The sequence below is a fragment of the Mesorhizobium atlanticum genome, assembly GCF_003289965.1.
GTDB classification, from domain to species: Bacteria; Pseudomonadota; Alphaproteobacteria; order Rhizobiales; family Rhizobiaceae; genus Mesorhizobium; species Mesorhizobium atlanticum.
In genome coordinates this window covers 729,111-776,796 of sequence record NZ_QMBQ01000004.1, presented here as the reverse complement: position 1 = coordinate 776,796, position 47,686 = coordinate 729,111, and the positions used below count along the sequence as shown (strand labels likewise).

The following is a 47,686-nucleotide window of genomic DNA, read 5'->3' as shown; positions in this document are numbered from 1 at the left end:
AGCTCGGCTGCCGTTGCCCGGCCGTGATCGAGCGGCGCCCGCGGCCGGTCGTGCAGGCCTTCCGGGCCGGTCTCCCGGTAACGTCCAAGCCATTTGTAGCCGGTCTTGCGTGAGATCTCGAAGGCCGCGCAAAGCTGCGTCATCGTCTCCTCACCAGATAGGCACTCCACAACAAACCGAAGCCGTTCATCCATGATGCCAGTCTCTCGCCAAACCATCGCCGGTCCTCCCGGCTGGCGAGAAAACTGTCACCCATCTAATCGGTCCATTCTGTTACCTATCTATCCGGTTCGGACAGCCGATCCGGCTCTCCCCGCTTTGCTGGGGCGAGGAAACGCCAATCGCCGAGGGCGCGACCTCGCAGTTTGGGTTCCTCGCCCCGCGGAGCGGGGAGAGGTGGCTCGGCGAAGCCGAGACGGAGAGGGGAGCGCCGCCGGCGATTTCACGACCACCCCTGGCGCAATCGTCTCCGCCGCCTGGCCTTGATCCACATCAAGCTGGCCCCTGTGGCGGGCCTGATAGGCTGACTATATCGACATCAGGCCTGACCGTTCAGGCTCCCGCCACTGGGGCGCATCGCCCCGCAAAAGAGGGATCGCCACCATGTACAAGAAAATCCTCATCGCCACTGACGGCTCCGAGCTCGCCCAGAAGGGCGTCGCCCACGGGCTGGAGTTGGCCAAGGGCCTGGGCGCCACGGTTACCTTCGTCACGGTCTCCGAGCCGTTCCCGACCTTGGCCTGGGGCGGCGCGATGGCCGGCTATGTCGCCGCCGACGAGTTGGTCAATTACGAGGAAAGCGCGCGCAAATACGCCAGCGAGCTGCTCGGCAAATGCAAGGCCGAGGCGGATGCCAAGGGCGTCGGCTCGAAGGGCGTCCATATCGAGAACCGGACGCCCGCCGAGGCGATCCTGGAGGTCGCCGGCAGCGAAGCCTCCGACCTCATCGTCATGGCATCGCACGGTCGCCGCGGGCTGGGCCGGCTGGTGCTGGGCAGCCAGACGGCGGAGGTGGTATCGCTTACGACGATCCCGGTGCTGGTGGTTCGGTAGGGTCCAGCGATATTCAGGTGAAGCCGGCCTGACCTGAATCTGGGCAGACCCTTGCGGCAGCGAAAGGCGAGATAGGCAGCGATCCTTCGCGCCCCCCTCTGTCCTGCCGGACATCTCCCCCACAAGGGGGGAGATTGGCGGTTTCGGCGCTCCGCCCTATCGTGCAACTTTGGCGATTGGCGAAAGCCGGCGCGACATCTGATCTCCCCCCAAGTGGGGGAGATGACCGGCAGGCCAGAGGGCGGGCGCTGTCCCGCCGGCGTCTCGGACTTTCCCGTTCGCCGCCCCGCCGCCCTACTGCGTCGGCAGCAGTGGCGCACCGGGCGATGCCAGGTCCGGAGACGGAAAATCGGATCCCGTCTGACCCGGCTGCGTCGCCACAGATGTCGCCGAACCCGGCGGCGGCAATCCGGGCAATGACGAGTCCGCCGGCGGAAGTAGGGTGGGCGGTGGCGAAGCCGGCTGCTGCCCGGAATACATCAGCCGGGGCTGGCCTGCATCGGCGATCGTCGGTCCGAGGCTGCGCTGGATCAGCGCCTCGACATGGTCGTTACGCTGGCGCGCGCTATCGGCGCCCATCACCACCACGATCAGGTGCCGGCCGTCGGCATTGTAGGAAGTGACGATGTTGTAGCCGGACGCCCTTATGTAGCCGGTCTTGATGCCGTCGACGCCGCGCACGCGGCCCAGCATGTCGTTGTGGCCGCGCACCAGCCGGCCGCGGAACATGAAGTCGCTTTCGGAGAAATAGTGGAAATGCTGCGGGAAGCGCTTCTCCAGCGCCATGCCCAGCACCGCCATGTCGCGCGCCGTGGTCACCTGGCCGTCGTCGGGCAGGCCGCAGGCGTTGCGGAAATTGGTGCCGCTCATGCCGAGCGAGCGCGCCTTGGCGGTCATCATCGCCGCGAACTGGTCCTCCGAGCCGCCGCCCAGATATTCGCCCACCGCCACCGCCACGTCGTTTGCCGACTTCACCACCATGGCGCGGATGGCGGAATCGACGTCGATCGTCTCGCCGCGCCGGAAGCGCAGCTTCGTCGGCGGCTGCGAGGCGGCGTGATCGGAAACCGGAATCCGCGTTTCCTTGGTCACCCGGCCGCTCTCCATCGCCTCGAACAGCATGTAGAGCGTCATCATCTTGGTCAGCGAGGCCGGATAGCGCTGCGACCGCGAATTGACCTCGAACAAGGTCTTGCCGGTCGAGGCGTCGACCACGATCGCTGCATATTTCTGCGGCTGCGCCGGCACGGCAAGCACGCTTTCCGGCGGCGCCGCCGTCGTGCAGCCGGCGACCAGCGCGAGCAATGCCAACAGGGCGATGAGTTTCTGGAGGAGAGGGAAGGTAGGGGGCAAGACTGTTCTAAAGCTGTTGCTGAGATGCGGCGAAGCTAACGTAACCCATATGCCGCGTCCAACTGGTTAACGGCTGCAAGAAGGCATTTGCCCAGGTTTTGGGGGGTTCGCGCCGTCGGCGACGCTGCCAATCTCCCCCCGCGCGGGGGTTGAGGAGCGGTCCGCGTAGCGGGCGGGAAGCCAATTGCTTGGCTTCCGAGTGACGAAAGCCCGGCAGGGCATAGGGGTGCTGTCCTGGCGACTCGAGGCTGGGGTTCCTCGCCCCCGCCAAAGGCGGGGGAGAGGTGGCCGCGAAGCGGACGGAGCGGGGGCTTCGTAGGGCGCTCCCCTCTCCGTCTCGGCTTCGCCGAGCCACCTCTCCCCACTGCGTGGGGCGAGGAACCTTGATCTTGCAGCGCCGCCATCCTTCACACCCCTCTCTGTCCTGCCGGACATCTCCCCCGCAAGGGGGGAGATCAGATGTCGCGCGGGCTTTCGCCAACCGCCAGCATCGCTTTTGCCATCCCCACCTCCTTTCCGCTAATATGTCGCCGCTTGGATTTGGGGGGATCGGCATGTCGGAAATCGCCACGGGTACGACCTCGTTGCTCAGGGCGTCGCTCAGCCGCACCGGCAAATGGGCGGCGAGTTTCGCCTTCATCAGCGGCGCGGTCGGCGACGTGCTCAACCCGCTGGGACCCTTTGCCGCCTACATTGCCCTGGTCGCCGCCGTCGCGGCCATCATCATTGCCATCGCCATGGTGCTGCGGCTGGTGCTGGCCGCCAAGGCGATGCCGGCGCTGATCTTCGCCACAAGTGCCGCGGCGATCGCCGGCGGCGTCTACGGCATCCAGCAGGAAACGAATTCGCAGAACGGCGTCATCGCCAATCTCGTGCCGGCGGTCGCCGAGCTGCAGCAATCGCTGGGCATCGTCTCGCAGAAGGTGGCGAAGATCGAGCAGACGGTCACCGAGACGCAGAAAACGGTCGAGGAGGTCAAGAAGTCGACCGACACGGTCGCCAAGACCGCCGAGCAGATCGCTTCCGCCCAGCAACAGCAGGTGGCGCAGGGCGCCGAGACGCAAAAGACCGTGGAGGCGGTGAAGCAGACCACGGATACGGTCGCGCAGAAGGCGGAGCAGATCGCTTCTGCCCAGCAACAGCAGACGGTGCAGGGTGCCGAGACGCAGAAGGCCGTCGAAGCGGTCAAGCAGACCACCGACACCTTGGCCGCCGGCCAGCAACAGCAGCAGGCGCAGGCTGAAAAGCTGCAGGCGACCACCGAGCAGATCGCCGCTTCGATCGACACGATCGCCAAGGGCTTCGCGCAGCTTTCCGCGCAGGGCGGAGCGATCGCCGATCCGAAACGTCCCGACGAGTTCTACCACAATGCCCGCGTCTATGAGCTCGCCGGCGACATGCTCAACGCCCGCCGCTCCTATCTCGCCTTTGCCGGCTTCGATGTCGACGCGATCGATCCCTATACGCGCTTTGCCACGCTGCTCAGGGTCCAGGACGGCAAGGCCGGCGCCCGCGAAGTGTTCGGCACGCTGGCGGAAAAGGCCAAGGCGCCCTCGATCAAGCTCGTGCATCTGCTGCAGTTCGACGATGCGCAGCGGCTCGACAAGCTCAACGCCTTCATCGCGGACAACCCGGATTACGCGCCGGCTTACTTTCTCCTGGCGCAGGAATTCTCGGAGGATCGCCTCGGCAGCCAGACGCTCGCCGACAAACGCAGCGAGGCCCAGGCGCTGAGCAAATTCGTCTCCTACGAGAAGGACGGCGGCCTGCTCAAATATTTCGTCGACCAGGCGCAACTGGCCGACTGGCTCGACCGCAGCCGCAGCCGGCTGACGGCGCTGGGCGATGTGCTCGACCCGTCGCGCTTCGTGCCGACGCTGACGCCGATGCGCTCCAATGCCGGCTGGTCGATGACGATCTCGCTGCCGGAGCCGGCGACGGCGATCTCCTGGCGGCTTGGCGACTCCGGCCCCTTCACCGACACCGGGGTGATGGCGATGAACGACCAGCGCACCGGCAAGCCGATGCCCAATCCGAGCTTCGAATTGCCGGACAGCACCGCCGCCACCACCATCGCCATCAAATATCTCGACATCCGCGGCCGCGAGACCGGCCCGTTCGACATCCGTTTCGACCCCGACAGCTCGCTCCAGCAGGAGAACAAGCAGATCCTCGATCAGTTCTGGACGTCGTGGATCGCCTTCGATTCCGGCGGCAATCGCGGCCTGGTCTATTTCACCCAGATGCTGTCCTACCGCTGCGCCATCAAGGAGGTGCATTACAGCCTCAACGGCACCGCGCTCGACAAGGAGATCAAGATGCCGCCCTGCGACGCCAAGGATCCCTACGCCATTCCCTCCGACTACCAGCCCTACTTCAAGGTCAAGGACGACGTGAAATCGATGGCGGTGCAGGTGACCTATACCGACGGCACCAAGTCGCCAGTGCGAGAGTATAAGAGGCAATAGTGAAGGCCTGCTCGCCGCGAAACCCGCCTGTGGGTTGAGAGTGGATATTTTCTTCCAGCGTCGGCGCCGCCCCTCACCTGCCTGCCGGCATCCTCTCCCCGTTTAGTGACGGGGAGAGGGGGCAGTCATCGCGGGTTCCGCCAATCGCCAACGTTGCCGGGAAGGCGCCGAGTTTGCGGCCAGCCCCTTCTCCCCGTCACTATACGGGGAGAAGTGCCCGGCAGGGCGATGAGGGGCGGCGCCGACGGTCAAGAATTGGTTTTCTCGTCCGGACTGAGGCTCGGCTGATGCAAATTGCCAATCACCGCGCTTGCGCCGAGAGCCCTGAGCAGGCTCTGCTGCCGGCCACCAAAAGATTCGCGGGAGGCATTCATGGACACCGTCACGATCGGCGCAAAGGGCATCTCCGTCTCGCTCGATCTCGCCGTCGGCCATGTCGCCGCCATGGAGGTCGAGGCCGACGGCCGCGTCCTGAAGCCGCTGCATCGCGCGCCCTGGGTCGGCTCGCCGCGCGAGACATTGCCCGCGAACTTGCCTGAAGGCACCGTGCGCCTCTCCGGCGATTTCCTCTGCGCCCCTTTTTCCACCAGCGATGTCGAGCCCGCGCCTCTGCATGGCTGGCCGGCCAACAGCGAATGGGACGTCGTCGAGAACGGCGCCATTGCCGGCGGCTGGCGCGCCGCCTTCCGGCTGCGCCGCAAGGTGATGGGGGCAGCCGTCGACAAAATCTTCACGCTGCGCGACGGCCACCCCTTTCTCTACCAGGAGCACGTCTTGTCCGGCGGCTCGGGCGCGATCTCCGTTGCCCATCATCCGATGACGGTCATGCAAGGCGGCGGCCGGCTCGCCTTCTCGCCCAAGCGCGTCGCCGTCACGCCCCCGGCGCCGCTGGAGCCCGACCCGGCGCGCGGCCGCTTCATGCTGGCCTATCCGGCCCGTACCGCCGACCTCACGCAGTTCCCGCTCGCCGCCGGCGGCACCACAGATCTCACCGACTACCGCGTGGAGGACAAGCGCGAGGATTTCATCACGCTGGTCGAGGCGGATCACGGCGGCCCGGGCTGGACGGCGATTGCGCGGCGCGCCGAGCGGGACCTGGTGCTGGTGCTGAAGAACCCGGCCGAACTGCCGGTGACGATGCTGTGGTTCTCGAATGGCGGCCGCGACTACGCGCCCTGGAGCGGCCGCCATCTCGGCGTGCTCGGCATCGAGGACGGCCGCAGCGCGATCGGCCATGCCGCCTCGCTCGGCGACAGCTGGCTGAAGCATGAAGGCGTGCCGACGGCCTTCGCGCTCGCCGAGGGCCGGTCGGTCTCGTTCCGCCATGTGATCGGCGCGGTTCCGTTCGCCGAGGCGGGAGCGCCTGCCGACATTGAGGCAGCGACCGATCGATTGCGCATCCGTGCGCCGAACGGCGCGGTGAAGGAGGTGCCGTTCGACGGCGAATTTCTGCGCATCGGCCGGTCAGTTCCGGCGTAAGCCCGCTGGTTCGTCATTCCAGGGCGAAGCAGGAGCGAAGCTCCGTCGCGAAGATCCTGGAATCCATTCCGTGACCTTGGCCGAAGGATGCAAGCGGAGCAGATTCTGCACCGGCTAATCTCGAAAGCCGGCGGCCGCCAAACAATCGGAGAAACCTCGGCATCCAGGAACGAGGTTTGAATTTTCCACCGACACCCGCCAAGATACCGGCCGCAACCTTACCGAAGAGGTGCCGATGTCCGAGATCGCCCATATCACAGCCGCCATCTTCAAGCGCGCCGGCAAGGCCAAGCGCTTCGTCGTTGCCATTGCCGGTCCGCCGGGTTCCGGCAAGTCGACGCTGTCGGCGAGCCTGCATGAGCTTCTGCCTGAGGGCAGTTCAGAGGTCGTGCCGATGGACGGCTTCCATTATGACGACATCATCCTCAACCGCCGCGGCCTGCGTTCCCGCAAGGGCGCGCCGGAAACCTTCGATTTCGCCGGCTTCGAGACGCTGTTGAAGCGCATCCGCACAGGCGAACCCGATATCGCCATTCCGGTCTTCGACCGCAGCAGCGAACTGTCGCGCGCGGCGGCCGAGATCGTTTCCGCCGACACCAAATTCATCCTGGTCGAGGGCAACTACCTGCTGCTCGACGAGGAGCCGTGGTCGCGGCTGGCGCCTTTGTTCGATTTCACCATCTTCGTCGACGTGCCGCGCCATGAGCTCGAGCGCCGGCTGATGGAGCGCTGGCGCGAGCACGGCAAGTCGGATGAGGACGCCCGCGCCTGGATCGCCTCCAACGACATGCCGAACATCGAACGGGTGCTGGCGCGGCGCCGGCCGGCCGACATGATCATTGGTTAACCCGCTCAATTTTCAATATTTTCGGACGGGAACTTTAAGGTTTTCACGCCGTTATCAGCCTGTCCCGAATTGTCCGGCGCCGGGGCAATTCCAGGGAAGCACCCAACCGCTTTCCGTCCGGAATTGCGAAAAGAAGCGAGCAGGAACTGTCAGATGGCAACCAACAGCAGAAAGCCCGTGGCCAAAAAAACCAGGGCCACCCAATCCAGGACGACGCAGGCCAATGCGGGCGCAGGCCCGGCGATCGCCGAGCGGTCGAAAGACGCCAAGCCGGCTTTCGGCAAAGCGGCGCCGAAGAAAGTGACGTCCGGCCTGGCCCACAAGGTCGCGGCCCATAAGGTCGAGGCCAAGAACGCGAAACGTCCCAAGCCGGCGGCAAAGAAATCAGGCCCGATCCGCGCCGTGGCGAGCGTCGCGACAGGAGCGGTCGTCGCGACCGCGCGGCTCGCGGCGTCCGTGTTCGGCCGCGGCGGCGCGAGCGCCAAGACGAAGTGAGGGCTCAGCCCTTTGCCGGAATGGTGAGGCCCCGCTTCACCGCCGGACGCGCAAGGCCGCGCTCCAGCCAGTCGGCGACGGTCGGGAAATCGTCGAAGCCGACCAGGTCGCGCGCCTCGTAGAAGCCGATCAGGTTGCGCACCCAGCCCAGCATCGACACATCGGCGATGGTGTAGTCGTCGTCCATGATCCACTTGCGGCCCTTCAGCCGTGTTTCGAGCACGCCGATCAGCCGCCGCGACTCGTCGCGGTAGCGCTCGAGCGGCCGCTTGTCGGCAATTTCGCGCCCGGCGAATTTGTGGAAGAAGCCGACCTGCCCGAAGATCGGGCCGATCGCCGCCATCTGGAAGAACACCCACTGGATCGTCTCGTAGCGGCGCGCCGGATCGGCGGGAATGAGCTTGCCGGTCTTGTCGGCCAGATAGAGCAGGATGGCGCCGGACTCGAACAGGCCGATCGGCTTGCCGCCCGGACCGTCCGGATCGATGATGGCCGGGATCTTGCCGTTCGGATTGAGCGACAGGAATTCCGGCGTCCAGCTCTCGTTCTTGCCGATATCGACATAGTGCGGCTCATAGGGCAGGCCGATTTCCTCCAGCGCGATCGAGACCTTCACGCCATTGGGCGTCGTGGCGGAATAGAGCTGCAGGCGCTCGGGCTGCTTGGCCGGCCAGCGCTTGGCGATCGGAAAGGCGGACAGGTCGGTCATCGGAAACTCCGGATAGGGATGGGCGCCGGGCGGCGCTCATGGCGGGGTGAGCAAGAGTTAGGTCCGCGGCCGGCCGGGATCAATACACCGGCAAGTGGCTTGCCATGTATATACAGTCAACCGGCAGGCTGCGATCAGACGGCCTTGAAGGCCAGCACCGCGTTGGTTCCGCCGAAGGCGAAGCTGTTGCTGAGCGCGGCGCGCACCTTGCGCTCGCGGGCCGTGTTCGGCGTCACGTCGAGGTCGCATTCCGGGTCGGGCTCGCGATAGTTGGCGGTCGGCGGCACGATGCCGTCGCGGATCGCCATCACGCAGGCGATCATCTCCAGCCCGCCGGAAGCGCCGAGGCAATGCGCGTGCATCGACTTGGTCGAAGACACTGAGAGCGAAGGGGCATGGTTGCCGAAGACGCGCTTGATCGCGGCGGTCTCGATCTGGTCGTTGGCCTTGGTGCCGGTGCCATGCGCGTTGAGGTAATCGACGTCTTCCGGCTTGAGCCCGGCATCCGCAAGGCAGAAACGCATCGCCGCTTCCGGTCCCTCGACGGTCGGGGCGACGATGTCGGAAGCATCGGCGGAAAGCCCGACGCCGGCGATCTCCGCCAAAATCGTGGCGCCGCGCGCCACCGCGTGATCGTAGCTTTCAAGCACCGCCATGCCGGCGCCTTCGCCAAGCACAAGGCCCGCGCGGTCGGCCGAGAACGGTCGGCAGGTGTCGGGCGAAAGCACTCTGAGCGCCTCCCAGCCCTTGAGCACGCCCCACACCAGCGGCGCTTCGGTGCCGCCAGCGACCATCACGTCGGCGCGGCCGAGCCTGATCTGGTCGACCGCCGTGGAAATTGCATGGTTGGCCGACGAGCAGGCCGAAGTGGCGCCGAAGACAGGGCCGCGCAGCCCGAGCGCCATGCTGACCTGGCCGGCGGCCGCGCCCGGCATCACTTTCGGCACGGTGAAGATGGCGGCGCGATTACGCCCCTCGAGCAGGATCGCGCGGTAGTTCTCCTCGATGGTCTCGAAGCCCGCGACGCCGATGCCGACGATCGCGCCCATCCGGTAGGTGTTGTCGGCATGCGCCGTCAATCCGGATTGCCGCATGGCCTCGCGCGCGGCGATCACCGCCAGCAGGCTGAAGCGGTCCATCGACACGACCTGCTTGCGGTCGATGCCATGGTCCGGCAGTTGCTTGATTTCGCAGCCGGTCTTGACCTTGAGGTCATGCAGCGACGGATTGTCGATCGGGCCGATGGCCGAGCGGCCGGCGCGCATGGCGTCCCATATCGCCGGCGCATCGTTGCCGAGCCCACAAATCCCGCCGATGCCGGTGATGACGACGCGTTTTTGCATGCAGTCAGGCTTTTTTCGCGATCAGTTCGCGAACCGCCTCGACCATGTCGCCGACGTTCTTGAGGTTGCTCCAGGCATCGACCGTGTTCATCTCGATCTCGATGCCGTACTTTTCCTCGAGATCGAAGATGATCTCGGTCAACTCCAGCGAATGGATCCCGAGCGTTCCGAGATCTGTGCTGGCGGTGATCTCCTCACCGCCGGTGTCGGCATGGGCTTTGATCTTTTCGATGATCTCGGTCGTCAGTTGGTCAGCCATTCGGTTCCTTCCCTGTCGTTTCCCGACGCCAACTGATCAGCGCCCCTTTTGATCCCCGGATCCAACAACGCCGTTGCCCTTACCTCGCCAGACACCGCGCGACCGCTCCAGGGTGGCTTCCCTCTATAGAAACCAAAACGATGTCAAGCAACAAGCGATATATCGACAAAGCCGCCGGAGTGCTTAACCTGGAATCGTGGACACGATCGAGAACACCTTGGCATCCAACCCCGCCTCGCCTTTGGCCGCTCCTCCTTTGCCTGCAGCGCAACGTGTTGCAGGGCGAGCCAGGCTTTTCTGCGGCAAGAGCGAGGGCCGGACACGCCTGAAGCGGCTCTATCAGGATGGATCGGCCAAGATTCGGCTGCCGGCGGTAGAAGGCGATCCGCTCGAGGCGGTGCTGATCAACACGGCCGGCGGAATGACCGGGGGCGACCGCCTCGCCTGGACGATCGAAGTCGGCGCCGGCGCCTCCGCCTCCATCACCACCCAGGCCTGCGAGAAGGTCTATCGCGCCGCCGCCGACAGGGCCGAGACAAGCGTCGGCCTGCGGGTCGGTCCGGGCGGCCGCATCGCCTGGCTGCCGCAGGAAACCATCGTTTTCAATCGTGCCGCCTTCGCCCGCACGCTGGATGTCGATCTCGCGGAGGATGCCGAAGCGCTGGTGCTCGAAGCCACGCTGTTCGGCCGGCTGGCGATGGGCGAACGGACGGTTCAAGGCAGCTTCCACGACCGCTGGCGGGTCCGCCAGGGCGGCGTGCTGATCCATGCGGAGGATTTCCGGATCGGTCCGGATATCGCGGCAACGCTCCAGCGGCCGGCGGCGGTCGGCGGCGCGCTTGCCGTCGCAACGCTGCTGCTCGTTTCGCCGCAAGCGGAAAACCTGCTCGGGCCGGCCCGCGCCATCATCGGCGATCCCGGCATCGGCGGCTGGGGCGGCGCGAGTTTCTGGAGCGTCGGACGATCTGGCAAGCTTCTTGCGAGGCTCAGCGCCGGCGACGGCTATCAACTCCGCAAGCGGCTGGTTCCGCTCGTCGAACTGCTCAATGGGCGGGCGGGCCTGCCCAAATTATGGTCACTCTGATTCTGAGTATCGGGACATTGCATGAATCTTACGCCGCGTGAAAAAGACAAGCTGCTGATCGCCATGGCGGCGATGGTGGCGCGCAAGCGCCTGGAGCGTGGCGTCAAGCTCAACCATCCGGAAGCCATCGCCCTGATCACCGACTTCGTCGTCGAAGGCGCGCGCGACGGCCGCCCGGTCGCGGAACTAATGGAAGCCGGCGCCCATGTCGTCACCCGCGCCCAGGTCATGGACGGCATCGCCGAGATGATCCACGACGTCCAGGTCGAGGCGACGTTTCCCGACGGCACCAAGCTGGTGACCGTGCACGAGCCGATCAGGTGAGGGCCGATCCGGTGAGGAGGAAGACCGATGCTGGAGCTTAGGCCAAATTGCGAATGCTGCGACAAGGATCTGCCGCCGGAGGCGACCGATGCGCTGATCTGCACCTTCGAATGCACCTTCTGCGCCGACTGCGCGGATAGTGTGCTGGGCGGCGTCTGCCCGAATTGTGGTGGCAATTTCGCGCCGCGGCCGATCCGGCCGGCTGCGCTGCTGGCGAAATACCCGCCATCGACCAAACGCGTGCTCAAAGCCGAAGGCTGCGGCCCGCGCAAGGCCGCTTAACCAGGTCAATGGAAAGGGCAGAAAGATGATCTCCGCCTCAACGAAACGCAGCACGCTTGCCGTCATCCTCCTGCTGGCTGCGGCGATGCCCGCTTATGCCCATGTCGGCGCGGGCACCACCTCTTCCTTCACCGCCGGCTTCGCGCATCCGCTGTCCGGGCTCGACCATATGGCGGTCATGATCGCCGTCGGCCTGTGGGCGGCGATGAAGGGCGGCAAGGCACTCTGGGCCTGGCCGCTCGCGTTCGTCGGCGTGATGCTCGCTGGCGGCGCGCTCGGCATGCTGCATGTGCCGGTGCCTTTCGTCGAGCCGGGCATCCTCGCGTCCGTCGTGGCGCTAGGCCTGCTGGTGGCTCTGGCGATCGACCTGCCGGTCTCGGCCGGCGTCGCCGTCATCGGCCTGTTCGCGCTGTTCCACGGCCACGCCCATGGCACCGAAGTGCCGGAAAATGTCGGGGGCCTGGACTATATGGCCGGGTTCGCGGTGGCCACGGCGCTGCTCCACGGTGTCGGCATTGCAGCCGGCGTCCGGCTTGGGTCGCGCTTCCGTGGCCTGGCGCGCGCAGCCGGTGCCGCTTGCGCGGCGATCGGCATTGGCCTGGCCTTCGGTATGGTGTGAGGGCGCTATGATCCCGGGTGAAGTTATTGCGGCCAAAGGCGACATCGAGCTCAACAAGGGCCGGCCGACCGTCACGCTCAAAGTCGCCAACAGCGGTGATCGTCCGATCCAGGTCGGCAGCCATTATCATTTCTTCGAGACCAATGAGGGCCTGAAATTCGACCGCGAGCGCGCACGCGGCATGCGGCTGGACATTGCCGCCGGCACCGCCATGCGCTTCGAGCCGGGCCAGGAACGCGACGTCACCTTGGTGCCGCTGGGAGGCAAGCGCGAGGTCTATGGCTTCCAGCAGAAGGTGATGGGCAAGCTGTGACGGCCGTCGGCGCGCTCACATCACTTCGGAGGCTTGGCGGCCGCGTAGATGACGACCTTCCCCGGATTGTCGAACTCCACGGCGAGCACGTCCTCGGCCTGCACGCGCCGCGAATCGATCGCGTTGAAGAGCAGGGCGTTCGCCTCGATCTCCTGGCGCAGTTCGGCGACGTCCTCCTGATGCTGCTTCATCTTGTTCTCGATCGCCGGAGGCGGCCCGCCTTCGCTGCGCGCCGCATCGGTCAGGAATACGATGTCGACCGTGTCGAGCTTGGTGGTCTTGCGCACCATGCCGATATTCTCGCGGGTGCGGTCGATGGCCGTGATGACCTTTCCGGCCTCCGTCCTGGAGAGCGCCTCTTCCTGACGGATATCGGAATCGACGATCGCCGCGGCAGGCCTGCCGTTGTCCAGCGGCTGCGACGCGGACGCCGCCTGGGGCGCGGCCATGAAAAGCGCGGCGGCAACGACGGAACTGCATTTCGCAAAAGGCCGAGTATTCGCCACTATTCGCTCCTGACTGAACTCGTGACGGGGCGAAAACAGCGAAACGGTCCTGCGTGGTCGGAGGTTCCCTTCGAAAGGTCGCCGGCGGCCCGCAAGGCGGCCCGCATTCCCTTCAAAACATGGTTGGCGGACCGCAAAACGGCCCGCCTGGGCGCGCAATCAGCTTGCCTTCTTGGTGATCAGCGTCAGAGCGCCATTGGGCTGCATGCTGGCGGCGATCACCTGTGCCGAGCTCATGCCCTTGGCTTCGAGCGCGGATTTCACCTTGGGCGTGGCGTCGATCGACTTGCGCAAGGTCTGCAGGCCGGCATCGCCGCGCTGCGCCACGATCTGGTTCACCTGCGTCTGCGCGTCCTTGGGCAGCTCGGTGATGTCGACGACGTTGACACTCTGGATCGACGGCACCGCGGACTGGGCTTTCGGCGCGGCGGGGGCAGCCGGCGACGGGCTGGGCTGCGGCGTCGGTTGCTGCTGGGCGCCGGCAGTGCCCGCCATCGTCAACGTGGCGACCGCGGCAACAAGTATCGCTTTGCGCATGGATATTCCTTCCATTGGCTTGGGAGTGATTCCGCCCGCCTCAATGGCCCGATGGGAACGCTGAAATGGGCGCTCAAAGTGTCGCCGGGCGGGTCATTGCGTGACCATTGGATGGCGACAATGTGCGCCCCGCGCGCAAACAACCGGAATTTCGGGAGCAATTGCTGATGGCCAGGATAAGCCGCGCCGCCTATGCGCAGATGTATGGACCGACGGTCGGCGACAAGGTGCGGCTTGCCGACACCGAGCTGTTCGTCGAGGTCGAGAAGGATCTCACTGTTTACGGCGAGGAAGTGAAATTTGGTGGCGGAAAGGTCATCCGCGACGGCATGGGACAGAGCCAGGTCACGCGTTTGGGCGGCGCGGTCGATACCGTCATCACCAATGCGCTTGTCGTCGATGCGCTTGCCGGCATCGTCAAGGCCGATATCGGCCTGAAGGACGGCCGCATCGCCGCGATCGGCAAGGCCGGCAATCCGGACACGCAGGATGGCGTCACCATCATCATCGGTCCGGGCACCGAAATCATCGCCGGCGAGGGCAAGATCCTGACGGCCGGCGGCTTCGATGCGCATATTCATTTCATCTGCCCGCAGCAGATCGAGGAAGCGCTGATGAGCGGCATAACCACGATGCTGGGCGGCGGCACCGGCCCGGCGCATGGCACTTTGGCCACCACCTGCACGCCCGGCCCCTGGCACATGGCGCGCATGATCCAGTCCTTCGACGCCTTCCCGATGAATATCGGCCTGTCGGGCAAGGGCAATGCGTCAAGGCCGGCGGCGCTTGAAGAGATGGTGCTGGCCGGCGCCTGCTCGCTGAAGCTGCATGAGGATTGGGGCACCACGCCGGCGGCGATCGATTGCTGCCTGTCGGTTGCCGACGACTACGACGTGCAGGTGATGATCCACACCGACACGCTGAACGAGTCAGGCTTCGTCGAGAACACGGTGGCGGCGATCAAGGGCCGCACCATCCATGCCTTTCACACCGAGGGCGCCGGCGGCGGCCACGCGCCCGACATCATCAAGGTCTGCGGCCTGCCAAACGTCATTCCGTCCTCGACCAACCCGACCCGGCCCTACACCGTCAACACGCTTGCCGAACATCTCGACATGCTGATGGTCTGCCACCATCTGTCGCCGTCGATCCCCGAGGACATCGCCTTCGCCGAGAGCCGCATCCGCAAGGAGACCATCGCGGCCGAGGACATCCTGCACGACATCGGCGCCTTCTCGATCATCTCCTCCGACAGCCAGGCCATGGGCCGTGTCGGCGAGGTGGCGATCCGCTGCTGGCAGACCGCCGACAAGATGAAGCGCCAGCGCGGCGCGCTGCCCAATGAGACCGGCGACAACGACAATTTCCGCGTCCGCCGCTACATCGCCAAATACACCATCAACCCGGCCATCGCGCACGGCCTGTCGAAGGAGATCGGCTCGATCACCGTCGGCAAACGCGCCGATCTGGTGCTGTGGAACCCGGCCTTCTTCGGGGTGAAGCCCGAAATGGTGCTGGTCGGCGGCTCGATCGCGGCAGCGCCCATGGGCGATCCGAACGCCTCGATCCCGACGCCGCAGCCGATGCACTACCGGCCGATGTTCGGCGCCTATGGCAAGGCGCTGACCAACTCCTCGGTCACCTTCGTCTCTAAAGCCGCCTTCGATGCCGGCCTGCGGGACAGGCTCGGCGTCGACAAGGCGATGGTCGCGGTCGAGAACACGCGCGGCGGCATCGGCAAGCATTCGATGGTGCTCAACGACGCCACGCCGCATGTCGAGGTCGATCCCGAAACCTACGAGGTGCGCGCCGACGGCGAGCTCTTGACCTGCGAGCCGGCGACCGTGCTGCCAATGGCGCAGCGGTATTTTCTGTTTTGACAGGCGGCTGATCCGATTAGCGGGGGCAAATTTCGTTGCGGCTCGCGCGCGCAGATCGCAATATGCTGCAAAGCAGCAGCATTGTAATCAGGCATGGCCACCGAAATCGCCTCCCCGCACGATATCTTCCCGCATATCCGCATCGTCATGGGCATGGTGATCGGCCTCGGCGTCACGCGGCTGCTTTCGGGAACCGCCCGCATCGTCCAGCATCCCGGCCAGTATCGGCTCTACGCCGTTCATCTTGCCTGGGTTGCCTCGGTGCTGTTGATGCTGGTGCATTTCTGGTGGTGGGAGTTCGGCCTCTACGCCATCGAGAGCTGGACCTTCGGCAAATACCTTTTCATCATCTTTTACGCCATCACGCTCTTCCTGATGTGCGCCTTGCTGTTCCCGGATTCGATGCTCGATTACACCAGCTACGAGGATTATTTCTATTCGCGCCGCGCCTGGTTCTTCGGGCTGCTTGGCGCGACCTATCTGCTCGACGTCATCGACACGCTGCTCAAAGGCCCGGAGCATTTCGCCCGCTTCGGCAACGAATATCTGATCCGCACGCCGGTCTTCGTGGCGCTCTGTATCGTGGCGATCCTGGTGCGCGACAAACGCTTCCACATCGCTTTCGTCGCGGCTGCGCTGATTTACCAGATATCGTTCATCCTGCGGCTCTTCGACACCATCGTCTGAGCGTTCGCGATGCGGTAGGGTTCTCGGAAAAGGCAAGAGTTCAACCATGTACAAGGCTGTCGGATCGCGCGGCTCCCGCGTCAGCCGGGTGCTCTGGATGCTCGAGGAGCTCGGGCAGCCCTACGAGTTCGTCGAGGTGAAGCTGCGCTCGCCGGAGGCCTATGCGCTCAACCCCTCCGGCAAAGTGCCGATCCTGATCGATGGCGACCTTAAAATCACGGATTCGGCGGCGATCTGCGTTTATCTGGCCGACAAGCATGCCGACAAAGGCATGGGTGCCAATCCGGGCGTTGCCGGGCGCGCCGAGATGGATTCATGGATGCATTTTGCCCAGAGCGAGCTCGAAGCGCCGCTCTGGAACAAGCTGCGTCACCGCTTCCTCCTGCCCAAGGACGTTCGGGTCGATGTCGGCCCGGCCGCCGCGTATGATTTCGCATCCGAAATAAAGGCGCTGGACCGCCGGCTTGGCGACAAGCCCTATGCTTTGGGCGATCGGTTTTCGGCCGTCGACGTCTTGCTGGGCGACATGGGCGCCTGGGCCCGCGCAGGTCGCTTCCCGATCAACTCCGAACGCGTCAACGCCTATTTCGATCGTATCCTTCAGCGCCCCGCCCGTGCCAGGGCGCAAGCTAATGGCGGAGCCATGAAATGAAGCTCAACATCAATACCGATTTCACCAAGTTTCCGCGCGCCGTCTCCGTGCTTGCCGCCGGCGATCCGGCCTCGGCCACGCCCTACGACAGGGCCGTGCTGCCGCATGACGAGCGGCATCTGCGTCGCCGCGCCATCGAGACCGCCGGTGGCGACAAGGTGCTGGTCGACCTGCCCGAGCCCGTGGCGCTCGCCGATGGCGACCGGCTGGTGCTGGAAGACGGGCGCCAGCTCGAAATCGTCGCGGCACCAGAAGAGGTCTACGACATCCGTGCCCGCGACGCCGTTCATCTGACCGAGCTTGCCTGGCACATCGGCAACCGCCACCTCGCGGCGGCGATCGAGGCCGACCGTATCCTCATCCTGCGCGACCATGTCATCAAGGCGATGCTCGAAGGCCTCGGCGCCACGGTGAGCGAGGTTTCGCAGCCGTTCAGCCCTGTGCGCGGCGCCTATTCCGGCCACGATCACGGCCATTCGCACGACCATCATGACCATCATGGCCATGACCACGACCACCATGACCATGATCATCACGATCACGACCATCACCACCATCACCATCACGGCCACCATCATCATCATGACTGAGCAGCTTTCCACCGTCGCACTTTTGCGGCTGATGGCCTGGCTGTCGCCGGCCTTTCCCGTCGGCGGCTTCTCCTACAGCCACGGGCTCGAGCGTGCCGTGCACGATGGCCTGATCGCCGATCGCGAAGATCTCGCCGGCTGGCTGGAGACTCTGGTCGAGATGGGGTCGGGCTGGAACGACGCCGTGCTCTTCGCCGAAAGCTGGCGCCGCGCGCGAGACGGCGGCGACCTGGCGGAAGTCGCCGCGCTGGGCGAGGCGCTTGCCGGCTCACAGGAACGCCATATGGAGACAATGCTCCAAGGCGCGGCCTTCCTCAAGGCGGCGTTCGCCTGGTCGTCTCCGGTGCAGCACCGCCTGCCGGCCGACTGCCCCTATTGCGTTGCGGTCGGCGCCGTTGCCGGCAGCGGCGGCGTCGACCTTTCGCCGGCGCTGTCGGCCTTCCTGCAGGCTTTCTTCTCCAACCTCGTGCAGGCGGCGATAAGGCTCGGCGTCGTCGGCCAAGCCGACGCGGTCGCATTGTTAGCCGGCTTTGAAACCTTGGCCATGAGCACGGCTGCCCGCGCAGCAGAGTCCACGCTCGATGATCTCGGCGGTGCGGCCTTCACGTCCGACATCGTGGCGATGCAGCACGAAACGCAATATTCCAGGCTGTTCCGCTCATGACCGTGCTTGCCGTCATCCTCTCCTTCGTCCTGCTCCTGATCACCACGCTGCATGTCTATTGGGGCATAGGCGGCATCTGGCCGGGCACGGACCAGGCGTCCTGCGCCCGCGCCGTCGTCGGCTTCCGCGGCGTCGACGAGATGCCGTCGTCCTTCGCGAGTTTTGCTGTCGCCGCCTGCCTGGCACTGGCGACGCTCTGGCCGCTGGCGCTGGCTGGCGTCTTTGCGACGCCCTTTCCGAGAGAAGGCCTGGCGGCCACCGCATTGATGATCGGCCTCGTCTTCCTCGGTCGCGGCGTCGCCGGCTTCACGCCCTGGTGGCGCAGGCTTACGCCGGAGCAACCTTTCGCGCGGCTCGACCAAAGTCTCTATTCGCCGCTCTGCCTGTTGATCGGGCTGGGCTTCGCAATCCTCGCCATCAGGGAGTTCCCGGCATGACGTCGAAAAACGGTCCTCTTCGCATCGGTATTGGCGGCCCCGTCGGCTCCGGCAAGACGACGCTCACCGAAAAGCTCTGCAAGGCGTTGCGCGACGATTTTTCAATCGCCGTCGTCACCAACGACATCTACACCAAGGAGGACGCGATGATGCTCGCGCGGCTACAAGCATTGCCCGAAGAGCGCATCGTCGGCGTCGAGACCGGCGGCTGTCCGCACACCGCCATCCGCGAAGACGCCTCGATCAACCTGCGGGCGATCGCGGAGTTGAACAAGAAATTCCCCGACCTCGACATCATCTTCATCGAATCCGGCGGCGACAATCTCGCCGCCACCTTCTCGCCGGACCTTGCCGACCTGACGCTTTATGTCATCTCGGTCTGCCAGGGGGAAGAAATCCCGCGCAAGGGCGGCCCGGCCATCACCCGCTCGGATTTCCTGATCATCAACAAGAGCGATCTGGCGCCCTATGTGAACGTCAACCTCGAGGTGATGGAGGGCGATGCCGGCCGCATGCGTGGCAAGAGGCCTTTCGGCTTCACCGACCTGTCACGCGGCAAGGGCTTGCAGGAGGTGATCGACTTCATCGTCGAGCAGGGCGGGCTGCAGTCGGCGCGCCCGGCGGCTTGAGCCGCTGAGCCACCGATTATCGGTTGCTGGCAGCGGCCACGCGCGGCATTCTCGGAAAACAAACCAAAGCGGAGGATTTTCGATGAGCCTTGCCCGCCTGCATAAGGAACCGCTGAGCAACCTTCCCTATTACGAGGAGCGGGTCGACCTCGCCGCCGCCTTCCGCTGGACCGCGCGGCTCAACATGCATGAGGCGGTGGCCAACCACTTCTCGTTGTCCGTCAACGAGGACGGCACGAAGTTCCTGATGAACCCGAACCAGGTGCATTTCTCGCGCATCAAGGCGAGCGACCTGCTCCTGATCGACGCCAACGATCCCGACACGCTCTCCGGCCCCAACGCGCCGGACCCGACCGCCTGGGGCCTGCATGGCGCCATCCATCGCAATGTCCCGCATGCGCGCTGCGCCATGCATGTCCATTCGATCCACGCCACGGTGCTTGCCTCGCTGGCCGACTCGACGTTGCCGCCGGTCGACCAGAACTCGGCCATGTTCTTCAACCGCCATGTCGTCGACGCCAATTACGGCGGGCTGGCCTTCGAGGAGGAGGGCGAGCGCTGCTCGCAGCTTCTCACCGACCCTAAGGTCAAGGTGATGGTCATGGGCAATCACGGCGTGATGGTCATCGGCGACACGGTCGCCGACACATTCAACCGCATGTTCTACTTCGAGCGCGCCGCCGAGACCTATATCAAGGCGCTGTGGACCGGCCGCCCGCTGCGCATGCTCTCCGACGAGATCGCCGAGAAGACCGCGCGGGAGATGGACGACTATCCCGGCCAGGCCGAGCGCCATCTGGCGGAACTGAAAGCGATCCTCGACGAGGAAGAGCCGGTCTACAGGAATTGACCTTCCTTCTCCCCGTTCACGGGGAGAAGGTGCCGGCAGGCGGATGAGGGGCAGCGCCTACTTTGGCGATTTTCTCAGAGCCCCAACTGCGCCCGCAACTCTTCAGCACTGTTGATCACGATCGCGCCGGTCGGGCCCTCCATCGGCGCTTCCGGCCAGAAGATCGTCTTCATGCCGGCCGCCAATCCGGCCATGGCGCCCGTGAGGCTGTCGTCGACGGCGAAAGCATCCGCCGGGTCGACGCCGGCGAGATAAGCGGCGCGCAGGAAGGGTTCGGGAAGCGGCTTGCCGTCGATCACGTCATTGCGGCTCACAGTGCGCATGCCTGGATAGACAAGGCCGACGGCGCGCAGGTTGGCGTCGACGATCAGCCGGTCGGAATTCGAGACCACCGCCTGCTCGACGCCGAGCGCGCGCAATTCATTGAACACCTCGATCGCGCCGGGGCGCGGCTTCAACGTTTCGGCCAGCGGCAGGTAGTGATCGTATTTGCGCACGATCCAGTCGTCGAAAGGCAGGTCGAGTCCGAACTCGTCGCGCAGCATCTCGTAGACCGGCCATGCCGCGATCCCCAGCACGCGCTCATGCAGGTCGTGCGGCGGAGCGATGCCGACACTGCGCAGCGCCGCCACAAGCGCTGCCTCATGCAACGGCTCGCTATCGACCAGCGTTCCGTCCATATCCCAGAAAACGGCTTTCGGCGTCATGCACGGCTCCCTTCGCCGATCCCCTTAATCGGTTTCCCGGTGGAGATAAACCGTCCCGCCGGCAAATGGTCGCAAGCGCGACGAGTTCATCCTTTGTCAGCCCGCGAGTCGTCCAAGCAATTGCTCTTTCGATAGACAATTGCGCGTCGAAATATTCGCTGTAAGCTATAGCGCCCGTTTCAGCATTCTTGCGGGTTGGGAGGCAGGACGTGAGTTTGCGACAGGAAACCGGCAGCACCAGGTTGGACGACGCCGCGCGCGCCGGCTGGCTTTATTATGTTGCCGGCAACACGCAGGATCAGATCGCCGCCAAGCTCGGCATCTCCCGGCAGACGGCGCAGCGGCTGGTGTCGCTCGCGATGTCGGAAGGCCTGATCAAGGTGCGGGTCGACCACCCGATCGCCAACTGCCTCGACCTTGCCGCGCGGCTGAAGTCACGCTTCGCGCTCGACCTCGTCGAGGTGGTGCCGAGCGATCCGGCATCGAACTCGACGACGATTGGCATCGCCGAGGCGGCGGCGGCCGAGATCGAGCGACGGCTGCGCTCGGAAGCCCCCATCGTCATGGCGATCGGCACCGGACGCACGCTGAAGGCGGCGATCGAGCAACTGCCGCCGATGGACTGCCCGCAGCATAAGGTCGTGTCCTTGACCGGCAACATCTCGCCGGACGGCTCGGCCGCCTTCTACAACGTCATCTTCACCATGGCCGACCGCGTCAAGGCGCGGTCCTTCCCGATGCCGCTGCCGGTCATCGCCTCCTCTCCGGCAGAGCGCGAGATGTTGCTCAACCAGCCGATGATCCAGCCGACGCTGGCATTGGCCGCGGAAGCCGATGTCACCTTCGTCGGCATCGGCGATCTCGGGCCCAAGGCCCCGCTCTACGAGGACGGCTTCATCTCGGAAAGCGAGTTGAAGGCGCTTCAGAAGGCCGGCGGCATCGCCGAGATCGTCGGCTGGGTGTTCGACCGCGAAGGCCGCATGATCGAAGGCATCACCAACGACCGCGTGTCTTCCGCCGCGCTGCCGTCGCGGGAAAAGTCGTTGGTCATCGCCTTGGCCATGGGCGACCGCAAGCTGCCGGGCATCCTGGCCGCCGTCAACCGCCGGCTGGTCAATGGCCTCATCACGGACGAGCGGACGGCCGAAGCCCTGCTTGCCGGCTGATGCCCCATAAAAGAAGCTGGCTATTGCGAGGGGCCGCGCGGGTCGTTGCCGTCGAGAAAACCCATGTCGCGCTGCAGGTGTTCGGATAATTCCCGGACATCGATATAGCCGCGCCTGCGGCCAGAAAACCTTGCAAATCCCCGCACCAGCGTGAAAAGCCAGCCGCGTGTCGGGTTGGAAACGAGTTTTTCCTGAACCGTGACCATGATCGTCAGCCTTGAACTGGATTGATCGTTGATCCCAAATATCGGTCTGCCTGGTTCGTGCTTCCAATTAAACCTCGATCATGACCCATAAGGAGGCCTTATGCCCGATCTTAAGCCCCCGCAGCTTGCGCCGTTGCCGCCGCTGCCGGCGATCCGGGTGTTCGAAGCGGTGGCAAGGCACCTGTCCTTCACCAAGGCGGCGCAGGAGCTGGGCATGACCCAGGCGGCCGCGAGCTATCAGATCAAGCTGCTGGAGGAACGCATCGGCGCGCCGCTGTTCCTGCGCAGGCCGAAGCAGATCGAGCTGACCGAGCCCGGCCAGCGCCTTGCGCCCGCCGTCAGCGAAGCCTTCGCCATCCTGGGGCAGGCCTATGCCGCGGCGCGCGGCGGCGCCGACGGACTGCTCTGCGTCACCACCGTGCTGACCTTCGCCTCGAACTGGCTGGCGCAGCATCTGGGCTCGTTCCAACTCGCGCATCCCGCGCTTGCCGTGCGGCTCGACACGTCGAGCCGGTTGACCGATTTCGCACGCGAGGATGTCGATCTCGCCATCCGCTCCGGCGGCGGCAAGTGGCCTGGCCTCGAGGCGCACAAGCTGCTCGACGCCGATTTCACGCCGATGCTGAGCCCCAAGCTCGCGGCGAGCATAGGCGGCGTCAGGGAACCGGCGGACCTGCTGCGCCTGCCGATCCTCGATCCCGGCGACATCTGGTGGACGCAATGGTTCGAGGCCGCCGGCGTGACCGGGCATGATCTCGCCAAGCGGCCGGGCTCCAGCATGGGCGCGCAGGCCTATGAGGCCAACGCGGCGATGGCCGGCCATGGCGTGGCGATCCTGACCCGGGCGTTGTTCAAGAACGAGATCGCCGACGGCCGCCTGATCCAGCCTTTCGATCTCGTGGGCGATGACGGCCATGCCTATTGGCTGGTCTATCCGACGGCCCGCCGCAACGTGCCGAAGATACGGGCCTTCCGCGACTGGATCCTGGCCGAGATCGCCTGTCCGTAAGCCGGCGGCCTTCAGCTTCCGTCTCCAATGTGCCGGCCACGTCGCCGGACAGGGTCACGTAGCGTCATTTCTGCTGCGCTGCAGCATCGATTCCGCCTTGACATAAATCATGGCAAGTGAGTAATTGCTCAAAGCCAAGGCAAATGCTCATCTTGGTTTATGGGAGGAATTTGATGAAACTTCGCACGCTCACCCTGGGCCTGTTGTCGGCCAGCGCCCTTGCTTTCGCCGCGCATGCCGAATCCATCACCATCGCCACCGTCAACAATGGCGACATGGTCCGCATGCAGAAGCTGACGGACGACTTCACCAAGGCCAACCCCGACATCCAGCTCAACTGGGTCACCCTTGAAGAGAACGTGCTGCGCGAGCGCGTCACCACCGATATCGCCACCAAGGGCGGCCAGTACGACGTCATGACCATCGGCACCTACGAGGTTCCGATCTGGGCCAAGCAGAGCTGGCTGCTGCCGCTCGACAAGCTCGGCGACGATTATGACGTCAAGGACATCATTCCGGCCATCGCCGGCGGCCTTTCGGTCGACGGCAAGCTCTATGCCGCGCCCTTCTACGGCGAAAGCTCCTTCGTCATGTACCGCAAGGACCTGATGGAGAAGGCGGGCCTGAAGATGCCCGATGCGCCGACCTGGGACTTCATCAAGCAGGCCGCCGACAAGATGACCGACCGCGCCAATGGCGTGAACGGCGTCTGCCTGCGCGGCAAGGCCGGCTGGGGCGAGAACATGGCATTCCTCACCGCCATGTCGAACTCCTTCGGCGCCCGCTGGTTCGACGAGAACTGGAAGCCTCAGTTCGATCAGCCGGAATGGAAGAAGACGCTGCAATTCTATGTCGACCTGATGAAGGCCGACGGCCCGGAAGGCGCTTCGTCAAACGGCTTCAACGAGAACCTGGCGCTGTTCCAGCAGGGCAAGTGCGGCATGTGGATCGACGCCACCGTCGCCGCGTCCTTCGTCTCCGATCCGAAGGCCTCGCAGGTCGCCGACAAGGTCGGCTATGCGCTGGCGCCCGACAATGGCCTCGGCAAGCGCGGCAACTGGCTGTGGGCGTGGTCGCTGGCGGTCCCCGCCGGCACCCAGAAGGCCGATGCCGCGCAGAAGTTCGTCTCCTGGGCGACCTCGAAGCACTATCTGGAACTGGTGGCTTCGAAGGAGGGCTGGGCCAACGTTCCGCCTGGAACGCGCTCCTCGCTCTACGCCAATCCGGAGTACCAGAAGGCGGCGCCCTTCGCGAAGATGACGCTGGACTCCATCAATGCCGCCGACCCGACGCATCCGACCGTCAAGCCGGTGCCTTATGTCGGCGTGCAGTTCGTCGCCATCCCTGAATTCCAGGGGCTTGGCACCACCGTCGGCCAGCTTTTCTCGGCCGCCCTTGCCGGCCAGTCGAGCGTCGACGATGCCCTCAAGCAGGCCCAGGACGCAGCCACCGCGACGATGACCGAAGGCGGCTATATCAAGTAAGGCTCCTCCCGGTGCCGAACGCCGGTCGCCCATCATGGCCGGCAAGGGGCCGCCCGAAACCCAGTTCGGGCGGCCACCCTTCAAACCCGGGAAGATTCTGGGCACAACTCTGAAAATCCGGCTGACTTGGGAGGGTGACCGTCATGGCTACTCAGCAAACCCGTTCTATTGCCCGTTTCATGATGGCGCCATCGGTGATCCTGCTGTTCGTCTGGATGATCGTGCCGCTGCTGTTCACGCTCTGGTTCTCTTTGCTGCAGTATAACCCGCTGAACCCGATCCGCGACGGGTTTGTCTGGTTCGACAACTATAAGCTCTTCTACTCCAACCCGGCCTTCCTCTATTCGATCCTCAACACGCTCACCATCGTCGTCAGCGTGCTGGTCATCACCGTGGTCGGCGGCATCCTTCTGGCGATGCTGCTCGACCAGCCGATCTGGGGCCAGGGCATCGTGCGCATCCTGGTCATCTCGCCGTTCTTCGTCATGCCGCCGGTGGCGGCGCTGGTCTGGAAGAACATGATCATGCACCCGCAATACGGCGTCTTCGCCGACATAGCGCGCTTCTTCGGCGCCCAGCCGATCGACTGGTTCGGCCAGCATCCGCTGACCGCCATCATCCTGATCGTCGCCTGGCAGTGGCTGCCCTTCGCCACGCTGATCCTGCTCACCTCTCTGCAGTCGCTCGACGGCGAGCAGAAGGAGGCGGCCGAGATGGACGGCGCCGGCTTCCTCAGCCGCTTCTGGTATCTGACGCTGCCGCATATGTCGCGCGCCATCACCGTCGTCATCCTGATCCAGACGATCTTCCTGCTCTCGATCTATGCCGAGATCCTGGTCACCACCAATGGCGGCCCCGGCTACGCCTCCACCAACCTGCCCTTCCTCGTGTACCAGAAGGCGCTCTTGGAGTTCAAAATCGGCCAGGCATCCGCCGGTGGCGTGATCGCCGTCATTCTCGCCAACATCGTTGCCTTCTTCGCCATGCGCGCCGTCGGCAAGAACCTGGACAAGTGAGGGAGGACCTGACATGGCCCGCGCAGTCACCACCCAGCACAAGACCATCGCCACGGCCGCGGCCTGGGTCGTCGCCCTGCTGATCTTCTTTCCGATCCTCTACACGATCATCACATCGTTCAAATCGGAGCAGGAGGCGATCCAGGGCTTCAACCTGATCCCGTCCGGGACCTTCGAGAGCTATTCGGAGGTCCAGCAGCAGAGCGGCTACTTCAAGTTCTTCTTCAATTCGGTGCTGCTCTCGGTCGGCTCGACCATCCTCGCGCTCATCGTCGCCATCCCGGCGGCCTGGTCGATGGCGTTCTCGCCGACCAAGCGCACCAAGGACATCCTGATGTGGATGCTGTCCACCAAGATGATGCCGGCGGTCGCAGTGCTGTTCCCGATCTACCTGATCTTCCGCGATAGCGGCCTGCTCGACAGCCGCATCGGCCTCACCGTCATGCTGATGCTGATCAACCTGCCGATCGTGGTCTGGATGCTCTACACCTATTTCCGCGAGATCCCGGGCGAGATCCTGGAAGCGGCCCGCATGGACGGCGCCTCGCTGTGGAATGAGATCATCTATGTGCTGACGCCGATGGCCGTTCCAGGCATTGCCTCGACCATGCTTTTGAACATCATCCTCGCCTGGAACGAGGCGTTCTGGACCATCCGTCTCACCACCACCAACGCTGCGCCGCTGACGGCCTTCATCAGCTCCTTCTCCAGTCCGCAAGGCCTGTTCTGGGCCAAGCTCTCGGCCGCCTCGACATTGGCGATCGCGCCGATCCTGATCATGGGCTGGTTCAGCCAGAAGCAGCTGGTGCGCGGCCTCACCTTTGGCGCCGTGAAGTAGAACGCCCAAGCGGCGGACGACGAAGACCATCCCCGGGAGGAAACCATGGGAAACATCACGCTCAAGAACGTCTCCAAGTCCTTTGGGTCGACGACGATCATTCCGAACATCGACCTCAACATAGAGGACGGCGAGTTCGTGGTGTTCGTCGGCCCGTCGGGCTGCGGCAAGTCCACGCTGCTCAGGCTGATCGCCGGGCTGGAGGACACCAGCGGCGGCACCATCTCGATCGATGGCCGCGACGTCACCCGCGAGGCGCCGGCCAAGCGCAAGCTCGCCATGGTGTTCCAGTCCTACGCGCTCTATCCGCATATGACGGTCGCCAAGAACATCGCCTTCCCGCTGAAGATGGCCGGCGAGGACCAGGCGACCATCGACAAGAAGGTCAAGGACGCCGCGCGCGTGCTCAACCTCACCAACTATCTCGAGCGGCGTCCGGGCCAGCTGTCCGGCGGCCAGCGCCAGCGCGTCGCCATCGGCCGCGCCATCGTACGCCAGCCGTCGGCCTTCCTGTTCGACGAGCCGTTGTCCAACCTCGATGCAGCACTTCGCGGCACCATGCGCCTGGAAATCAGCGAGCTGCACCATCAGCTGCAGACGACGATGATCTACGTCACCCACGACCAGGTCGAGGCCATGACCATGGCCGACAAGATTGTCGTGCTCAACGCCGGCAACATCGAGCAGGTCGGCTCGCCGATGGAGCTCTACAAGACGCCGAAGAACCTTTTCGTCGCCGGCTTCATCGGCTCGCCCAAGATGAACATGATCGAAGGCGCGCCGGCGGAGAAATACGGCGCCAAGACCATCGGCATCCGGCCCGAGCATCTCAATATCTCGACCTCGTCCGGCGACTGGAAGGCGACGGTCGGCGTTGCCGAGCATCTCGGCTCCGACACCTTCCTGCACGTCCAGGCGGATGGCATCGGCACTGTCAATGTCCGCGCCGACGGCGAGGTCGCGGTGAAGCATGGCGACACCGTCTACCTTACCCCCGACAAGACCAAGCTTCACCGCTTCGGCGCCGACGGCAAGGCGCTGGCCGCGTGAGGACGGGACAGTGAGGTTGAAAGGCAAATCGGCGCTGATCACCGGATCGGCGCGCGGCATCGGCAGGGCCTTCGCCGAAGCCTACGCGCGCGAAGGTGCGACGGTTGCGATTGCCGATATCGACCTCGGCGCCGCGCAAGCGACGGCGAAAGCGATCGGCTCCGCCGCTTACGCGCTGCGGCTCGACGTCACCGATCAGTCCTCGATCGAGGCGGCGGTGAAGGTCGTCGAGGACAAGACTGGCGGTCTAGACGTGCTGATCAACAATGCCGCGATCTTCGACCTGGCGCCGATCGTCGAAATAACCAGGGCGAGCTTCGAAAAACTGTTCGCGGTCAATGTCGCCGGCACGTTGTTCATGCTGCAGGCGGCCGCCCGCTCGATGATCGCGCGTGGCAAGGGCGGCAGGATCATCAACATGGCGAGCCAGGCCGGCCGGCGCGGCGAGCCGCTGGTCGCGGTCTATTGCGCCACCAAAGCCGCCGTCATCTCGCTCACCCAATCGGCCGGGCTCGACCTCATCAAGGACCGCATCAATGTCAACGGCATAGCGCCTGGCGTCGTCGACAGCGACATGTGGGACCAGGTCGATGCGCTCTTCGCCAAATACGAGAACCGGCCGAAGGGCGAGAAGAAGCGTCTGGTCGGCGAAGGGGTTCCCTATGGCCGCATGGGGAAGCCGGAGGACCTCGCCGGCATGGCGGTTTTCCTCGCCAGCGACGAGGCCGACTACATCGTCGCCCAGACCTACAATGTCGATGGCGGACAGTGGATGAGCTGACGGGGATGAGTTGAGGGGGAGGCGCTTCTCTCTTTCCTCCGGAGAAGACGCCGCGGGGCGGGTGAGGGGCGGCACACTGGAAAAATCAGGCGCTGCCCCTCACCCTCGCTACCCCAAGGAGGCGGAAAAGTCGGGCAGATCGGCCAAAGGGTAAAATGAGATGACCGTGAAACTCTCTTCCTCGAACCTCGCCAAGCTGCCGGCCAAGGTCGCCGGTCCGAAATATGATCGCTCTGCGTTGAAGGCGGGCATCATCCATTTCGGCGTCGGCAATTTCCACCGCTCGCACCAGGCGGTCTATCTCGACGATCTGTTCGCCACGGGGCAAGGACATGACTGGGCGCTGATCGGCGCCGGCGTGTTCGAAGGCGAGAAGATCGGTCGTTCCAAGCTCGAGGAGCAGGACTGGCTGACCACGGTCGTCGAGCAGGACCAGGGCCATATGAGCGCCCGCGTCACCGGTGCCATGATCGATTTCCTGACGCCTGGTAATGCGGCCGCGATCATCGAGCGGCTTGCCGACCCGGCGATCAAGATCGTCTCGCTGACCATCACCGAAGGCGGCTATTTCATTGACCCGGCTTCCGGCAAGTTCAACCCCGCCCATCCCGATATCGTCGCCGACGCGCAGCCGGGCGCGCCGCCGAAAACCGTCTTCGGCATCATCCTTGCCGGCCTGTTGCGCCGTCGCGCCGACGGTATCGTGCCGTTCACCGTCATGTCCTGCGACAACATCCCCCACAATGGCCACGTCACCTCAGACGGCGTCATCGGCCTTGCCCGGTTGATAGACGAGGACCTCGCCAAATGGGTGGAGGACAATGTCGCTTTCCCGAACGGCATGGTCGACCGCATCACGCCCGCCACCACCGACCGCGAGCGCAAGATCCTGGCCGACGATTTCGGGCTGGAGGACAACTGGCCGGTGTTCTGCGAGCCGTTCAAGCAATGGGTGCTGGAGGATCATTTCACCGCCGGCCGCCCGGCGCTGGAAAAGGTCGGCGTCCAATTCGTCAAGGATGTGTCGCCCTACGAGCTGATGAAGATCCGCATCCTCAATGGCGGCCACGCAACGATAGCCTATCCGGCCGGGCTGATGGACATCCATTTCGTCCATGAAGGCATGCAGGAGCCGCTGGTGCGCGCCTTCCTGTCCAAGCTCGAGCATAACGAGATCATCCCGACCGTGCCGCCCGTGCCGAACACCGATCTGGAGGACTACTACCAGCTCATCGAGCGCCGCTTCTCCAATCCCAAGATCGGCGACACCATCCGCCGGCTGTGCCTCGACGGCTCCAACCGCCAGCCGAAATTCATCATTCCGACCATCGCCGACCGGCTGAAGGCGGGCAAGGGTGTCGCCGGCCTCGCGCTGGAATCCGCTTTGTGGTGCCGCTACTGCTTCGGCACCACCGACAGCGGCGCCGTCACCGAGCCGAACGATCCCAATTGGGACCGCATGCAGGCGACCGCGAAGGCAGCCAAGGACGATCCGAAGGCCTGGCTGGCGATGGATGACATCTATGGCGATGTCGGCCGCTCGCCCGTCTTCGCCGAGGCCTTCGCCCACGCCCTGAAGGTCCTGTGGGCCAACGGCGCGCGCGAAACCCTGACGCGCTATCTCGCCGGCAAGCTCTGACGCTCACTGGAAGCAGATCGCGATGCGGCCGGAACTGGTCATCTTCGACTGTGACGGCGTGCTGGTCGACAGCGAGGCCCTTTCGGTCTCGGCGCTGCTCGGCATGATCGAGCTCGCCGGCGGCACGGTGAGCGAGGACGCCGCCTACGAGCATTTCCTCGGCAAGAGCATGAAAAGCGTGCGCGAGATCCTCGGCCGCGATTTCGGGCTCGAGATCAGCGACCAGCACCTGACCGCCATGCGCGTCGACCTGATGCGCAAGTTCCGCGAGGAATTGAAGCCGATCCCGGGCATCAAGGAGGTGCTGCCGAAGCTCGGCCTGCCTTGCTGCGTCGCCTCGTCCGGCACGCTGGAACGCATCCGCTACGCGCTCGAGGTCACCGGCCTGCTGCCGCTGCTGGAACCGCATCTGTTCAGCGCCACCATGGTCAAGCGTGGCAAGCCGGCGCCTGATCTCTTCCTCCACGCCGCTGCCTCGATGCGCGCGCATCCGCGCAATTGCCTGGTCGTCGAGGACAGTCCGGCCGGCGTCGCCGCGGCGCGCGCGGCGGGCATGCGCGTCTTCGCCTTCACCGGCGGCTCGCATGCCGGAAATCCCGGCTTGAAAGCCCGGCTTGCGTCGACCGAACCGGACTCTATATTCGCTGACATGCTGCAATTGCCCGATCTGATTGCAGCCCTGGGAGCGAGAGTAAAAGCATCTTGACGAAAAGCTTTGTTTGCGCGGTCGATGTCGGCACCGGGAGCGCTCGCGCGGGCATTCTCGACGCGCGCGGCAGTCTGCTCGCCCGCGCCGATCATCCGATCGCCATGCATCAGCCCAAACCCGATCATGCCGAGCATGATTCGGAGGACATCTGGTCGGCGGTATGCAAATCCGTGCGGTCCGCCCTCGAGAAATCCGGCGTTGCCGCCGCGGATATCGCCGGCATCTCTTTCGACGCCACCTGCTCGCTGGTGGTCCGCGACGGCCAGGGCGGCCAGACCAGCGTCTCGGTCACCGGCGAGAAGCGCTGGGACACGATGGTCTGGCTCGATCATCGCGCCATCGCCGAGGCCGATGAATGCACGGCAAGCGGCCACGCCGTGCTCGACTACATAGGCGGCGTGATGTCGCCGGAAATGGAAACGCCGAAGCTGATGTGGCTGAAGCGCCATCTGCCGGAGACATGGAATGAAGCCGGCTATCTGTTCGACCTCGCCGATTTCCTGACCTGGAAGGCGTCAGGCTCGCTCGCCCGCTCGCAATGCACGCTGACGGCCAAATGGACCTATCTCGCGCATGAGGAAGAAAGCTGGCGGCGCGACTTCTTCGAGCTCGTCGGCCTCGGCGATCTGTTCGAGCACGGCAATCTGCCGGAAAAGGCGAGCCCGGTCGGCACGGATATCGGTCCGCTGACGGCGAAGGCCGCCGCAGAGCTCGGCCTGACTGAAAAATGTCGGGTCGGCGCCGGCGTCATCGATGCCTATGCCGGCGCGCTGGGTGTCCTGGGCGGCTTTGCCGGCGACGAGGAGAACATCAGCCGGCACCTGGCGCTGATTGCCGGCACATCGTCCTGCGTCATGGCGATGTCGCATGACCCGCAGCCTTTCGCCGGCGTCTGGGGTCCCTATTTCGGCGCGGCATTGCCGACGCTGTGGCTGTCGGAAGGCGGCCAGTCGGCCACCGGCGCGCTGCTCGACCACATCATCCGCTGGCACGGCGCCGGCGGCGAGCCGGACGCGGCCATGCACATGAAGATCGCCAGGCGCGTCGCCGAGCTGCGCGCCGAGGATGGCGATGCGCTGGCGGCAAGGCTGCATGTGCTGCCGGATTTCCATGGCAACCGCTCGCCGCTCGCCGATCCGCATGCGGTCGGCGTCATCAGCGGGCTGACGCTCGATTCCTCCTTCGACAGCCTATGCAAGCTCTACTGGCGCACCGCCGTCGGCATAGCGCTCGGCGTACGCCATGTGCTCGAGGCGCTGAACGAGAACGGCTATCTGATCGACACGCTGCATGTCACCGGCGGCCACACCAAGAACCCGCTTTTGATGGAGCTCTACGCCGACGCCACCGGCTGCACGGTGGTCGAGCCGCTGGCCGACGAGGCGGTGCTGCTCGGCACCGGCATGGTGGCGGCGACCGCCGCCGGGCTTTACCCCGACCTCAAAGCGGCCTGCGTCGCCATGCAGCAGGGTGGCAGGACGCGAGCGCCCAACAAGGAAGCCGGCGCCTGCTTCGATCGCGACTACCGCATCTTCCTCGAAATGCACCGCCAGCGGCAGATACTCGACGCGATCAGCTAGATTCTAGCTCTTGTTTCACGCAATTCCGGGCGGAAAGTTACGGCCAAGTGGCCGAACCTAACCGCGTCACACTTTTCCTGGAATTGCTCTACTGCTTGCGCAGCGACCTGCCGTTCTCCGCGTCGAACAGATGGATGCTCTCTTCATCGAAGCTGTAGCGCACTGGCGCGCGCAACTCCGGACACTCGCGGGCCGGCACCAGCGCGCTGATCTCCTTGCCGCCGGAGCCGAACGTCACCAGCGCGTCATTGCCGTGAAATTCGATGAGGTCGGCGGTGCCTTGCAGGATGTTGCCTGCGCCTCCGTTCGCCGTTTTGAGATCGGGTGGCCGGATGCCGAGCACCACCCGATCGCCATGCTGCAGGTGGAAGCCGCCGCCTTCAAGCGATAGCACCGTCCCCGCGCCGGTCAGCGTCCAGCCATTGCCGTTGCGGCCGACCATCGCCTCGATGAAATTCATGTTCGGCGTACCGATGAAGCCGGCCACGAACTGGTTGCCCGGGCGGCGATAGATCTCCGCCGGCGACCCGATCTGCTCGATCACGCCGTCCTTGAGAAGCACGATGCGGTCGGCCAGCGTCATCGCTTCGAGCTGGTCATGCGTGACATAGACTGTGGTGGTCTTCAGCGACTGGTGCAGCCTGGCGATCTCGACGCGCATATGGTTGCGCAGCTTGGCGTCGAGATTGGAGAGCGGTTCATCGAACAGGAACACTTTCGGCGTCTTGATCATGGCGCGCGCGATCGCCACGCGCTGCTGCTGGCCGCCGGAAAGCTCGGTCGGCTTTCGGCCGAGATAGGGTTCCAGGCCGAGCGTCCTGGAGACCGCCTCGACGCGCTTCCTGATCTCGGCCGCCGGCACCTTCTGCCGCTTCAGTCCGAAGGCGATGTTGTCGAAGATCGTCATATGCGGATAGAGCGCATAATTCTGGAACACCATGGCGATGCCGCGGTCACCCGGGTCGAGATCGTTGACCACCTTGCCGCCGATCGACACCTCGCCGCCGCTGATATCCTCCAGTCCGGCCAGCATCCTCAGAAGCGTGGACTTGCCGCAGCCGGACGGTCCCAGGAACACGACGAACTCATGCTCCTCGATTGCGAGGTTGAGATCGCGGATGACGGTCGTGGCGCCATAGGCCTTGTCGACATGGGAGCAAACGATGGCGGACATGCCTTATCCCTTCTCGCCGGTCAGCAGGATTTGCAGCTTGACGTCCTGCGGCCTGCCTTGCGCGGCGCGCTCGAACGCCTTGATGCTCTCGGAGAAATCATAGGTGCCAGTGATCAGCGGCTTGAGATCGACCTTGCCGGAGGCGATGAGCTGCAAGGCGCGGTCGAAGATATTGGCGTAGCGGAACACGGTCTCGATGCGCACTTCCTTGGAGATGGCCGCCGGCACATTGAGCTCGACCGTCTCCACCGGCAGCCCGACCAGCACCACCGCGCCGCCCGGCCGCACGATGTCGAACAGGTTGGCGAAAGCCTTCGGGCTGCCGCTCGCCTCGAACACGATATCGGCGCCCCAATTGTCGGTCGCGGTCGCAACGGCGTCGACCAGCGACTGTTCGCCGATGTTCACCGGCACTATGCCGGGATACTGGCCGGCGATCTCCAGCTTCGGCGCGGAGAAGTCCGAGATCAGCACCTTGGAACAGCCGCCCGCCAGCGCGGCGAGCGCGATCATGATGCCGATCGGGCCGCAGCCGACGACGACGGCGACGTCGCCCGGCACGATGCGGGCGCGCGCCGCCGCCTGCATGCCGATGGCGAAGGGCTCGACCATCGCGCCCTCGGCGAAGGAGACATTGTCCGGCAGCTTGTAGGTGAAGGCGGCCGGATGGACGGCGTAGGGCGCCAGCACGCCATGCACCGGCGGCGTGGCCCAGAAGCGGACGTCCGGATCGACATTGTAGATGCCGAGCTTCGTCGCGCGCGATGAAAGGTTCGGCACGCCCGGCTCCATGCAGACGCGGTCACCGACCTTCAGGCTCGTGACATTGGCGCCGACCTCGACGATCGTTCCCGAGGCCTCGTGGCCGAGCACCATGGGCTGGCGCACGATGTAGCTGCCGATGGCGCCATGCGTGTAGTAATGCACGTCGCTGCCGCAGACGCCGACCGTGTGGATGGCGATCCTGACATCGTCCGGTCCGACGTCTTGCGGAAGCGCGATCTCGCGCAGCGACAGTTCGCCTTTTTTCTCAAGCACCAGTGCCCGCATCGGGTATCCTCACTTCAACTTTTCTTTTGCCGGAAAACGGAATTCAGGAAGCCGCTCAGAACACCGAGGAAGAGCAGCGGCGGCAGCGACAGGAGCACGACCGAGGCGTTGAGGATGCCCCAGGGCACGTTCATGCCTTGCTGCGACAACTCGGAGGCCACGATCGGCAGCGTCTTGGCGTTGGAGCTCGACAGCATCAGCGCGATCAGGAACTCGTTCCAGACCAAGACGAAGCTGAAGGCGATGGCGCCGATCAGCGAGCGCGCCGCCACGGGAAGCGCGATCCGCCAGAACACCGAATAGGCGCCGTAGCCGTCGACGAAGGCCGCCTCCTCGATCTCCTTCGGCACGCCCTGGAAAGCCGGGATCGCAAGCCACATGATCACCGAGATGGTGAGCAGCGAGTAGGTGACGATCAGCGCCGGCAAAGTGTCGTAGAGGCCGATCTGCAGCCAGATCACCATCAGCGGGATTGCGACCGCCACCGGCGGTAGGAAGCGCAACGAAAGCACGAAGAACTGGATGTCGCCGGCAAAGCGGTTGGGATAGCGCGCCACCGCATAGGCCGCCGGCAGGCCAAGCACGATGCCGATCAGCACCGCCGCGCCACAGGCAACCGCGGAATTGTAGAGCCCGGTCAGGACGCTGTCGCGGCCGAGGATGTAGCTGATGTTGGCAAGCGTCGGCGTGAAGACCACCTTCGGCACGCGCGTGATGATGTCGACATTGTTCTTCAGCGCGTTGAGCGCCGTCCACGCCAGCGGGAACACGGCGAGGAACCCGGCCAGCGCCAGGACGGCCTTGGCGATCAGGCGGCCCGGTCTCAATCGATAGGGCTTCATGCCTGCACCCGCTTCCACAGCATGGTGAAGGTGATGACGGTCGCGATCATCATCAGCACCGCCATGGCCGACGCGTAGGAGACCTTGCCGGATTCGATGAAGCCCTGCGAGAAGGCGTACATGTCGAGCGTTTCGGTCGCTACGCCCGGTCCGCCGCGCGTCATCACATAGATCAGGTCGAAGGAGCGCAGCGACTCGATCATCTTGACGAACATCAGGCTGATCAGCGGCGCCTTCAGCATCGGCAGGGTCACATAGGCGTGGATCTGCCAGCGTTTGGCGTGGTCGAGCCTGGCCGCCTCGATCGGCTGCGGCGGCAAGGTTTCGAGCAGCTTCAGCACGATGACGGCGAAGAACAGTCCCCATTGCCAGACATCCACCGATGCGACGGCAAACAAGGCGGTCGCGGGCTTGGACAGCGGATCGAAGATCAGCCCGCCGGTGATGAGCCGATAAGGGTAGGTGGCGATGCCGTAGAGCGGGTGATAGGCGAACTTCCAGACGAAGGCCGCGGAAACGCGCGGCAAAAGCACCGGGATGATGAACAAAAGGCAGTAGAAATTGCGCAGGCGCGGGCTGGCGACCTCGAACATCAAAACGCCGAGCCCGATCGCCACCGCCATGGTCGCGACGACGGTGACGATCTCCCATTTCACCGACACCCAGACGGCGTTGAGGAAACGGCGGTCGAGGAAGAGATCGGCGAAGTTCGAAAACCACACCCAGGAATAGCCGGGCGAGCTCAGCTCACGGTTCTGCAGCGCGATCACGATGGCATAGAGTGTCGGCACCATCGACAGCACCAGAAGGATGGCGAGGGTGGGAACCAGAAATGTGACCGGCAGGGAAGAGCGTCGGCGCATTGCCTCTCCTCGGGTTTGTCGCGGTGCCTTGGATCGAGGGGTGAACCCGCGGCGCGGATCCCGGCATTCCTTCGAATGCCGTGGGCCGCGCGCCGCGGGCGGGAGGATTACTTCTTCTTCACCAGATCGTTGGCATAGGCCTCGAGCTCGTTGAGGCCGCCCTTGATGTCGGTGCGTGTGCCGGCGACCAGTTCCTCCAGGATGATGCCCCAGCGGTCGCCGAGATCGGGCCAACGCGGATCCTGCCAGAAGTTCACCGCCGTCACCTTGCCGGTTTCGGCCAGCGCCTGGCCGAGATCGGCGCCGTAGATGTCGGCGAATTCCTTGCTGGAGAGCACGCTGGTGCGGTTCAGCTCGCCGAACTGATGCGCATCGAGCCGGCGCTTCTCGTTCTCCTTCGACGTTGCCCAGGCGATGAACAGGCCGGCGCACTTCTTCGCCGCGTCATCCGCATTGGCCTTGGTGCCGATGGCAAGCCCATGGCCGTAGCCGCCGCCCGGCAGCGGCGAGGGCGGCGGCAGGAAGCCGACCTTGCCGACCACCTGCGAGGTCTTCGGGTCCACCGCCATGCCCGACAGCGGCGTCGATTCGACGAGGATGGCGACCTGGCCGGAGAGGAAGGCGCCGGTCGATTCGTCCCAGCTGCCGGTCTGCGTGCCGGGCGCCGAGTCCTTGAACAGTTTCAGATAGGTCTCAGTCGCCTTCACGGCGGCGTCCGAATTGAAAGCCGGCTTGTCGCCATCGAACCACTTGCCGCCATAGGCCTTGAAGAACGGCATCCAGCGCCAGACATTGGCGCCCGAGCCGCGCGCGCCGCGCAGCGCGATGCCGTATATGCCCTTGTCGGCATTGGTCAGCTTCGGCACGTCGGCAATCAGCTCATCCAGCGTCTTCGGCGGCTGGATGCCGGCAGCTTCCAGCACGTCCTTGCGGTAGACCATCAGGTCGCCGCCGCCGGTCAGCGGCGCGAACCAGACCTTGCCGTCATAGGTGGCGACCTTCTGGCGGCCCGGATCGAAATCGGCGAAGTCATATTCAGCCGGGTAATAATCGGTCAGCGGCGCGATCCAGCCCGAGGACGCGAACAGCGCCACATTGGCCTCGTCGACATAGTAGACGTTGTAATTGCCGACGGTGGAAGCATCGGCGCGCGACTTGGCGCGGCGGTCGTTCTCGTTGAGGTAATCGATCTGGAACGAGGCGCCGGAGAGTTTTTTGAACTCGTCCTTGGAGTCCTCCAGAAGGGTCAGGCCGTCGCGCGGTTGCGCCAGCACCTTGACCGGCGCCGAGCACACCGGCGCCTGGGCAAGTGCTGCGGTTGACACGGAAGCGGTAAGCACGAACGCTGCGCCGAGGCTGGCAGCGAGCCGATTTGAATTCATTGGTTTTTCTCCTCCTGGAACACTCGCGGAAGCGGCAGGTCCTTGGCTAAGCGACCCTCACCGTCGCCCGTCTGACCTGCCACCCGTCGCCAAAATGAGCAGTTGGGAAGACCGAGGCTAGAAGCTCCGTTGCAGCAGACCTGTACTTTTATGCATTGTGCGGCGCAAAATATGGCGCCGGTAGAGCCTACCGGTCAGATGAGTATCAGTGCGATCAGGGACGGTGAAATCAGGCCCGAAGCGTCAGCCGCTGCCGCGACAGCTTGCGGTAGGAGGACGGCGTCATCTTGTGCTTGCGCAGGAAGGCCCGGTTGAAGTTCGAGATGTTCATATAGCCGACCTGGAAACAGATGTCGGTGATCGGGATATCGGTATCGGCGAGCAGCTTGCAGGCCTGCCAGAGCCTGAGCTTGGCGAGATGGTCGCTGAAGGAGTTGCCGGTGTTCTTCTGGAAGAAGCGGGAAAAACTGCTTTCGCTCATGCCGGCCAATTGAGCGACGTCGGGCAGCTTCAGGTCCTCGGCGAAATGCTGGAACAGATAGGTCAGCGAGCGCTGGATGATGTCGAGCGACTCCGCGTCGAGAAGCGGCGAGAAGTCCGGCGACGACAACAGCGCGTATTCGTCTGTGGTGGCCAGGAGATCCAGCAGTTCGAGGAACAGGCGGAACCGCGCCAGCCCGTGCACCTCGCCCATTCTTTCCATCAGCTCGGCGCCGTCGAGCGCCGTCTGGCCGTGGAAGACCATGCCACGCAGCGAGCGCTCCAGGAACGGCTCCAGCTCGCGCAATTCCGGCAGCAGCCCGGATGAACCGCGCAGCCGTTCGGGATCGAATTGCAGCACGATATCGCGGCCCTCGATCAGCTCGCCAGGCTGCACCGCCGTCACCCAGTCATGCGGCAGCCCGCCGCCGACGATGGTCAGATAGCCCGGCCCGAATTCGCCGATATGGTCGCCGACCAGCACCACGCCTGACGATTTCCTGAGCAGATGGATTTCGTATTCCGGGTGGAAATTCCAGACATTGCGCTCCCAGGGATAATCGTCCAGCCGCCACAGGAAACTCTCGCTCGCCTCCGTCACGATATGCTCGAAGGCGGGCGCCGTGCGCGGGATCGCGGCCGTGTTCTTTCTGCGCCTGAACGGCATTCAGTCCTCCGGCATGGCGCGCCGGCTGCGCGTGCCCGGGGGTATCCGTAGCAGCCCGCGGGCAGCAAATGAAAGAGGCGTCGCGGAAACCGGGCTGCGCCTGGATCAATCGCTAACCCCGCCTCCTCCCTTGCCAAAATGTCGCTTTTCATCCACAAGGCGACGCAAATGGCGCCATTTTGCGCCGTTGCTGTGCGGCTTCCGGCCTTTTTGCCGACGCGCCGTGTTCTGAAAGAGCGGAACAATGTCTGCGATCGAAACCGGCGCTCTCGCGCCGGAAAACCTTTGGCGTCAGGAAATCAGGGCGACGATCGCGCTCGCCTGGCCGATGGTGCTGACCAATCTCGGCCAGACGGCCATGACCGCGACCGACGTCATGATGATGGGCCGGCTCGGGCCGGACACGCTCGCCGCCGGTGCGCTCGGCTCCAACCTCTATTTCATGCCGCTGATCTTCGGCCTCGGCCTGATGCTGGCCACCTCGCCGATGATGGCGACCGAGCTCGGCCGCCGTCGCCATTCGGTGCGCGATCTGCGCCGCACCGTGCGCCAGGGCCTGTGGCTGGCGATCCTGATCTCGATCCCGATCTGGTTATTCCTCTCGCATGGCGAAGAGGTGCTGCTGGCCATGGGCCAGAAGCCGGAGCTTGCGCATGAGGCCGGCATCTACCTGCACTGGCTGCAATGGGCGGTGCTGCCCTTCTATGGCTATATCGTGCTGCGCTCCTTCATCTCGGCGCTGGAGCGGCCCGGCTGGGCGCTGGTCATCGTTTTCGTCGCGGTCGCCTGCAACGCCTTCTTCAACTGGGTGCTCATGTTCGGCAATCTCGGCGTCAAGTCGATGGGCATCGCCGGCTCCGGCCTCGCCACCACTTTGTCCAGCACGCTGATGTTCATCGGCCTGGCGGCGGTGGTGATCAAGGAGAAGAAATTCCGCCGTTACCGCTTGTTCGGCCGCTTCTGGCGCGCCGACTGGCCGCGCTTCCGAGGCCTGCTCAGGCTCGGCCTGCCGATCGCCGGCATCCTCGCCTTCGAGGTGACGATCTTCAATGCGGCGGCCCTGCTCATGGGCCTGATCGATGCGGACTCGCTCGCCGCCCACGCCATCGCCATCCAGATCGCCTCGATCTCCTTCATGGTGCCGCTTGGGCTCAACCAGGCGGTCACCGTGCGCGTCGGCCTGGCGCATGGCGCCGGCAATCCCGAAGGCGTGTCGCGCGCCGGCTGGACAGCCTTCGTCATCGGCGTCTCCTTCATGGCGCTGATGGGCCTGGTGATGATTCTGTGGCCGCATGCGCTGATCAGCGCCTTCATCGATCTTGCCGATCCGGCCAATGCCAGGGTGATCACGCTTGCCGTGTCGTTCCTGGTGTTCGCAGCGCTGTTCCAGATCTTCGACGGCGCCCAGGCGGTGGCCGCCGGCATGCTGCGCGGCCTGCACGACACCAAGGTGCCGATGATCTATGCGGCGATCGGCTATTGGGGCGTTGGCCTGCCGCTCGGCGTGCTGCTTGCCTTCCATTTCGGCCTGAACGGCGTCGGCATCTGGATCGGCCTGGCCTCCGGGCTGGCCGTGGTGGCGGCGCTTTTGCTAGCGCGCTGGGTCAGGCGCGATCGCATCGCGCCGGCGCTGTCCTTCGGGCATTGAAGCCTAAGGCTGCCGGTCCGGCTGGCGGTCTTTCGCCGGCTTAGCGGGCAGCCGCACGCTCGAGCCGGCGCGCATATTGCGTCAGCGGGAAGCACATGACGAAGAAGATCAGCGCCACCAGCCCGTAGACCTTGAACGGCTCGAAGGTCGCGTTGTTGATGGCGTTGGAGGTCCTGACCAGTTCCTCGAAGCCGATGATCGAGGTCAGCGCCGTCGACTTGATCAGCTGCACCAGGAAGCCGACCGTCGGCGCGCGGGTGATCGCGAAAGCCTGCGGCAGGATGATCAGCCGCAGTTCCTGCAGATAGTGCAGGCCGAGGCTGGCGCCGGCATCCCATTGTCCCCTCGGCAGCGCGTCGACGCCGCCACGCCAGATTTCGGCGAGATAGGCGCTGGCGAAGAAGGTGAGCCCGAGCACCGCCGCCGTCCACGGCTCGATGCGCAGCCCCAGCATCGGCAGGCCGAAAAACATCAGGAAAAGCTGCATCAGAAGCGGCGTGCCCTGGAACAGCGCGATATAGCCGGAGGCGATCCGCTTCACCCATTTGTTTTTGGCGATGCGGAAGAACAGCACCACCAGCCCGACCAGCGCGCCGCCGATAAAGGCGGCGAGCGACAGCAGCACGGTCCAGCGCGCGGCGAGCAAGAGGTTGCGGACGATGTCCCAGAAGGTGAACTCAATCATGACACGCCGGCTCCCAGAACCTGACGGCCGCCGCTGACCAGCAGCCGGCGCAGCCCCATCGACAGGCCGAGATAGACCATCGTCACGACGAAATAGGTCTCGAAAGCGCGGAAGGTGCGGGCCTGCAGCATGTCGGCTTCGTAGGTCAGCTCGCGCACCGCGATCTGAGACACCACGGCCGATTCCAGCATCATGATCACGATCTGGCTGGTCAGCGCCGGGTAGATCACTTTCAGCGCCTGCGGCAGCACGATCTTGATGAACACCTGGCGCGGCCTCAGCCCAAGCGCCAGGGCGGCTTCCGTCTGCCCGCGCGGCACGGCGTCGAGCCCGGCGCCGACGATTTCGATCGTGTAGGCTGCCATGTTGAGCGTCATCGCCAGCATCGCTGCCAGGATCGGGTCCAGCCTGACGCCAAGGCTGGGCAGCCCGAAGAAGATGAAGAACAGCTGCACCAGGAACGGCGTGTTGCGCATCACCTCGACATAGCAGCCGATTGCCAGCCGAAGCGGCTTTGGGCCGTTTCTTTTGCCGGCGGCGCCCAGGATGCTGAGGAAGGTGCCTGCGAGCGTGGTGACGGCGATCAGAAGCAGCGTCATCGCCGCGCCGCGCGCGATCACGCCCGCCGCACCCGCAAGCCAGCCGAAGTCGAGGCTGTAGCCCATGGCGATAGACCTTGTTGGAGCAGGCGGAACGGCTCAGCCCTTCATGACAGGCTGAGCCGCGCCGGAGATCAATCCTTGAGGTTGGCGGGATTGAGCGGCGTCTTCAGCCAGGCCTTGGAGCTTTCGTCCAGCTTGCCGTCGGCGAGCATCTTGGCGACCGCGTCGTTCACCGCCTTCTTCAGTCGGTCCTCGTTCTTGTTGAGGCCGATATGCGAGGGCGAGGTGAGCAGCTGGAATTTTTGCTCCGGCTGCAGCGCGTCCTGCTTCGCCAGCACCTGGGCGCCGACATCGTTGCCGACCACCATCAGCTGCGTCTGGCCGGAGATGAAGGCCTGGATGACGGAGTTGTAATTGTCGAAGCGGCGGATATCGGCGGAAGCCGGCGCGGCTTCGGTCAGCGACGTATCCTCCAGCGTGCCGCGATTGACGGCGATCGACTTGTCGGCGAGGTCTTCCTTGCCTTTGACCGCGAGCGCTTTCGGCCCGATGACGGCGATGTAATAGGGCGCGTAGGCGGCGGCGAAATCGATCACCTGCTCGCGTTCCTTGGAGTAGCCGACGCTCATCAGGATATCGACGCGCTTGTCGGTGAGATACGGAATGCGGTTCTGGCCGGTGACGCTGACCAGGTTGAGCTTCACCTTGAGCGAGTCGGCGATCGCCTGCGCCACGTCGATGTCATAGCCCTTGATGCTCATATCGGCGCTGGCCGAGGAGAAGGGCGGAAAGTCCGAGAAGATGCCGACATTGATGGCGCCGGCCTTGGTGATGTCGTCGATGGCGTCGGCTTTCGCCTGGGTGGCGAGGCCGGCGGCGCCGAGCATCATGGCCGCCGCGATTGCGGATTTCAGTGCGTTGCGAAGTGTCATTTTTGGTTCCCCTGCTGGAAGCTTGTTTGTTGCGTCCGGCCGCCGGCTCCAGCGCGGCGGCCGTATTGGCTAAGCAATTCCAGGAAAAGTGTGACGCGGTTTTCCGTCCGGAATTGCGTGAATTTAAGAGGGCTCAGCCTTTCTTGATCGCCGGGCTGAACACCATGAGGCTCAAGATCTCGAACAGCACCTGCGCACCGACATGGGCGGTGTTGGTGGTCGCGTCGTATTGCGGCGCCACCTCGACGACGTCGCCGCCGACGATGTTGAGGCCCTTCAGGCCGCGCAGCAATTCGAGCACCTCGCGCGTCGTCAGCCCGCCGACTTCCGGCGTGCCGGTGCCCGGCGCGAAGGCCGGGTCGATGCTGTCGACGTCGAAGGAGATGTAGGTCGGGCCGTCGCCGACAATCTTGCGCGCCTTTTCGACAATGGCTGGAATGCCGAGGCCGGTCACTTCCTCGGCATGCACGACCGTCATGCCGGACTCGTAGGTGAACTCCCACAGATATTCGGCCGAGCCGCGGATGCCGATCTGGATCGTGCGCGAGGGGTCGAGCACCCCGTCCAGCACCGCGTTGCGGAACGGTCCGCCATGGTGGAACTTGGTCATGTCGAACAGCCCGCTGGTGTCGCAATGGGCGTCGATATGGATCATGCCGACCGGGGCCTTCTTGCCCACCGCCTTCAGGATCGGATGGCTGATCGAATGGTCGCCGCCGACCGAAAGCGGCAGCACGCCGGCATCGACGATCTGGTTGGTGCGCTTTTCGATATCCTCGTGGCTGATTTCCAGTCGATAGCGGCTTCGGAACGGCGTGTCGCCGATGTCGGCGACGCGCAGCTCATGCGTCGGCGCACATTCCAGCACGTGGTTGTAGGGGCCGATGCGCTCGATGGCGCGCAGCGCTCGCGGCCCGAAGCGCGAGCCGGGGCGGTTGGTGACGCCGAGATCCATCGGCACGCCGATCATCGCCACCTGCAGGTCGCCGAAATCCGGGTTTTCGGCGGCGATCTCGCGGTAGGGCGCGGCGAGGAAGGTCGGGATGCCGGAATAGGGGGCAAGGCGCGTGCCCGACTTGTTGAATATCTTGTCGGCCACCTTGCGGAATTTCGGATCGAACATCTCGCCGCCATGGCTCTCGCCATATTTGCGGCGCAACGCTTCGAGCTTGCCGCGATCGTAACCCATGTCCGGTCCTCCTCTGCTTGCCTGCAGCGCTGTCCGCATGGACGATTTGCCAAGCCGGCCAGTTGCCAGGCTGGATCGTTGCCCGCCGGCCGCGCTGCGGGTTCCACGTCTCTTGAAGCTGTTCCGGGCAAAAGTGTCGAGCAGCCGCATTGAAAAATCAATTGATATTGTTAGGGTCTTGGTTGTGAGAAAATCTCACAAACTAGGGAGCTCCCATGGCCAAGCGCCTGCCGCCTCTGAACCCGCTGCGCGCCTTCGAGGCGACGGCGCGCCACGCCTCGCTGACCAAGGCGGCGGGTGAGCTCAATGTCACGCATGGCGCCGTCAGCCACCAGATCAAGGCGCTCGAGCAATCGCTCGGCGTGAAGCTCTTCGAGCGCAGCGGGCAGCGTGTGAAGCTGACGCCGCATGGCGCGGAATTCCTGCCGGCGGTCTCGGCCGCCTTTGAAGGCATCGCCGCCGCCACCCAGCGCATGACGCGGCCGGCAAGCGCCGGCGCGCTGTCGGTCTCCTGCGTGCCGGCGCTGCTGCTGCTCTGGATGACGCCGCGGCTCGGCTCCTTCACGGCGCAATATCCCGACATCCAGCTGACGCTGATCCCGTCCAACGATCCCAAGGACATCCGCGCCGCGGACATCGACGTCTGCGTGCATTATGGCGACGGCGGCTGGAGTGACTGCTGGATACGCAAATGGTCCGGGCTGGAGCTGTTTCCCGTGGTCAGCCCGACGCTGATCAACAATCGGCCGATCCGCAGCGTCCGCGACCTCGCCGATCATGTGTTCCTGCATGGCGACGATGGCCGCGAATGGCACACCTGGCTGGCCGCCGCCGACGCGCTCGATCTCGAGCGCGGCCGCCGCCATCGTCTGGGCGATGCGCGCATGGCGACGGAGGCCGCCGTGCATGGGCACGGCGTTGCGCTCGGCGACTCGGTGACCGCGCGCGCCTTGCTGGCCAGGGGCATGCTGGTCGCGCCCTTCACCCTGTCGGTGCCGGCAGTCGACGATTTCTACGTCGTCTGCCGCAACGAGATGCGCTCGGCGCCGATCGTCCAGCTGTTCATCGACTGGCTGTTCGCCGAGAAGGAGCAGGACGAGGGCCGCGCCGATGCCCCCGTGGCCGGGCGCGTGCCGAGCCGCAGGAAACGCCCCGCGCTGAAGGTGATCGGCGCCAGGGCCACATCCTGACGGCTGGACTTGCATAGCCGCTTTTTGTCGGGCCAGCTTGCAAAGCGGGGAGCGCGTTCGAAAATACAATGCTAAGAGGCAAGTTGGCTGAGGCAATTCCAGGAGAACCGCGCGACGGTCTCCCATTCGGAATTGCTCGAACAAGGACTTGAAGCGTGACGCCCGCGTTTGAGTGGGTTCTGCTTCTTGGGGTGAGGAAGCATGGCAAAGACCGATATAGCGAGGCGCGTCTACAACCACACCTGGAAGCTGGACCCGATCGTCCGCAGCCTGCTGGACACCGACTTCTACAAGCTTCTGATGCTGCAGATGATCTGGGGCATGTATCCCAAGGTCGATGCCACCTTCACCTTGATCAACCGCACCACCTCGGTGCGCCTGGCCGATGAGATCGATGAAGGGGAACTGCGCGAGCAGCTCGACCATGCCCGTACATTGCGTTTCTCCAAGAAGGAGATGATCTGGCTGGGCGGCAACACCTTCTACGGCCGCAAGCAGATCTTCGAGCCGGAATTCCTGGCATGGCTCGAGGATTTCCGCTTGCCCGACTACGAGCTTTCCAGGCGCGACGGCCAGTACGTGCTCTCCTTCCCCGGCCCCTGGATGTACACGACGCTTTGGGAAATCCCGGCTTTGGCCATCATCAACGAGCTGCGCTCGCGAGCGGCGATGCGCTCCTTCGGCCCGTTCGCGCTCGACGTGCTCTATGCCCGTGCAAAGGCCAAGATGTGGGCCAAGACCGAGCGGCTGAAGGCGCTGCCGGGCATCCGCATTTCCGACTTCGGCACAAGGCGTCGCCATTCCTTCCTGTGGCAGCGCTGGTGTGTCGAGGCGCTGAAGGAGGGCATCGGCGATGCCTTCACCGGCACCTCCAACGTGCTTCTGGCCATGGACAACGACCTCGAGGCTTTGGGCACCAACGCGCATGAATTGCCGATGGTCTTCGCGGCGCTCGCCAATTCCGAGGAGGAACTGCGGCAGTCGCCCTACAAGGTGCTGCAGGACTGGCAGCGCTATTATGGCGGCAACCTCCTGATCGTGCTGCCCGACGCCTTCGGCACCGACTCCTTCCTGCGCGATGCGCCGGACTGGGTCGCCGACTGGACCGGCTTCCGCCCAGACAGCGCGCCACCGATCGAGGGCGGCGAAAAAATAATCGACTGGTGGCGCAAGAAGGGCAAGGACCCCAAGCAGAAGCTGCTGATCTTCTCCGACGGTCTGGAAGTCGAGACCATCGAGGAGACCTACAGGCATTTCCGCGGCAAGGTGCGCATGTCCTTCGGCTGGGGCACCAACCTCACCAATGATTTCGAAGGCTGCGCCCCGACGGAGACGGACAGCCTCGACGCCATCTCGCTGGTCTGCAAGGTGACGGAAGCCAATGGGCGACCGGCGGTGAAGCTGTCGGACAACCCGGCCAAGGCGACGGGGGATGAGAAGGAGATCAAGCGGTATCTGCGGATCTTTGGCGAGAAGGGAAGGGTGGAGCAGCTGGTGAAGGTGTGAGGCTTAAGGCCTGGACGAATGGAATTCCTGCATAAGCCGAGTTCCTTCGCGCCCCCCTCTGTCCTGCCGGACATCTCCCCCACAAGGGGGGAGATTGGCAGCTTCGGACATCCCGCCTCTTTCTGCGAAGTCGAAAGTTGGCGAAAGCCGGGGCGACATCCGATCTCCCCCCTTGCGGGGGAGATGTCCGGCAGGACAGAGGGGGGTGTGAAGGATCGCGACGCTGGAGTTAATCTCCTCGGGGTAATCGCAGCTGCATTTGCCTCGCTTCTCCCCACTCCTGCCTTTGCCCACGCCTCCGACCGCGGCCACGTGCTGCTTCTCCCGACTGGCTACTATATCGCCGGCGGCGCGCTGGCCGTCGCCGTCAGCTTCCTCGCCGTGGCGCTGCTGCCATCCGCCGCCCTCGACAATTTCTGGCGCCGGCGCCTGAGCCTGCTCACCTTCGGCGACCACCTACGCACCCTCGTCAGCCTGATTTCCTTTGCCGGCTTCGCACTTCTCGTCGCCGCCGGCCTTCTCGGCAGCCGCGACCCGCTATCCAACCCGCTCCCCCTGGTGGTCTGGACGCTGCTCTGGGCCGGCTTCACCCTGCTGCAGGGCGTGCTCGGCGACCTCTGGGCGTGGCTCAACCCATGGTACGGACCGTGGCGTGTCGCCTCTCGCGTCTTCGGCCTTCGTGCGGACGATGCAACGCGATCGCGCCTGCCCGACTGGCTCGGCTACTGGCCGGCCTTCGTGCTGTTCTTCGCCTTTGCCGGGTTCGAGCTGATCGATCCCGCGCCTGACGATCCGGCCCGCCTCGCCCTTGCCGCCGGCCTCTACTGGCTGGCGAGCTTCATCGCCATGCTTGTCTTCGGCTACGACGCCTGGAGCAAGCGTGGCGAATTCCTCACGGTCTTCTTCTCCATGGTCGCCTGCTTCGCGCCTGTCGAGCGCCATGACGGCCGCCTCTCCCTTTGCTGGCCGGGCGCCAAGCTGCTCGCCGCCGAGCCGCTGCCGCCGGGCGGCACGGCCTTCCTCCTGCTGGCGCTGTCGTCGGTGTCCTTCGACGGCTTGTCGAAGAGCTTCTTCTGGCTCGGCCTGTTCGGCGTCAATCCGCTGGAATATCCCGGCCGCACCGCGCTTGTCGGCATCGGCAGCTTTGGCCTCGTGCTCACCTTCGTCTTGCTGGCGGCTGTGTTCGCGCTTGCCGTCCTCCTCGGCCAACGCCTCGTCGGCGACCACCGCT

51 protein-coding genes (1 of these 51 running past the window's edge) are annotated in these 47,686 nt (G+C 64.7%); 32 read left to right on the top strand and 19 right to left on the bottom strand.

The features are described 5' to 3' along the window. Positions 1-218 (bottom strand): helix-turn-helix domain-containing protein (locus DPM35_RS17350; protein WP_146767959.1); only part of this gene is annotated, 218 nt, incomplete at its 3' end. Positions 219-603: 385 nt separating this feature from the next. Here DPM35_RS17350 and DPM35_RS17345 point away from each other — a divergent pair. Continuing rightward, positions 604-1,053, top strand: a complete 450-nt coding sequence (locus DPM35_RS17345; RefSeq protein WP_112128452.1) for a universal stress protein — start codon at positions 604-606, stop codon at positions 1,051-1,053. A gap of 294 nt (positions 1,054-1,347) precedes the next feature. On the opposite strand, the gene DPM35_RS17340 is transcribed toward DPM35_RS17345, so the two are convergent. Further along, a complete protein-coding gene (locus tag DPM35_RS17340) occupies positions 1,348-2,406 on the bottom strand; it encodes a D-alanyl-D-alanine carboxypeptidase family protein (RefSeq protein WP_112128451.1) in 1,059 nt (352 codons plus the stop codon). A gap of 554 nt (positions 2,407-2,960) precedes the next feature. Between DPM35_RS17340 and DPM35_RS17335 the strand changes: the two genes are divergently transcribed. The 4 genes from DPM35_RS17335 (at position 2,961) to DPM35_RS17315 (ending at position 7,695) form a co-directional block, all read left to right on the top strand. Then, positions 2,961-4,874, top strand: a complete 1,914-nt coding sequence (locus tag DPM35_RS17335; protein ID WP_112128530.1) for a methyl-accepting chemotaxis protein — start codon at positions 2,961-2,963, stop codon at positions 4,872-4,874. 372 nt (positions 4,875-5,246) lie between these two features. Then, on the top strand, positions 5,247-6,353 hold the full coding sequence (locus tag DPM35_RS17325) for a hypothetical protein (RefSeq protein ID WP_112128450.1): 1,107 nt from the start codon (positions 5,247-5,249) through the stop codon (positions 6,351-6,353). 235 nt (positions 6,354-6,588) lie between these two features. Then, positions 6,589-7,200 (top strand): nucleoside triphosphate hydrolase, encoded by a 612-nt coding sequence (locus DPM35_RS17320; RefSeq protein ID WP_112128449.1) that lies wholly within the window; start codon positions 6,589-6,591, stop codon positions 7,198-7,200. Between the two features lie 177 nt (positions 7,201-7,377). Continuing rightward, the gene (locus DPM35_RS17315) at positions 7,378-7,695 is read left to right on the top strand and encodes a hypothetical protein (RefSeq protein WP_342633672.1); all 318 of its coding nucleotides are present in this window, start codon (positions 7,378-7,380) and stop codon (positions 7,693-7,695) included. A 4-nt stretch (positions 7,696-7,699) separates the two neighbouring features. Here the strand turns inward: DPM35_RS17315 and DPM35_RS17310 are convergent, their stop codons facing one another. From DPM35_RS17310 to DPM35_RS17300, 3 genes are all read right to left on the bottom strand, one after another. Beyond that, positions 7,700-8,404 carry a glutathione S-transferase family protein gene (locus DPM35_RS17310; RefSeq protein ID WP_112128447.1) on the bottom strand — a complete coding sequence of 235 codons (705 nt, stop codon included), beginning with the start codon at positions 8,402-8,404 and terminating at the stop codon, positions 7,700-7,702. 134 nt (positions 8,405-8,538) lie between these two features. Further along, positions 8,539-9,747, bottom strand: a complete 1,209-nt coding sequence (locus DPM35_RS17305) for a beta-ketoacyl-[acyl-carrier-protein] synthase family protein (protein WP_112128446.1) — start codon at positions 9,745-9,747, stop codon at positions 8,539-8,541. Between the two features lie 4 nt (positions 9,748-9,751). After that, positions 9,752-10,006, bottom strand: coding sequence for an acyl carrier protein (locus DPM35_RS17300; protein ID WP_041003067.1), 255 nt, complete (start codon positions 10,004-10,006; stop codon positions 9,752-9,754). A 241-nt stretch (positions 10,007-10,247) separates the two neighbouring features. Between DPM35_RS17300 and DPM35_RS17295 the strand changes: the two genes are divergently transcribed. The 5 genes from DPM35_RS17295 to DPM35_RS17275 are packed head-to-tail and all read left to right on the top strand — an operon-like array spanning position 10,248 to position 12,628. After that, a complete protein-coding gene (locus DPM35_RS17295; RefSeq protein ID WP_112128529.1) occupies positions 10,248-11,090 on the top strand; it encodes an urease accessory protein UreD in 843 nt (280 codons plus the stop codon). Between the two features lie 21 nt (positions 11,091-11,111). Next, the gene (locus DPM35_RS17290; protein ID WP_041003069.1) at positions 11,112-11,414 is read left to right on the top strand and encodes an urease subunit gamma; all 303 of its coding nucleotides are present in this window, start codon (positions 11,112-11,114) and stop codon (positions 11,412-11,414) included. A 27-nt stretch (positions 11,415-11,441) separates the two neighbouring features. Next, a complete protein-coding gene (locus tag DPM35_RS17285) occupies positions 11,442-11,696 on the top strand; it encodes a DUF1272 domain-containing protein (RefSeq protein ID WP_112128445.1) in 255 nt (84 codons plus the stop codon). 25 nt (positions 11,697-11,721) lie between these two features. Continuing rightward, the gene (locus DPM35_RS17280) at positions 11,722-12,315 is read left to right on the top strand and encodes a HupE/UreJ family protein (protein ID WP_112128444.1); all 594 of its coding nucleotides are present in this window, start codon (positions 11,722-11,724) and stop codon (positions 12,313-12,315) included. Between the two features lie 7 nt (positions 12,316-12,322). Beyond that, positions 12,323-12,628, top strand: coding sequence for an urease subunit beta (locus DPM35_RS17275; protein ID WP_112128443.1), 306 nt, complete (start codon positions 12,323-12,325; stop codon positions 12,626-12,628). Between the two features lie 20 nt (positions 12,629-12,648). Here DPM35_RS17275 and DPM35_RS17270 read toward each other — a convergent pair whose 3' ends face one another. Continuing rightward, positions 12,649-13,137, bottom strand: a complete 489-nt coding sequence (locus DPM35_RS17270; RefSeq protein ID WP_425373384.1) for a hypothetical protein — start codon at positions 13,135-13,137, stop codon at positions 12,649-12,651. Positions 13,138-13,293: 156 nt separating this feature from the next. Continuing rightward, the gene (locus DPM35_RS17265; RefSeq protein ID WP_112128441.1) at positions 13,294-13,671 is read right to left on the bottom strand and encodes a hypothetical protein; all 378 of its coding nucleotides are present in this window, start codon (positions 13,669-13,671) and stop codon (positions 13,294-13,296) included. Between the two features lie 167 nt (positions 13,672-13,838). On the opposite strand from DPM35_RS17265, the gene ureC reads away from it, so the two are divergent. The 8 genes from ureC to DPM35_RS17225 all read left to right on the top strand — a co-directional run bounded on the left by ureC (position 13,839) and on the right by DPM35_RS17225 (position 20,060). Then, complete coding sequence (gene ureC, locus DPM35_RS17260) at positions 13,839-15,551, top strand: urease subunit alpha (protein WP_112128440.1); 1,713 nt, start codon at positions 13,839-13,841, stop codon at positions 15,549-15,551. A gap of 93 nt (positions 15,552-15,644) precedes the next feature. Next, positions 15,645-16,238: a hypothetical protein gene (locus DPM35_RS17255; RefSeq protein WP_112128439.1), complete on the top strand. Its 594-nt coding sequence runs from the start codon at positions 15,645-15,647 to the stop codon at positions 16,236-16,238. Between the two features lie 46 nt (positions 16,239-16,284). Beyond that, a complete protein-coding gene (locus DPM35_RS17250; protein WP_112128438.1) occupies positions 16,285-16,890 on the top strand; it encodes a glutathione S-transferase family protein in 606 nt (201 codons plus the stop codon). Next, the gene (locus DPM35_RS17245; RefSeq protein ID WP_112128437.1) at positions 16,887-17,480 is read left to right on the top strand and encodes an urease accessory protein UreE; all 594 of its coding nucleotides are present in this window, start codon (positions 16,887-16,889) and stop codon (positions 17,478-17,480) included. The genes DPM35_RS17250 and DPM35_RS17245 overlap by 4 nt, the downstream gene beginning before the upstream one ends. Then, positions 17,473-18,144, top strand: coding sequence for an urease accessory protein UreF (locus DPM35_RS17240; RefSeq protein ID WP_112128528.1), 672 nt, complete (start codon positions 17,473-17,475; stop codon positions 18,142-18,144). The genes DPM35_RS17245 and DPM35_RS17240 overlap by 8 nt, the downstream gene beginning before the upstream one ends. Continuing rightward, complete coding sequence (locus tag DPM35_RS17235) at positions 18,141-18,581, top strand: DUF3995 domain-containing protein (RefSeq protein ID WP_112128436.1); 441 nt, start codon at positions 18,141-18,143, stop codon at positions 18,579-18,581. Before DPM35_RS17240 ends, DPM35_RS17235 begins: the two co-directional genes overlap by 4 nt. Continuing rightward, positions 18,578-19,210 carry an urease accessory protein UreG gene (gene ureG / locus DPM35_RS17230; RefSeq protein WP_112128435.1) on the top strand — a complete coding sequence of 211 codons (633 nt, stop codon included), beginning with the start codon at positions 18,578-18,580 and terminating at the stop codon, positions 19,208-19,210. The genes DPM35_RS17235 and ureG overlap by 4 nt, the downstream gene beginning before the upstream one ends. Positions 19,211-19,292: 82 nt before the next feature. Beyond that, complete coding sequence (locus DPM35_RS17225; protein WP_112128434.1) at positions 19,293-20,060, top strand: class II aldolase and adducin N-terminal domain-containing protein; 768 nt, start codon at positions 19,293-19,295, stop codon at positions 20,058-20,060. A 74-nt stretch (positions 20,061-20,134) separates the two neighbouring features. Here the strand turns inward: DPM35_RS17225 and DPM35_RS17220 are convergent, their stop codons facing one another. Beyond that, positions 20,135-20,767, bottom strand: a complete 633-nt coding sequence (locus DPM35_RS17220; RefSeq protein WP_112128433.1) for an HAD family hydrolase — start codon at positions 20,765-20,767, stop codon at positions 20,135-20,137. A 209-nt stretch (positions 20,768-20,976) separates the two neighbouring features. Between DPM35_RS17220 and DPM35_RS17215 the strand changes: the two genes are divergently transcribed. Next, the gene (locus DPM35_RS17215) at positions 20,977-21,933 is read left to right on the top strand and encodes a sugar-binding transcriptional regulator (protein WP_112128432.1); all 957 of its coding nucleotides are present in this window, start codon (positions 20,977-20,979) and stop codon (positions 21,931-21,933) included. Between the two features lie 20 nt (positions 21,934-21,953). Here DPM35_RS17215 and DPM35_RS17210 read toward each other — a convergent pair whose 3' ends face one another. Then, positions 21,954-22,139 (bottom strand): hypothetical protein, encoded by a 186-nt coding sequence (locus DPM35_RS17210; RefSeq protein WP_112128431.1) that lies wholly within the window; start codon positions 22,137-22,139, stop codon positions 21,954-21,956. A 100-nt stretch (positions 22,140-22,239) separates the two neighbouring features. Between DPM35_RS17210 and DPM35_RS17205 the strand changes: the two genes are divergently transcribed. From DPM35_RS17205 to DPM35_RS17165, 9 genes are all read left to right on the top strand, one after another. Continuing rightward, the gene (locus DPM35_RS17205; protein WP_112128430.1) at positions 22,240-23,148 is read left to right on the top strand and encodes a LysR substrate-binding domain-containing protein; all 909 of its coding nucleotides are present in this window, start codon (positions 22,240-22,242) and stop codon (positions 23,146-23,148) included. Between the two features lie 173 nt (positions 23,149-23,321). Continuing rightward, on the top strand, positions 23,322-24,632 hold the full coding sequence (locus tag DPM35_RS17200; protein ID WP_112128429.1) for an ABC transporter substrate-binding protein: 1,311 nt from the start codon (positions 23,322-23,324) through the stop codon (positions 24,630-24,632). A gap of 143 nt (positions 24,633-24,775) precedes the next feature. After that, positions 24,776-25,648, top strand: a complete 873-nt coding sequence (locus tag DPM35_RS17195; RefSeq protein WP_112128428.1) for a carbohydrate ABC transporter permease — start codon at positions 24,776-24,778, stop codon at positions 25,646-25,648. A 13-nt stretch (positions 25,649-25,661) separates the two neighbouring features. Then, complete coding sequence (locus DPM35_RS17190; protein ID WP_042637460.1) at positions 25,662-26,486, top strand: carbohydrate ABC transporter permease; 825 nt, start codon at positions 25,662-25,664, stop codon at positions 26,484-26,486. A gap of 45 nt (positions 26,487-26,531) precedes the next feature. Next, the gene (locus DPM35_RS17185) at positions 26,532-27,536 is read left to right on the top strand and encodes an ABC transporter ATP-binding protein (protein ID WP_112128427.1); all 1,005 of its coding nucleotides are present in this window, start codon (positions 26,532-26,534) and stop codon (positions 27,534-27,536) included. A 10-nt stretch (positions 27,537-27,546) separates the two neighbouring features. Beyond that, positions 27,547-28,317, top strand: a complete 771-nt coding sequence (locus tag DPM35_RS17180) for an L-iditol 2-dehydrogenase (RefSeq protein ID WP_112128426.1) — start codon at positions 27,547-27,549, stop codon at positions 28,315-28,317. Between the two features lie 160 nt (positions 28,318-28,477). Further along, positions 28,478-29,956: a mannitol dehydrogenase family protein gene (locus DPM35_RS17175; RefSeq protein ID WP_112128425.1), complete on the top strand. Its 1,479-nt coding sequence runs from the start codon at positions 28,478-28,480 to the stop codon at positions 29,954-29,956. Between the two features lie 22 nt (positions 29,957-29,978). Further along, positions 29,979-30,662, top strand: coding sequence for an HAD family hydrolase (locus DPM35_RS17170; protein ID WP_112128424.1), 684 nt, complete (start codon positions 29,979-29,981; stop codon positions 30,660-30,662). Beyond that, positions 30,659-32,245, top strand: a complete 1,587-nt coding sequence (locus DPM35_RS17165) for an FGGY-family carbohydrate kinase (protein ID WP_112128423.1) — start codon at positions 30,659-30,661, stop codon at positions 32,243-32,245. The genes DPM35_RS17170 and DPM35_RS17165 overlap by 4 nt, the downstream gene beginning before the upstream one ends. 88 nt (positions 32,246-32,333) lie before the next feature. Here DPM35_RS17165 and DPM35_RS17160 read toward each other — a convergent pair whose 3' ends face one another. The 6 genes from DPM35_RS17160 to DPM35_RS17135 all read right to left on the bottom strand — a co-directional run bounded on the left by DPM35_RS17160 (position 32,334) and on the right by DPM35_RS17135 (position 38,703). After that, positions 32,334-33,419, bottom strand: a complete 1,086-nt coding sequence (locus tag DPM35_RS17160) for an ABC transporter ATP-binding protein (protein WP_112128422.1) — start codon at positions 33,417-33,419, stop codon at positions 32,334-32,336. Between the two features lie 3 nt (positions 33,420-33,422). Further along, positions 33,423-34,469 (bottom strand): NAD(P)-dependent alcohol dehydrogenase, encoded by a 1,047-nt coding sequence (locus DPM35_RS17155; RefSeq protein ID WP_112128421.1) that lies wholly within the window; start codon positions 34,467-34,469, stop codon positions 33,423-33,425. A 14-nt stretch (positions 34,470-34,483) separates the two neighbouring features. Then, on the bottom strand, positions 34,484-35,311 hold the full coding sequence (locus tag DPM35_RS17150) for a carbohydrate ABC transporter permease (RefSeq protein WP_181592045.1): 828 nt from the start codon (positions 35,309-35,311) through the stop codon (positions 34,484-34,486). Next, positions 35,308-36,174 carry a carbohydrate ABC transporter permease gene (locus DPM35_RS17145; RefSeq protein ID WP_112128419.1) on the bottom strand — a complete coding sequence of 289 codons (867 nt, stop codon included), beginning with the start codon at positions 36,172-36,174 and terminating at the stop codon, positions 35,308-35,310. Before DPM35_RS17145 ends, DPM35_RS17150 begins: the two co-directional genes overlap by 4 nt. Positions 36,175-36,281: 107 nt before the next feature. Further along, positions 36,282-37,556 (bottom strand): ABC transporter substrate-binding protein, encoded by a 1,275-nt coding sequence (locus tag DPM35_RS17140; protein ID WP_112128418.1) that lies wholly within the window; start codon positions 37,554-37,556, stop codon positions 36,282-36,284. 229 nt (positions 37,557-37,785) lie between these two features. Continuing rightward, positions 37,786-38,703 (bottom strand): AraC family transcriptional regulator, encoded by a 918-nt coding sequence (locus DPM35_RS17135; RefSeq protein ID WP_112128417.1) that lies wholly within the window; start codon positions 38,701-38,703, stop codon positions 37,786-37,788. 244 nt (positions 38,704-38,947) lie between these two features. Here DPM35_RS17135 and DPM35_RS17130 point away from each other — a divergent pair, with 244 nt between their 5' ends. Further along, positions 38,948-40,351 carry an MATE family efflux transporter gene (locus tag DPM35_RS17130; RefSeq protein WP_112128416.1) on the top strand — a complete coding sequence of 468 codons (1,404 nt, stop codon included), beginning with the start codon at positions 38,948-38,950 and terminating at the stop codon, positions 40,349-40,351. 40 nt (positions 40,352-40,391) lie between these two features. On the opposite strand, the gene DPM35_RS17125 is transcribed toward DPM35_RS17130, so the two are convergent. From DPM35_RS17125 to speB, 4 genes are all read right to left on the bottom strand, one after another. Next, the gene (locus DPM35_RS17125; protein ID WP_112128415.1) at positions 40,392-41,036 is read right to left on the bottom strand and encodes an amino acid ABC transporter permease; all 645 of its coding nucleotides are present in this window, start codon (positions 41,034-41,036) and stop codon (positions 40,392-40,394) included. Beyond that, complete coding sequence (locus DPM35_RS17120; RefSeq protein ID WP_112128414.1) at positions 41,033-41,701, bottom strand: amino acid ABC transporter permease; 669 nt, start codon at positions 41,699-41,701, stop codon at positions 41,033-41,035. The genes DPM35_RS17125 and DPM35_RS17120 overlap by 4 nt, the downstream gene beginning before the upstream one ends. A 68-nt stretch (positions 41,702-41,769) precedes the next feature. Then, entirely contained in the window at positions 41,770-42,570 is an 801-nt protein-coding gene (locus DPM35_RS17115) for a transporter substrate-binding domain-containing protein (RefSeq protein ID WP_112128413.1), read from the bottom strand. 133 nt (positions 42,571-42,703) lie between these two features. Next, on the bottom strand, positions 42,704-43,759 hold the full coding sequence (gene speB, locus DPM35_RS17110; RefSeq protein ID WP_112128412.1) for an agmatinase: 1,056 nt from the start codon (positions 43,757-43,759) through the stop codon (positions 42,704-42,706). A 215-nt stretch (positions 43,760-43,974) separates the two neighbouring features. Here speB and gcvA point away from each other — a divergent pair, with 215 nt between their 5' ends. From gcvA to DPM35_RS17090, 3 genes are all read left to right on the top strand, one after another. Continuing rightward, entirely contained in the window at positions 43,975-44,949 is a 975-nt protein-coding gene (gene gcvA / locus DPM35_RS17105; RefSeq protein ID WP_112128411.1) for a transcriptional regulator GcvA, read from the top strand. 201 nt (positions 44,950-45,150) lie between these two features. After that, the gene (gene pncB, locus DPM35_RS17100; protein WP_112128410.1) at positions 45,151-46,455 is read left to right on the top strand and encodes a nicotinate phosphoribosyltransferase; all 1,305 of its coding nucleotides are present in this window, start codon (positions 45,151-45,153) and stop codon (positions 46,453-46,455) included. A gap of 183 nt (positions 46,456-46,638) precedes the next feature. Next, on the top strand, positions 46,639-47,686 hold the 5' portion of the coding sequence (locus DPM35_RS17090) for a hypothetical protein (RefSeq protein WP_112128409.1). The gene runs 401 nt beyond the window's last position; 1,048 of the gene's 1,449 nt are visible here — the first part of the coding sequence; it begins with the start codon at positions 46,639-46,641; its stop codon lies off the right edge, out of view.

Excerpts from the sequence above, each read along its gene's own strand:
- DPM35_RS17305 (WP_112128446.1), bottom strand. The coding sequence starts at position 9,747 with ATGCAAAAACGCGTCGTCATCACCGGCATCGGCGGGATTTGTGGGCTC.
- DPM35_RS17135 (WP_112128417.1), bottom strand. The coding sequence starts at position 38,703 with ATGCCGTTCAGGCGCAGAAAGAACACGGCCGCGATCCCGCGCACGGCG.
- DPM35_RS17235 (WP_112128436.1), top strand. The coding sequence starts at position 18,141 with ATGACCGTGCTTGCCGTCATCCTCTCCTTCGTCCTGCTCCTGATCACC.
- DPM35_RS17255 (WP_112128439.1), top strand. The coding sequence starts at position 15,645 with ATGGCCACCGAAATCGCCTCCCCGCACGATATCTTCCCGCATATCCGC.
- DPM35_RS17210 (WP_112128431.1), bottom strand. The coding sequence starts at position 22,139 with ATGGTCACGGTTCAGGAAAAACTCGTTTCCAACCCGACACGCGGCTGG.
- DPM35_RS17335 (WP_112128530.1), top strand. The coding sequence starts at position 2,961 with ATGTCGGAAATCGCCACGGGTACGACCTCGTTGCTCAGGGCGTCGCTC.
- pncB (WP_112128410.1), top strand. The coding sequence starts at position 45,151 with ATGGCAAAGACCGATATAGCGAGGCGCGTCTACAACCACACCTGGAAG.
- DPM35_RS17115 (WP_112128413.1), bottom strand. The coding sequence starts at position 42,570 with ATGACACTTCGCAACGCACTGAAATCCGCAATCGCGGCGGCCATGATG.
- DPM35_RS17125 (WP_112128415.1), bottom strand. The coding sequence starts at position 41,036 with ATGATTGAGTTCACCTTCTGGGACATCGTCCGCAACCTCTTGCTCGCC.
- ureC (WP_112128440.1), top strand. The coding sequence starts at position 13,839 with ATGGCCAGGATAAGCCGCGCCGCCTATGCGCAGATGTATGGACCGACG.
- DPM35_RS17275 (WP_112128443.1), top strand. The coding sequence starts at position 12,323 with ATGATCCCGGGTGAAGTTATTGCGGCCAAAGGCGACATCGAGCTCAAC.
- DPM35_RS17185 (WP_112128427.1), top strand. The coding sequence starts at position 26,532 with ATGGGAAACATCACGCTCAAGAACGTCTCCAAGTCCTTTGGGTCGACG.
- DPM35_RS17245 (WP_112128437.1), top strand. The coding sequence starts at position 16,887 with ATGAAGCTCAACATCAATACCGATTTCACCAAGTTTCCGCGCGCCGTC.
- speB (WP_112128412.1), bottom strand. The coding sequence starts at position 43,759 with ATGGGTTACGATCGCGGCAAGCTCGAAGCGTTGCGCCGCAAATATGGC.
- DPM35_RS17155 (WP_112128421.1), bottom strand. The coding sequence starts at position 34,469 with ATGCGGGCACTGGTGCTTGAGAAAAAAGGCGAACTGTCGCTGCGCGAG.
- DPM35_RS17320 (WP_112128449.1), top strand. The coding sequence starts at position 6,589 with ATGTCCGAGATCGCCCATATCACAGCCGCCATCTTCAAGCGCGCCGGC.
- DPM35_RS17225 (WP_112128434.1), top strand. The coding sequence starts at position 19,293 with ATGAGCCTTGCCCGCCTGCATAAGGAACCGCTGAGCAACCTTCCCTAT.
- DPM35_RS17280 (WP_112128444.1), top strand. The coding sequence starts at position 11,722 with ATGATCTCCGCCTCAACGAAACGCAGCACGCTTGCCGTCATCCTCCTG.
- DPM35_RS17290 (WP_041003069.1), top strand. The coding sequence starts at position 11,112 with ATGAATCTTACGCCGCGTGAAAAAGACAAGCTGCTGATCGCCATGGCG.
- gcvA (WP_112128411.1), top strand. The coding sequence starts at position 43,975 with ATGGCCAAGCGCCTGCCGCCTCTGAACCCGCTGCGCGCCTTCGAGGCG.
- DPM35_RS17345 (WP_112128452.1), top strand. The coding sequence starts at position 604 with ATGTACAAGAAAATCCTCATCGCCACTGACGGCTCCGAGCTCGCCCAG.
- DPM35_RS17130 (WP_112128416.1), top strand. The coding sequence starts at position 38,948 with ATGTCTGCGATCGAAACCGGCGCTCTCGCGCCGGAAAACCTTTGGCGT.
- DPM35_RS17120 (WP_112128414.1), bottom strand. The coding sequence starts at position 41,701 with ATGGGCTACAGCCTCGACTTCGGCTGGCTTGCGGGTGCGGCGGGCGTG.
- DPM35_RS17300 (WP_041003067.1), bottom strand. The coding sequence starts at position 10,006 with ATGGCTGACCAACTGACGACCGAGATCATCGAAAAGATCAAAGCCCAT.
- DPM35_RS17140 (WP_112128418.1), bottom strand. The coding sequence starts at position 37,556 with ATGAATTCAAATCGGCTCGCTGCCAGCCTCGGCGCAGCGTTCGTGCTT.
- DPM35_RS17195 (WP_112128428.1), top strand. The coding sequence starts at position 24,776 with ATGGCTACTCAGCAAACCCGTTCTATTGCCCGTTTCATGATGGCGCCA.
- DPM35_RS17175 (WP_112128425.1), top strand. The coding sequence starts at position 28,478 with ATGACCGTGAAACTCTCTTCCTCGAACCTCGCCAAGCTGCCGGCCAAG.
- DPM35_RS17285 (WP_112128445.1), top strand. The coding sequence starts at position 11,442 with ATGCTGGAGCTTAGGCCAAATTGCGAATGCTGCGACAAGGATCTGCCG.
- DPM35_RS17240 (WP_112128528.1), top strand. The coding sequence starts at position 17,473 with ATGACTGAGCAGCTTTCCACCGTCGCACTTTTGCGGCTGATGGCCTGG.
- DPM35_RS17265 (WP_112128441.1), bottom strand. The coding sequence starts at position 13,671 with ATGCGCAAAGCGATACTTGTTGCCGCGGTCGCCACGTTGACGATGGCG.
- DPM35_RS17190 (WP_042637460.1), top strand. The coding sequence starts at position 25,662 with ATGGCCCGCGCAGTCACCACCCAGCACAAGACCATCGCCACGGCCGCG.
- DPM35_RS17220 (WP_112128433.1), bottom strand. The coding sequence starts at position 20,767 with ATGACGCCGAAAGCCGTTTTCTGGGATATGGACGGAACGCTGGTCGAT.
- DPM35_RS17150 (WP_181592045.1), bottom strand. The coding sequence starts at position 35,311 with ATGAAGCCCTATCGATTGAGACCGGGCCGCCTGATCGCCAAGGCCGTC.
- DPM35_RS17170 (WP_112128424.1), top strand. The coding sequence starts at position 29,979 with ATGCGGCCGGAACTGGTCATCTTCGACTGTGACGGCGTGCTGGTCGAC.
- DPM35_RS17325 (WP_112128450.1), top strand. The coding sequence starts at position 5,247 with ATGGACACCGTCACGATCGGCGCAAAGGGCATCTCCGTCTCGCTCGAT.
- DPM35_RS17310 (WP_112128447.1), bottom strand. The coding sequence starts at position 8,404 with ATGACCGACCTGTCCGCCTTTCCGATCGCCAAGCGCTGGCCGGCCAAG.
- ureG (WP_112128435.1), top strand. The coding sequence starts at position 18,578 with ATGACGTCGAAAAACGGTCCTCTTCGCATCGGTATTGGCGGCCCCGTC.
- DPM35_RS17160 (WP_112128422.1), bottom strand. The coding sequence starts at position 33,419 with ATGTCCGCCATCGTTTGCTCCCATGTCGACAAGGCCTATGGCGCCACG.
- DPM35_RS17200 (WP_112128429.1), top strand. The coding sequence starts at position 23,322 with ATGAAACTTCGCACGCTCACCCTGGGCCTGTTGTCGGCCAGCGCCCTT.
- DPM35_RS17205 (WP_112128430.1), top strand. The coding sequence starts at position 22,240 with ATGCCCGATCTTAAGCCCCCGCAGCTTGCGCCGTTGCCGCCGCTGCCG.
- DPM35_RS17145 (WP_112128419.1), bottom strand. The coding sequence starts at position 36,174 with ATGCGCCGACGCTCTTCCCTGCCGGTCACATTTCTGGTTCCCACCCTC.
- DPM35_RS17250 (WP_112128438.1), top strand. The coding sequence starts at position 16,285 with ATGTACAAGGCTGTCGGATCGCGCGGCTCCCGCGTCAGCCGGGTGCTC.